The organism is Deinococcus phoenicis (assembly GCF_000599865.1).
GTDB lineage: Bacteria > Deinococcota > Deinococci > Deinococcales > Deinococcaceae > Deinococcus > Deinococcus phoenicis.
The window spans coordinates 1-54,957 of sequence record NZ_JHAC01000033.1; the positions used below are offsets into that span (position 1 = coordinate 1).

Here is a 54,957-nt window from a genome sequence, read left to right on the forward strand (position 1 = left end):
GGAGGCGAGCGAGTATCTGTCGGGCGTCTACCGGGAGGCCCGCACCCTGGCCCAGAGCTTCAGCACCTCCGTCGAGAGCCTGCCGCAGCGGATCGCCGCGCTGGGGGCCGAGCGGGACGCCCTCAGGGCCGAGGCGCTGGACCTGCGAACCCGCCTCGCGGGTGCCCTGGCGGACGCGGCCCCGCTGGAGGACGTGGCCGGGGTGCCGCTGCGGGTCCTCACCCTGGATGACCCGGCGTTCCTCTCCGGCGCGCTCGCCGCCACGCCGGAAGGGGAGGTGCGGGTGGCCCTCGCCCCGGAGGGCCGCTGCGGCATCGGCAGCGGGCGGGCTGATGTTCCCGCCGGGGACCTGCTGCGGGCCGCCCTCGGCGTCACGGGCGGGAAGGGCGGCGGGCGGCCCACGCTGGCGCAGGGCAGCACCGAGCGGCCCGGGATCTTTCTGGACGCGGTGCGGGGGGCGCTCAGGAGCCTCAGTTCGGCTTGATGGCCCGCGCCCGCAGCCTGCGGTAGTCACTGACCCAGGCCGTGCCGTTCCACAGGTGCGGGCGGGCATACGTTTCGGCTTCCCGCAGGACGGCCCCTCGTTCCTCTGCCGTCAGGGGAGAGAGCCACGCGCCGCCGAAGCCCGCCAGCCAGGCGCGGAACCCGTCCTCGCCGGACAGCAGCGAGGGCCGCACAAAGTCGTGGGTGCGTTCTGCGCGCAGGCCCGCGCGCTCCAGCAGGGTGCAGAGTTCGCCGGTGGTCGGAAACACCCAGGGGTGGGGCAGGTCGGGCAGGCCCAGGGTGCGGGTCGCGTGGGCGACGGCGTCCAGCGTGGTCTGCACGTTCCCGGCCCCGCCCATCTCCAGCACGAAGCGCCCGCCGGGTTTCAGTGCGGCGGCCACCCGCGGAAAGACGCCCTCCAGGGGCTTCATCCAGTGGAGGGCCGCGTTGCTGAAGACCGCGTCGAAGTCGTCCCTGAAGGTCAGGTGGTGGGCTTCCATCACCTCGAAGCCGGGTTCGGGAAAGGCGTTGCGGGCCGCCCCGATCATCGCGGCGCTGGCGTCCACTCCGGTCACCCGGGCGCCGGTCCGGGCGATCCGCGCCGTGAGTTCCCCCGTGCCGCAGCCCAGGTCCAGAATCCGCTCACCCGGCTGTGGGTGCAGCCATTCGCCGGCCAGGTCGGCGCTGGCCTCAAAGACGAAGGCGTGCCGCTCCCGGTAATGTCCGGCGTTCCAGGGATCTGTGGTGGTCATCTGCCCTCCTGTGGGACCCGCCCTGGTCGTGTGGCCGGGACGAATCCCCCCAGGCTACCCGGGGGACGGCGGTTGTAAGGGCCGCACTGCTTAGACGAACTCCGATGGAATCGTTGACGGAGGGATTCCATCCGAGCGGGAGGAGCAGCGGCCTCATGGGCGTCTGTTCGCGACGACGCGAGAAGGAGAACAGACGGGTTCCGGGAAATGGATGGACTTCCGGCGCTGTCCCGGAACCCGTCCCGCTTCACGCCGTTTTCAGCAGCGCCGTGAGGTGAAGCCGCAGGGCGTCCAGCACCGGCGCACTTTTCAGGCAGGCGGCCAGGGCGCGCGCGGCGTGGTGTTCGCTGCCCTGCATGGCCCCGGCCAGATGGGCGTGGACCGTGGGATGCAGCCGCCCGCCCCGGTACAGGGCCGAGTCGAGCAGATCGTCCACCGGCAACCGGGTGTGCCGCTCGCCGTCCGGCGTGACCGTCTCGACCACCGCGCGGCCCCGGTCGTCCCCGGTGACGTGCGCGTGCAGGGGCCGCCCGGCGTGCCGCGACACCTGCTCGACGGTGGGGACCAGGGCATTCACCAGGTTCACGGCCAGGCTCAGGCCCAGCAGGTGCGCGCGGGCCACGTCTGCCTCGCCGCCCCCCAGCGTCTGCGTGAGCCGCCGGGCCAGCCGTTCGCCCTCGGCGTACAGCAGCGCCTGCGCGTCGTCCGCACTCCCGTTCGTCGCCGTCATGCTTCCAGGCTACCGTGCGGCACGGTGCGGGGCGGCAGGGTGTCGCTGGTCCCCAGTTTCTCAATGTCCTCTCTGGACGGTCATCACCGGCGCGGTCTTCTGGGGACTAGCCTGCGGACGTGGAAGGCGACGTGGCGGGCTTCTTTACCCAGTTCGAGACGGTGGTGGGCCAGGTGACGCGGTATCTGGCCACCGGCGTCGAGGGCGCATCCGGCATCATCGTGGGCATCGCGGTGATCGAGGCGCTGTGGCGCTCGCTGGCGCTGTTTTTTGTCCAGCACGAGACGCCCGAGTCCCTCAAGGAGGCCATACGTCTGCGGCTGGGCCGCTGGCTTTCGGTCGTGCTGGAGTTTCTGCTGGCCGCCGACATTCTGCGGACCGCCGTGGCTCCCAACTGGAACGACATCGGCAAACTGGCGGCCATCGCGGGCATTCGCACGGCCCTCAACTACTTCCTTCAGCGCGAGGTGCGCGAGGCCGAGGGGCAGCGGGCGGATGCGAAAATCACCGGCCCCCTTCAGCGCGAGCAGGACCAGCGCGACCAGGGGTAGGGGAGATGCTCGCCGCGCTGCGGCTGTTCGTGGAACTGGCGACCAATCTGGTCCTGTTCGGTTACCTCGTCGCCGCGCTGCTGACCCTGGTGCGGGGAACAGGGCTGCTGCGTGCCCGCCTGCTGGTGGCCGAAGGCATCCTGTTCGCGCTGAACCTCAAGGTGGTGGCGACGCTGCTGCGGACCATGGAACTCACCACCTGGAACCAGATCGGCCTGTTTGCTGCCGTCTTCGTGCTCCGCACCGTCCTGAAACGGGTCGTGACCTGGGAGCGCCGCGAACTTCAGTCGGGCCAGGGCTGAGGCGGGAGGCGCTGACCCCCGGTTCTCGCGGTCTAGGGCAATCGGGGCAACGGCAGGAGCGCCCAGGTGGCGGGCGCCTCCCACCGCCGGGCAATGCTCTAAGCTCAGCGGGTATGAACGTCATCGGTCAGGTCACCGTACTGCCCCAGCTGCCTTCAGTGATCGGGCGGCTGTCCGAACTCGCCTACAACCTGTACTGGTCCTGGACCCCCCAGGCCCAGGACCTGTACCGGGACCTGGACGCTGCAATTTGGGAGCGCTTCCAGCACAATCCGGTGCGGGTGCTGCTGGAAGTGTCGCAGGAACGCCTCACGCAGGCTGCCGCCGACGCCGAGTACGTGGACCGCTATACGCGGGTCATGGCCGACTTCGACGCCTACATGCAGAAGCGGGACACCTGGGCCAGCGGGCACGCGCCGGGTCTGGCTCCAGTCGCCTACTTCAGCATGGAATACGGCCTGCACGAGTCGCTGCCGATCTACAGCGGGGGCCTGGGCGTGCTGGCGGGCGACCACTGCAAGAGTGCCTCCGACCTGGGCTTGCCCTTCACCGCCGTCGGGATGCTGTTTCACCAGGGGTACTTCCGGCAACTCCTGAACAAGGAAGGCTGGCAGGAGGAAGCCTACGACGAACTCGACCTGACCACCCTGCCCCTGCGGCCCACCCACACGGCGGGGGGCGAGGAGGTCCGGGTGAAGGTCCAGATCGGTGAGCGCGACGTGCATGTGCGTGTCTGGGAACTGGCGGTGGGCCGGATCAGGGTGCTGCTGCTCGACGCCAACGTGCCCGAGAACAGCGAGGAGGACCGCAAGCTGACCGCGCGGCTGTACGGCGGCAACCAGGAACTTCGGATTCAGCAGTACGTCCTGCTGGGGGTGGCGGGCATCCGCGCGCTGCGGGCGCTGAACGTCCCGGCGGGCGTCTACCACATGAACGAGGGCCACGCCGCCCTGCTCGGCCTGGAGCGCGTCCGCGAGCTGGTGGAGGGGGGCCTGGACTTCCGCACCGCCACCGAAACCGTTGCCAGCAACACGCTCTTTACCACCCACACGCCCGTCCCCGCCGGGAACGACGCCTTTGCCTACGATCTGGTGGACAGGTACCTGGGCCAGTGGCCCGCGCGGCTGCACACCTCCCGCGAGGAACTCTACGGTCTGGCGCGGCAAGACCAGCTCTGGGACGGCCACTGGGTCCCGACCTTTTCCATGACCGTGTTCGCCCTGAGCATGAGCCGCGCGGCCAACGGCGTCTCCGAACTGCACGGTCAGGTCAGCCGCGACATGTGGAAGTTCCTGTACGAGGGCGCGGAGGCGGAGGAGGTGCCCATCGGCCACGTGACCAACGGCGCCCACAACCTCACCTTCACCTCCCAGGCGATGCGCGACCTGCTGGGGACGGTGCTGCCCCAGGACTGGACCGAGCGCCTTCAGGAAGAGGAGATGTGGCAGGCGGTCGAGGAACTCTCCGACACGCAGCTGGCCGACGTGCAACTGGACATGAAGCGCGAGATGATCGCGTTTGTGCGCCGCCGCCTGCGCGAGCAGCTCACCCGCAACGGCGCGGGGGCCGCTGACCTGGCCGCCGTGGAGGGCGTGCTGTCCGAGAACGCGCTGACCATCGGCTTTGCCCGCCGCTTTGCGACCTACAAACGCGCCACCCTGCTGTTCCGCGACCGGGCACGCCTCAGCCGCATCGTGAACGACCCCGCGCGCCCGGTGCAGTTCGTGTTCGCCGGAAAGGCGCACCCCGCCGACAACCCCGGCAAGGCCTTTATTCAGGAGATCTACCGGATGTCCCAGGAACCCGAGTTCCGGGGGAAGATCGTGATTCTGGAGAACTACGACATGAACGTGGCCCGTCACCTCGTGCAGGGCGTGGACATCTGGCTGAACAATCCGCGCCGCCCGCTGGAGGCGTCGGGCACCAGCGGCATGAAGGCCAGCTTCAACGGCGCGCCCAATTTCAGCGTGCTGGACGGCTGGTGGCGCGAAGGCTATGACGGCACCAACGGCTGGCCCATCGGTGAGGAGCGCGAATACGCCGACCTGAACGTGCAGGACGACGCCGACGCCTACAGCCTGTACCAGACGCTGGAAAATCAGATCGTGCCCCTGTACTACGCCCCGCCCCAGGCGGACGCCGGGGGCCGCAGCGGCTGGGCGCAGACGGTGCGCCGCGCCATCCAGACGGTCAGCCCGCGCTTCTCGATGCAGCGGCAGGTCATCGACTACGTCCAGGGGTACTACCTGCCCCTGACCGAACGCGGCGCGTTGCTTGCCGCTGGTGGCAGCCAGCGTGCCCGCGAGATCGCCAGCTGGAAAAGCTGGGTGCGCCAGCAGTGGCCGCACACCAGCCTGCACGCGGCGGCGCAACTGCCTGCCACCGCCCGGCCCGGCGAGAAGGTCGAGGTCCAGGCGACCGTGAACCCGGCCGGGATCAAGCCCGGGGAACTGCGCGTCGAGGCGGTCCTGAAACGTGGCGACCACATCACCCGCGTGCCCCTGGAGGCGCAGGGCGACGGCAAGTACAGCGCGCAGGTGCCCCTGGAAGACAGCGGCCTGTATTCGGTCGGCGTGCGGATGCTCCCCGAGATCGAGGGGCTGAGCAACGACCTGGAGGCCGGACTGATCAAGTGGGCCTGAGGGCAGCGGTGGGCGGCTGGCTCTGGGCCGTGGGCGGTAAGCTCTCCCCAGGGTGGCGGATTCGGAGGCTCAGCCCTCCGGGGCCGGGTCATCACTCTCGGTTCACGGCTGACCGGCGGATCACTTCATAATGCCCCTCGTGCGCTTCACCCTGCCCTCCCCGCCGCCGATCCTGGCCCTGCTGCTCTCCATGCTGAGCATCCAGGGCGGCGCGGCCTTCGCCAAGACGCTCTTTCCCACACTGGGCGCGGCGGGCACCACGGCCCTGCGCGTGACGCTGGCGGCCCTGCTGCTCAGCCTGGTCTTTCGCCCCCGCCTGCGCGCGCTGAGTCCGGCAGCGTGGCGGGCAGTAATTCCCTACGGGGTGGCCCTAGGGCTGATGAACCTCACGTTCTACCTGTCCCTCACGCGGCTGCCGCTGGGGCTGGCGGTCACGCTGGAGTTCGTGGGACCGCTGGTGCTGTCGCTGGCCCTGTCCCGCCGCCTTCAGGACCTCGTGTGGGTGGCGCTGGCCGCGCTGGGCATCGTGCTGATCGCGCCGCACGGGGGGGCAGGCGGTCATCTGGACCTGCTCGGCGCGGGCCTGGCCCTCACGGCGGGAGCCTTCTGGGCGCTGTACATCCTGGTGGGGGGGGCGGTGGGCCGGCGGGTGCCGGGCGTCACCGGCGTGGTCGCGGGGATGATCGTGGCGGCAACCGTCACGTTGCCTTTCGGGATCGCGCAGGCTGGGGCCACGCTGCTCGTGCCCGGTGTGCTCCTCGCGGGGCTGGCCGTCGCCGTCCTCTCCAGTGCCCTGCCGTACAGCCTGGAAATGGCGGCCCTGCGCGCGCTCCCCGCCCGCGTCTTCGGTGTGCTGATGAGTCTGGAACCCGCCATCGCCGCCCTGAGCGGCCTGCTGTTCCTGCATGAGCGCCTGAGTGCCCTGCAATGGCTGGCGATGCTGTGCGTGATCGCGGCCAGCGCCGGCATCAGCCTGAGCGGCGAGCGGCAGGTGGTGGAGGCGGAACCCGCCAACTGAGGAAGCGGTGAGATTGAACATCTCCCGCGTCTGCTGGAGGGTGACGACGTTGGCGACGACGCCGGTGGTGCCGTCCGCCTGCTTGGTCTTATCCCCGATTTGGAGGTGCCCGGCGCCGACTCAGTGTTCGTTCAGGTTCTCGTGGCCGACGGGTTTGGGCCTCTCCCCGTTATCAGACCACTCCTTGACGTAGCGGGGGTGTTTGCCTCTAGCAAAACCGCCCCAGTCGCAGCCGGGGCGGTGATGGAATCGGAGCTGTTATGCTTCCCCGTGCTCCGGCATGCTCGCCGTCACCGCCGGGTCCACGCCGTCCTCGAAGCGCTTGAAGTTCTCGCGGAACATCCCGGCCAGCTTGCGGGCGGTGCGGTCGTAGGCGTCCTTGTCGGCCCAGGCGTCGCGCGGGTTCAGCACCTCGGCGGGCACGCCAGGCACCTCGGTGGGAATCTCCAGGCCGAAGAACGGCTCGCGCTCGAACTTCACATCGTCTAGTTCGCCGGACAGGGCCGCGTTGATCAGCGCGCGGGTGTGCTTGATGCTCATGCGGTGGCCCTCGCCGTACTGGCCGCCGGTCCAGCCGGTGTTGACCAGCCAGACGCGCGCGCCGCTCTCCTGCACCTTCTGCGCCAACAGCCGGGCATACTCGCCGGGGTGGCGGGGCATGAAGGGCGCGCCGAAGCAGGTGGAGAAGGTGGGCTGCGGTTCGGTCACGCCCTGCTCGGTGCCGGGAATCTTGGCCGTGAAACCGCTGATGAACTGGTACATGGTCTGCTCGGGCGTCAGGCGGCTCAGCGGGGGCAACACGCCGAACGCGTCGGCAGTCAAGAACACGATGTTCTTGGGGTGCCCGGCGCGGCCCGCCTCCACGATGTTGTCGATCTGGGTGATCGGGTAGGCACTGCGGGTGTTTTCCGTCAGCGAGCCGTCGTTCAGGTCCGGCATCCCGTCCGCGTCCAGCACCACGTTTTCCAGCACGGTGCCGTAGGTCTGGGTGGTGCGGTAGATGGCGGGTTCGGCCTCGGGGTTGAGGTTGATCACCTTGGCGTAGCAGCCGCCCTCGAAGTTGAAGACGCCCTCGTCGGTCCAGCCGTGCTCGTCGTCCCCGATGAGGCGGCGGTTGGGGTCGGCGCTGAGGGTGGTCTTGCCGGTGCCGCTGAGGCCGAAGAACAGCGCCACGTCGCCGCCTTCCCCCACGTTGGCCGAGCAGTGCATCGGCATCACGCCCGAGGCGGGCAGCAGGTAATTCAGCACGCCGAAAATGCCCTTCTTGTTCTCGCCCGCGTACTGCGTGCCGCCCGCGATGATCATCTTCCGCTCGAAGTTCACCAGGATGAAGGTGTCGCTCCGCACGCCGTCGCGCTCGGGGTCGGCCTTGAAGGAGGGAATATTCAGCACCGTCCACTCGGGCTGGAAGTTCCCGCGCTCCTCGTCTGTCGGCCGCACGAACATGTTCTGCACGAACAGCGAGTGGTAGGCCATCTCAGTGATCACGCGTACGGCGATGCGGTGCCGGGGGTCAGTGCCCGCGTACACGTCCTGCACGAACAGTTCCCGGCCCTGTGCGTAGTGGGTCATCTTGTCGAGCAGCCGGTCGAAGACGGCCGTTTGAATCGGCGTATTGAAGCCGCCCCACCACACGCTGTCCCGCGTCTGGTCATCCTCGACGATGAAGCGGTCCTTGGGGCTGCGGCCCGTCTTGTCGGTCCGCACCGTCAGGGGACCGCTGGCCGCCCGCTCGCCTTCACCGAGGCGCAGGGCGGCGGCGTACAGCTCGTCCACGCCGGGGTTGTGGTGAATCGTCGCGTCGGTGATCCCGAGGTCTTGCAGCAGAGAGGTGTGGGTCAGGCTCATGGACAGATTCCTTTCGTGCGGGAGGAGTCCCGAAGCTTCAAGGGGACGTGATGTCTAGAAGAACACGTCTATCCTGGCCCCGGAACCGGTTCCATACCAAACTTAGTGTTGTTACATCCGCAGAAACACGGCGTCGTGATCGGCATCAAGAGACAGAAAAGGGAGAAGCCGCCTGCGCGGCGGCTCCCCGGCCGGGTGCGGATGCCCCGGCCTCAGCGGACCTGCCCGCTGCCCACCCCGGTCTGAAAGGGGCGGCCCTGGGTGTCCACCACACGCACCTCGCGATAGGTGCCGGGCACCTGCACCAGGGTCCACGGACTGGTCAGGGCCTGCGTGGTGATGCTGCCCGGACCGGGTGCGCCGAGGGCCACCGTCAGGGTCAGCACGCCGCCCTGTGTGCTGGCGCCCGTGACCTGCACGCTATACCCACCGGTGGCCCGCTGTCCCAGGAACACGCCGACGACCGTGTCGTTGCCCGGCAGGCTGGGGACACTGGGCATGCCCGTCTGCCGCCCGTAGGCGAGGTTGTAAAGGGTGCTGAGGGCCGCCTGGGTCGTGGCGACCTGCACGGCGGAGGTCCCCACGTTGGCGTTGCTGCCGCTGGCAAGTTCGGTAAAGGTCACGCGGCCTCCTGGGTTGGCTGGGGGAGCGGGGGTGCCGGGGGTGACCGCGCCGGTGGTCGCGCCGACCGTGGGCACGCCGGGCAGCACGTACAGGGCAGTCCGGCGGTACTCGCCCGGCGTGGGTTCGGTGGTCAGGGGGCCGTCGGGCACGCTGGCCTCGTTCAGGACGGCGACCGCCAGCGCGCCCTGGTTCAGCAGCGCCGATCCCAGTGCATCCGCCTCGGCGTTCGTCAGGTTGCCCGCGCCGCGCAGCCCACTGACGGGCGTCCCGCCCACGCCGCTGCCCGTGGGGGCGTTCAGGCGGGTCCAGGTGCGCCCGTCGGTGTAGTACACGCTCCCGCCCGCGTCGTTCATGGCGACCGTGAACAGACCCCGCGTGTCACGCGTCACCGAGAGCTTGGCGGACAGCGGAGCCGTGGGGAGGCGGTACACGGCTTTCCCGTTCGCGCTCAGGGTACCTGCCACGGCCAGCGGGTCCTGCACCTGCGCGCGCAGGTCCACGGTGCTGCCGCCCAGTTTCACGCTGGTCTGGGCGCTGCTGCCGAGGTTGCCGTACACCCAGACGATGCGTTCCTGGGTGCCGCCATACAGCAGGACCTCGTGAACCTTCAAGTTGCCCGGGCCAGTCATCGAGCAGCCCGCAAGGAGGCCCGCGCCCAGGAGCAGCGCGGCGGTCAGGGTCTTGTTCATGCGGTCAGCTTAGGGGCGTGGCCTGACGGCCGACTGAAGGTGCCCTTGAGCAAACACCCACGATGGAGCCTGTGCGGCGGCCCGCCTCAGGCTGGTTCCGGCCGCCCTTCCAGCAGCTCGCGCGCGTGGGTCAGCGCCGCCTCGGACGTGTTGCCGCTGAGCATCCGCGCGATTTCCTCCAGGCGCTCCTGGGGCGTCAACAGGCGGACCCGGCTGACGGTGCGCCCGCCCTCCACCTGCTTTTCCACCTTGTAATGGTGGTCGGCCCGCGCGGCGATCTGGGCCAGGTGGGTCACCACCAGCACCTGCCGTTCGCGCGCCAGCCGCCCGAGCTGCTCCGCGACCGCCAGCGCCGCCGCACCGCCGATCCCGGCATCCACCTCATCGAACACCACGGCGGGCGTGTCGGCCCCCAGCACGGTGCTGATCGCCAGCATCACGCGCGACAGCTCGCCGCCCGAGGCCACGTCCGCCAGCGGCCCGAGGTCCTCGCCGGGGTTGGCGGTAAAGTTCAGCGTCACGTCGCTCAGGCCCGCCGGGCCGGGCTGCGGCAGGGGCGAGAGGCGGAACTCCAGCCGCGCGTGGGGCATCCCCAGTTCGCGGATCACGTTCAGCAGTTGCGTGGCGAGGGGGCCGGCCGTGCGGGTCCGGGCCGCGTCCAGCGCCTCGCCCGCCCGCCGCGCCTCGCGCTCCAGGCGGCTGACCTCCGCTTCCAGCGTGCCCGCGTCCTGCTCGTCGCGCGTGAGGGCCGCGAGGTCCCGTTCCGCCTCCGCCTGGAAGGTCAGCACGTCCTCCAGCGCCGGGCCGTACTTGGCGCGCAGCTTGCCCAGCGCCGCGAGCCGCGTTTCTGTCCGGGCGAGGTCCTCGGGATCGGGCGCGCTGTCCTCGGCCACGCCGCGCAGCTCGCCGACCACAGCCTGCACGCTGTCGAGCGCCCCCCTCAGGTCCTGCTGAAGCTGGGCGCTCGTCTCGTCGTACTTCGCCCCGGCATTCAGCGCCCGGACGGCTTCCGCGATCAATCCCGCCGCGCTCGTCTCGCCGTCGGAAAGCAGGTCCAGCGCGCCCGCCGCTCCCAGCGCGATCGTCTCCAGATTCGACAGGCGGGTGAGTTCCGCCGTCAGAGGCTCCTCCTCGCCGGGTCGGGGGGCCACCTCCGCGATTTCGCGCACCTGGAAGGTCAACAGGTCGAGCTGCCGCGCCCGCTCGCGCTCGCCGGTCCGCAGGGCGTCGAGCCGTGCCCGCGCGTCGGTCCAGGCCCGGTAGGCCGTCTGGTACGCGCCCAGCTCATCCGTCACCTGCCGGTCGAGCAGCGCGCGCTGGTTGGCGGGTGTCAGCAGACTGACGGCGCTGTGCTGCCAGTGAATCGTGAGGCGCGCGGCGGCCCACTCCTGAAGCTCGCGCACGCTCACCACCTCGCCGTCGAGGCGGGCGGTGCCGCGTCCCTGGGCGCTGACCCGGCGGCTGGCGCTGAACTCGTCCCCGCTGGCCCCCTCCCAGAAGCCCGTCACCAGCAGGCCGTCCTCACCGGTGCGGATCAGGTCCGTGTTCGCCCGCGACCCCAGCAGCAGCCCCAGCGCGTCCACGATGATGCTTTTGCCCGCGCCCGTCTCGCCGGTAAAGGCGCTGAAGCCGCCCCGCAGTTCCAGCGTCAGGTCGCGGATGGTGGCGAGGTTGCGGACCTCCAGCCGCGCCAGAGCCAGCCGCGACAGGGCCGCCGCCGGAGCCGAGTCGGGCATGGACGGTGCGGGCGGGACTGTGGCGGCGCGGGCCTTGCGGGTCACGCCCCCGAGTGTAGAGCCTTTGGCCGGGGGGAGAGAGGCGCGGGGATCACGGTGTGAGGGGCTGGAACATGAAACCTGCGTTACGTTTTCCCCACACTCCCCGCAGCGCAGGCCCCCACAATGGGCCGCATGGTTCCCCTGCCCGCGCCGTGAGAGCAGGCAGAGGGACGCGAAAGGAGCATCACATGAAGAGCAACGACACCGGGGTGAGTGGCCGCAGTCTGCTGCTGCTCGGCGGCCTGCTGGCCCTGGCCCTGAACCGCAACGCCCGCCACCAGCTGGTCAGCGGCACCCACGCCCTGCTGGACACGGCCCAGGAAACCCTCGACGAGACGGTCAAGCCCGCTCTGGCCTCCGCCGCCAGCCAGGCGCAGCATGTGGCGCAGGTGGCCGCCAGCAAGGGCGCGGAAACGCTGGAAACGCTCCGGGAGGAGGTGCCCAGCCGCGCCCAGTCCCTGCTGGAAGGGGCGCAGGAGGTCGCCGGGCACGCGGCGGAACGGGTGACCGCCCGGGCCGCGGACCTGACCCACGAGGCCCGCAGCGCCGTCCGGGAGGCCGGGGACATGGCCGCCGACCGCCGCCAGGCGGCCCAGCATGTGCTGTCCGGCGCGCAGCACCAGACCCGCCGCGACCTGAACAAGGCCCGCAAGGCCGGGCAATCCCTGCTCTCGGCGGTGGAAGACCGGGTACAGTCCCTGGCCGGAGGTGCCCAGGATAGCCTGGACAGCCAGCGCCGCGAGGCCGAGCGCAAACTGGCCCAGGCCCGCCGCAAGGCCGAGAAGGAGCTGCGGTCCGCCAAACGGCACTGGGATGCCGACAAGCTGGAGCGCGCCATCGAGAAGCGGGTTGCGTCCCTGAAAAAGCAGACGGCACACGACCTCGCCCGCCTGGAAAAGCAGGGCAAGCACGACTTCCAGGGTGCGAAGGTCGCCGCCCGGACGGCAGCCCAGAAGGCAAAACAGAAGAAGGCCCAGGCCGACTCGGACGGCGGGATCGGGGGCGGGACGGTCGCCCTGGTTCTGCTGGGCGGCGGCGCGGTGGTGCTGGCCCGCGTGCCGGCGGCCCGTCAGGCGGTGCTGGACGCGGTCGCCAGTGTCAGCCCCGAGGCCGCCGAACGGCTGCACAAGGCGGGCCGCAGCGCCCGGAACCTGGTGGGCAGCATGTGGCTGGAGCGCATCGAGGAACCCGCCCAGACGCCTGCCCCCGGGGCCGCGAAAGGCACGCAGGCCGCCACGACAGGTGCCACCTGGGGGGCCTCGGCGGAACCCGGCGCACCCGCCGCCGCCAGCAGCGCGCCGAAGGCTCCCCAGGGTGCTGCGGGCAATACCGCCCAGGTCAGCCCCGACCAGACCGGTACGAACAAGCCGGATTCTGCCAGCAAGACCCACTGAGCTACCTTCCAGGCGGGTTTGACAGTCAGGCTGCCCTTCTGTGGGGTAGCCTTTTTTGGCGTGCAGGGGCCAGCCGCTGTGGTGTCCGCCCGCCCTTTTCGTGACGCGCGGTACACTTGCCCCTGATGTCCGCCACACCTGACGCGCCCCTCGCCCTGATCGGTCACTCGTCCCTGGCCGCCCGTGCCTTCCGTGAAGTGGGCCTGATCGCCCTGGCGGTCCCCGACGACGACCTGAGTGCTGTCCTGGGGGCTTGCCGGACCCTGCACTTTACGGGCGCGCTCGTCCACCCCTCGCGGGAGATCGCGGTGGCCGACGCGGTGGACACCGATCCCGATGCCCGGCGGGTGGGCCGGGTGGACGCGGTGGCCTTTACCGGCGGAGCCGCCGGCGGGCATGTCCACGGCACCTATACCCTGGCTGACGCTCTGATGGACGCGGTCGAGGCCAGCGGCTATGCGGCGCACGGGGCGAGCGCCCTGTTGCTGGGCAGTGGGGCGGACCTCGCGCGGGCGCTGCCGCTGGTGCGTCTGGGGTTCAAGCATATCGGGATCGTCGCCGATCACCTCCCGGAGGCCGAGCGGTTTGCCCGGGATGTGCCCGCCAGCGTGCGGGCTTTTGCGGTGGGCCGCCGCGACTCGGCGCTCGCCTCCCTGGCGGAACGGGCCGACCTGATCGTCCTGACCGGCGGCACCCTCCCGGCGGGTCTGCTCCAGCCCTACCACACCCTGGCGGACCTGACCGGGCAGAGCACGACCGGCACCAGTGGGGCCGCCCTTCTCGATCTCTCGGCGCTCCCGGCGCTCCGGCTGGCCCGGCAACTGCTGCACGCCACGGGACAGCGTTACCGTCCGGAAGACCTGACCGGGCTGGTGGCCGAGCTGGCCTGAGAAACATCCGGGCCAGAGAAGCGCGCGGAGGGCCTGGACCGCTCTCCGCGCGCTTCTCTGGCCCGCTCTCCGCGCGCTTCTCTGGCCCGCCCTACTGGGTGCTGCGGGGGTCCAGCACGTCCCGCAGGCCGTCACCCAGCAGGTTGAAGCCCAGCACGGTCAGGAAGATGGCGAGGCCGGGAAAGACCATGGTCCAGGGCGCGTCCACGTAGTACTGCCGCGAGTCGCTGATCATGGTGCCCCATTCGGGCAGGGGCGGCTGGGCGCCGATGCCCAGGAAGCCCAGCGCCGCGACCTCGATGGTGGCGGTGGCGATGCTCAGCGCCCCCTGCACGATCAGGGGCGAGAGGCTGTTGGGCAGCACGTGCCGGAAGATCATGCGGCTCTGCGTCGCGCCGAGCGCCCCCGCCGCCTGCACGAACTCGCGCTCGCGCACGCTCAGGACCACCGCGCGGGCCAGGCGCACGTAGACGGGCACCTGCACCAGCGACACGGCCAGCATGGCGGTGACCAGTTGCGGGCTGTGCAGCGCGAACAGGCGGTCCATGGCGGCGATCAGCAGGGGGGGGTGATCGCTGGAAAAGATGCTGGCGAAGCCGATGGCGAGCAGAATGCTGGGAAAGGCCAGCATCACGTCGCTGAGGTAGCCGACGACCGTGTCGAACCAGCCGCCGAAGTACCCGGCCAGCACGCCCAGCAGCGTCCCCGCGATCAGCGCCAGCACCGTGCTGACCACCCCGACCTTGAGACTCAGCTGCGCGCCGTGCAGCACACGCGTCGCCACGCTCCGGCCCAGGTTGTCGGTGCCGAAGGGCGCCGCCCAGACGTTGAGGGTTCCCGTCGCGGGATCACGGTAGGTGTCCGCCACGTCCCTGTTCCAGAGCGCCGAGACGCTGGGCGGCTTGAGGTTCAGCCGGTAGTTGCGGTCGGTGGTCGGGTCGTACGGATTGATAATCGGGGCCAGCACGGCCAGCAGCACGAAGAGGGCCACGATGACCGCACCGACCTTGCCGGGAGTGCTGCGCCGGAAGCGCCGCCAGAAGATGCTCTGCTGCCGTTTGGGGGCCGCCTGGGGGGGAGAAAGGGTGGTCATGGGTTACCTCGGTTAGGGGTGATACGGGTTCCGTCCGATTCCTTGACTTCCGGAACCCGTCTGTTCTCCTTCTCGCTCTTCGGACAGAGCGGACTCGCCTGGGCAAGCCTGCCCTCCCGCTCGGATGGAATCACTCCGTCAACGCTTCTATCGGAGTTCGTATGAGGGGTCAGCGGCGAGTGGACAAAGCTCCGCCGGGAGCAAAAGCGGAAAGGCTCTGGCCTCCACTCGCCACGTTCCACTTACCGGTACTGAATGCGGGGGTCCAGCACGGCGTAACTGAGGTCCACCAGCAGGTTCACGACGCTGACCACCAGGGCCGCGAAGATCACCCCGCCCTGAATGACGGGGTAGTCGCGCTGGCTGATCGCGTCGTACAGCCACGACCCCAGGCCCGGCCAGGAAAAGATCGTCTCGGTCAGCACCGCCCCGCCCAGCAGTGCCCCCGCCTGGAGGCCGATCACGGTCACGACCGGCAGCAGCGCATTCCTGAGCGCGTGCTTGAGCGTGACCGCGCGTCCGGTCAGCCCCTTGGCGCGGGCGGTGCGCACGTAGTCCTGCCCCAGCACTTCCAGCAGGCTGCTGCGGGTAATGCGCGCGATGATCGCCAGCGGAATACTCCCCAGCGCGATGGCCGGCAGGATCAGGTGCCGGACAGCGTCCCAGGCGGCGGCGGGTTGCCCACGCAGCAGCGCGTCGAGGACATAGAAGCCGGTGACGGGTTCCAGCACCGTGTCGTTGCCCAGCCGGGCGCTGGGGGGCAGCCAGCCCAGGCGCACCGCGAAGAAGTACGAGAGCAGCAGGCCCAGCCAGAACACCGGCATACTGACGCCCAGCAGGCTGACTGTCGTGGCGAGGTTGTCCCAGGCGCTGTTGCGGCGCAGCGCGGCCAGAAGGCCGGTGGGCAGGCCGATCAGGAGGGCGAACAGCAGGGCCGCGATCGCCAGTTCGGCGGTGGCGGGAAAACGGGCAGCCAGTTCGTCGCGCACGGGAATGTTGCTCTTGATGCCGCTGCCCAGGTCGCCCTGGACCAGTTGCCCCACGTATTTCGGAAACTGGGCATCGAGCAGGTGCGCGGGGTCCTTGTAATTGATGAACCAGGGCTTGTTCAGCCCCAGTTGTTCGCGCAGCGCGGCGGCGGCCTCGGGGGTGGCGCGTTCGCCCAGCAGCGCGGTGGCCGGGTCGCCCGGAATCGAGCGCACGAACGCGAACACGACCACGCTGATGCCGATCATGACCAGCAGGGTCCGCAGCACGCGGCGGATGAGATAACTGCCCAACGGAGTCTCCCTCTCTTCTGGAGTGCTTCAGGACGGAAAGGCTGAAGGGACTTCAGGGGTGTGCGGGGCGGGCCAATGCTCTGCCCGCCCCGCACACCTGCCCCGCCCCGCGGTTACTTCTTGCCCGCGACGCTGATGTTGTTAAAGGCCTCGCTGCCCAGGGGGCTGGGCACCCAGCCCTTCACGTAGCTGCGGGCGGCGGCCAGCGGCTGGCTGTGCGCCACCGGCAGGCGGTAGTTCGCCGTGTAGGTGATGTCGTGGACCTGGGCGTACACCTTGGCCTTTTCCGCCTTGGTCACGGCGGCGCGGCCCTGCTCCAGCAGGCGGTCGAGCTGCGGCGACTTCCAGTTGATGTCGTCGCCCGCGTTCGGCCCGTAGTAGGCGCTGTAGAAGTTGTCCGGGTCACCGTAGTCGCCGGTCCAACCGATCATGTACATGTCGAAGCCGGGTTCCTTGTTGCGGTCTTCGAGGTACTTGGCCCAGTCCTCGGTCTTGAGGTTCACCTTGATGCCGATGGCGCTCAGGTCGGCCGCCAGGGCCTCGGCGATGGGCTTGGGCTGCGGGAAGTAGGGGCGGCTGACCGGCATGTACCACAGGTCCACGCTGAAGCCGTTCGGGTAGCCCGCGTCGGCCAGCATCTTCTTGGCGGCCTGCGGGTCGAACTTGTAGTCGGCGGGCACCTTGCTGGAGTTGGCCCAGTCCAGCACGGGCGGCAGGAAGCTGGCGTTGCTGATGCCCAGCCCCGGCCAGAAGGCGTCCACGATGGCCTTTTTGTTGATCGCCATGCTGATGGCCTGCCGCACCTTGTCGTTCTTGAGGTACTGGTTGCGGTTGTTCAGGCTCAGGAAGCCCACGTTGAAGCTGGGCCGCTTGACGGCCATCAGGTTCTTGTCGGCCTGCACGCTCTTGAGGCTGTCGGGCGTGAGGTCGTTGGCGAAGTCGATGGTGCCGGCCTTCAGTTCGTTGAGGCGCTGCGAGGCGTCCTTGATCGAGCGGATCACCAGCTGGTCCACCTTGGCCTTGCTGCCCCAGTACAGCTTGTTGGGCAGCAGCGTCACGCGGTCGCCGGTGCGCCAGCTCTGGAAGATGAAGGGGCCGGTGCCGACCGGCTTGCTGGCGGGCGTGCCGTACTTCGCGCCGTCCTTCTTGACCGCCGCCGGGCTGGCAATGCCGAAGTACCCCGAGCCGATCACGTCCGGAAACACGCTGCTGGGCTTGTTCAGGTCGAAGCGCACGGTGCTGTCGTTGACCTTCACGACGTTCTTGAGAATCGAGGTGGCGTCGCCCTTGTACCCGCCCATCAGCTGGCCCCAGATCTCATAGGTGTGGCCCTGGTCGCGGTAGCCGTTGGGGTGCTTGGGGTCCCACCAGCGGCCCACGTTGAAGATCACGGCGTCGGCGTTGAAAGGCGTGCCGTCGGTGAACTTCACGTTCTTGCGCAGGGTGAAGGTCCACTGCGTCGCGTCCTTGTTGGCCTTCCAGGCGGTGGCGAGGCCGGGCACCGGCTCGGTGGTCCCGTCCTTGAAGTCCACCAGCGTGTCGTAGATCTGGCGCTGCACGGCGATGCTGATGCCGTCGGTGATGTTGCCCGGTTCCAGGCTGACGGGATCACCGTTGTTGCCGAACACGAGCGTGGCGGCCCCGGCGGTGGGGAGCGTGGCGAGCAGGGCAGTCAGCAGCAGTTTCTTCATGAAGCCTCCGTGTGCCGATCCAGGCGTGGCCCCGTCTGCCCGGTGGCAGGCGAGGAGACATGAATGGCAGTTAAAGCACAAGCGTGCGCTCAGGGTAGGGGTGCCCCCGGACGCTGTCAAGGCAGCCCGGTCAGGTAAGGGGCCGGACCCCGTCCCCGCGCGGCCCGGAACGGCGGCCCCGGCGGCCACGGCAGGAGGCGGCCCCTGCCGGAAGCGGCTCAGGGGGTGGGGACCAGGTCACCGAGGTCCGCGCGGGGACTGGCCGGGCCGAGGGTGGCGGAGCGCTCCGCGCGCGGTTCGGTGGTTTCGCCGTAGATGCCGTTGGCGTCGCGGTCACGGCCCCCGATCACCTGGAAGGTGCCGTCGGGCAGGAAGGCGGTGAAGCGGCCCAGGGTGTCCAGCGCCGGGGAGAAAATGAGACCCCGGTTGTCCTGGACCCGCAGGCCCAGGGTATCGCTGACCGCCGGGGCACCCAGCGCCGCAGCGGCGTTGATCATGCCGGAGCCAGTCTCGTCGTCACGTCCCGGCGTGCCCAGGTCGGTGGCAGTGGTGGTCAGGCACCGAAGCGTGTCTTCCGGCCCCTGGGTGACGCCCTTGCTGAGCAGCAGGGCGGCCAGGGCGCTGACCTGCGGCGCGGCCTGGCTGGTGCCCGCGTTGGAGCTGTACATCGGTTGATTCCTGGCATAGTCCCAGTCGGTCGAGAAGATCTGGTCCGGATACGGCGCGCCGTTCAGGGTGCCGCCATTGAACGAGGTGGCTCCCTGGTTGATGTCCACCCCTCCCGGCGCGGCGAGCATGACCTGGGGGTAACTGTTGCTGTAGCCGGCATGGACCGGCGCGCTGGCCCCCGAGAGCGTCACGGCCCCGACCGCCACCGCATCCGCGCAGGCGGCGGGGTAATAGGGGGTTGTGCCGTAGCCGTTGCCCGCCGCGACCACCACCAGTGCCCCCGCGCGGGTCGCGTCGGCCACCGCCTCGCACATGGGCTGGGCTTCTGCGGCGGAGACGGCGCCGCCCAGGCTCAGGTTGATCACCTGCGCGGGGTGTGGGTTCCTGTACGTCCGGCCCTCCAGGGTGATGTCCAGGCCCGCCGCGTACCGCACGGCGTTCATCACGTCCGCGGCCTCGGCGTTGTCTGAGGCGTCGATCACGCGTACCGGCAGCACCTTGACGGGCGCCTTGTACGCGGCGCCCACCACGCCGCTGGTGCTGCACGCCTCGCACCCCGGGAACTGCGGAATACTGCCCCAGCGGGCCGCGATGATGCCGGTCACGTGGGTGCCGTGGCTGCCGCTGGTGCGCGTGGGGGTGTCGGGATCGGTGGGATCGGTGTCGGGGCCGTCGCCGTCGCCGTTGTCGTAGGGTGCGTCGTCGGTGGCAGGCCGGAAGCCCAGCACGTCCAGCGCCCCCTCGCCCGGTCCGTACAGCACCCCCTCAAGGTCGGGATGGTCGAAGCGCACCCCGGTATCCACCACCGCGACCGTCACGGGGTGGGTGTAGCCGCCCGCCTCCATATCGCGCCACACCGCCCCGTAGCCCAGCAGCTTGTAGGCCCACTGCAATCCCGCGTACTGATCGGTCGGGACCACCGGCGTGCTCAGGGCCTGCGCGTGCAGCACGGCATTCGGCACGGCGTACTCCACGTTCGGGTCGTTCCGCAGGGCGGTCAGCGCGCCCGCCACGTCCGGGGTGTCCAGGCGCACGGTCCGCCCGCCCAGGTCGTCCAGTGCCCCACGGGGAACGTCCAGCCGGGCCAGGACGCGCTGTGTGGTCGCCTGGGCCGCGTCGCTGAGGGTGCCTTTGGGGACGGCGCGGCCCAGGGCGAGCGAGTGCGCCGCCGCCGAGCGGTACTTCACGATGACGCCGCGCGCCCCGGCGGGGGCCTGCGCCCGTGCCGCAGGGGGCTGCCCTGCGCCCACGTCGCTGCCCTGAACGCGCGCGGCGTCCACCACGCGCCCGGTGAGGGCGTACTGGTCGGCCGTGACCGTCCACACGGTTTTCCCGCTCTGCTGGCCCTGCGTCCAGTGGAGGGTCACCTGTCCGCTGAGCTGCGGCCGGTCCGCCGCCGTGGGGGTGCCCTGCGCCCGGTCTGCCGTGAGCTTCAGGTCGATGCGGCCCTCGCCTTTCAGGGGCGTCACCCGGAGCCACGCGGGCAGGCTCTTCTGGTCCACCTCCCAGCTTCCGGTGAAGGGCTGCGAGGTCTGTCCGGTCAGCGCCGTGCCGAGCGGCACCGTTCGCCCCGAGAGCGTGGGAAACGTACCACTACAGGCTGTCAGCAACGCCACCGTGAGCAGGGCAGGAAGAGATTTCATGTGCGTCCCAGAATGCCGCATTCCATCTGACGGTTTGTGAAGTGCGGCAGAGAGGGCAGAGAGGGGGTGGCAGACAGAGGCCGCCCGACGGGGCACAATGTCCGGCGTGCCCAGCGGACGCGTTCATAACCTCATCAACATCGCCACCTACAGCGTCCTGGCCGCCGGGGTGCTGGTCGCCACGCGGCAGGGCCTCCTGACCGTCACACCTGCCCAGGCCCTGAACTTCACCCTGGGGTTTTTCGTGGGCACCTTCCTCCTCTCGCCGGACCTCGACCTGGCCGAGGGCCGGGTGGACAGCAAGCGGCGCTGGGGCCGCCTCGGCGTCCTGTGGGTGCCCTACGGGAGGCTGTTCAGCCACCGGGGCCTCTCGCACACCTGGCTGCTGGGGCCGCTCACGCGCCTGGCGTACCTGGCCGTGGTCCTGGGGCTGCTGGTTGGCCTGCTGTGCTTCGTGTGGCCCCTCTTTCCCCTGCCCGCCCTGCCGCCGCCCGCCAGCCTCAAGGTCCTGTTGCCTCTCCTGTTCGGCTACTACCTCAGCCAGTGGCTCCACCTGATCGCCGACGGGGTGCGCCCCGACCACGGCCTGCGGCACGGCCTGAAGAAGGTCCGGCGGCGGTTCTGAACCCCGGGCGGGGGGCCGGTCCTACCGCGCCCGCGTCTGGAAGACCATCACGTCGCTGCTGTCGTCCAGGGGGCCGCCCTGGAAACTCCCGGTCACGCGCGGCGACTCGAAGCCCGCGCAGCGCAGCAGCCATTCCATTTCGAAGCGGGTGTAGTAGCGCTGCGTCAGCGTGTAGTGCCGCCGCCTCAGCGTGCCGTCCGGCGCGGTGGTGTCGGCGTAATACTCGGTGGTCACGTGTTGCCGGGGCCGGTCGTGCCGCTGCACCAGAAACACGTCCGTGCGCGAGCCGTCCGGGCGGTGAAACGTCTCGCCCTCGTGGCGCAGCGTGTTCATCTCGCCGTAGCGCGGCACGTAGAGGTCGAACACGAACGCGCCGCCCGGCGTCAGGTGCGCCCGGATGTTCTCCAGGGCGCTCAACTGCTCGTTCGGCGTGTAGAGGTGCATCAGCGCGTTGAAGGGCGCGATCACCAGCCCGAAGCGTTCGTCCAGACGGAAGCTGCGGGCGTCGCCCTGCACGAAGGTCAGGTCCAGGCCGCTTTCCTGCGCCCGTGCCCGGCCCCGCTCGATCATACGTGCGCTCGGCTCCAGGCCCACCACCCGCACGCCCCGCCGCGCCAGAAAAGCCGTCACCCGGCCCGTGCCCGCCCCCACCTCCAGCACCGGCCCGCCCACGCGCTCCGCCACCCCCGCGTAGAAGTGCAGGTCGTCGCGGTAGAGGTCGTACTGGTGGTCGTAGAGGTCGGCAAAATCGTCGTAGTTCACGGAAAAGAGGGTAGTGGGTTGTGGGGTGCAGGGTGTGGGAAGGTCCCGCTACACCCTTGCCCCGTACCGCGCCAGAAACGCCGCCCGGCTCATCACGCTCAACTTCGGCGCGGGCGCGTGCGGGCCGCTGCCATAGGCCCGCCTCAGCACGTTCGCCCAGGCGCGCAGGCGGCGCGTGTCTGCGGGGGAGAGGTCATGCGTCTCGAAGCCCAGCGTGGCGAGCAGTGAGGACAGCGCACTCAGGCAGAAGACCACCTGCGCGTCCGCGAGGTCCGGGCGGCTCTGGAGATCGGCGGCCACGGCCCGGAAATCCTCCCGCGCCAGGCGCAGGCTGCGGCGCAGGCCCAGGTCCACCAGCAAGGGGTTGTTCACGTGGTACTCGGCGGCGGGCGTGCCCCGGGGAATGGCCGTGCCGTCCGCCAGCCGGACGCCCCCCAGCGGGAAACGCGCCGGTCCGACCCGGAAGAGGTTGTCGGCCCGGCCCCCGGCGGGGCGGGTGTGGCCCACCCGGTCATACACCCGGTCGAGGCCCCGCATCAGGCGGCGCGGCAAGTCCCGGACGGTCAGCGGGGCGGCCCCCTCCAGCTCGCCCAGCGGGACCAGCGCGTACCCCCGGCCCCGCAGATCCGCGAGCAGGCCGGGCAGCATCGGCACCGTGTTCCTGGCACCCGGTCCCGCGTCGTGCAGCACGACCACCGCGCCGGGGTGGGCCAGTGCGCCTACCCGTTGCCGCACGCCTTCCGGTGTGAAGGCCGGGTGCCAGTCGCGGCCCTCCACGCTCCAGTGCGCGCCCGTCACGCCCGCCGCGCGCTGGCCCAGCAGGGTGGCGAGGGTATAGGCCCCGTGCGGGGGCCGGTGCAGGCGTACGGGCCGCCCAGTGACCGCCGAGACACGCCGCGCCGCCCGCAGGGGGTCGAGCAAGGCCCCCCAGGGGGTCCGCGCCCAGGCATGGACATGCCGCGCCGCGTGCGCCTCCACCTCATGCCCCCCGGCCAGCATCCGGCGGATCAGGTCCGGGTGCGCCTCCGCGCGCCCCGCGATCACGAAGAAGGTGGCCCGGGCGCCGGCTTCCCGCAGCGCGTCCAGCACGGCGGGCGTCGTGACGGGGTCGGGGCCGTCGTCGAACGTCAGGGCCAGAGCCTTGCGGCGCTGCTTCCCCCCCCGCACCAGGCCGAGGTTGAGCTGCTGCGCCAGCAAGAAGGGGAGGGCGACATACAGGACCAGCAGCGCCGTGCCCAGCCCTGCTTTCTTCTTCATGCCCGGCCCAGCTTGCGCAGCAACGCGGCGGCCACCCGGTCGGCGGCGTCGGGGACGCTGAGGGCGTGCGCGTTCGCGCCCAGTCTGGCCCGCTCGTCGGGGTCCAGCGCGCGCAGCACGGCGCGGCGCACCTCCGCCAGCGTGTGCGCCCACAGGCCCGCCCCGTGCCGCACGAGGTAGTCGGCGTTGTGTTCCTCCTGGCCGGGAATCGGCTCGAAAATGACCAGCGGCACGCCGAGCGTGGTGGCCTCGGCCACCGTCAGGCCCCCCGCCTTGCCCACCACCAGATCGGCGGCGGCGAGCAGTTCCGGAAAGGCCGTGGTAAAGCCCAGCGCGTGAACGGTCGCGCCGCCCAGCCGCGTCACGCCGCGTTCCCGCGCCCCCGCCAGCACCAGCACCTGCACCCGCCGGCCCAGGTGACTCAGCTCCCCCAGCACGCGGCCCAGCGCCCGGTACGTTCCGGTCCCCCCGCCCGACACCAGGATCAGGGGTTCGTCCGCCCTCAGGCCGTGCTTTTCGCGCAGGGCCGCGCGGTCGGCCCCGATCAGCTCCCGGTACACCGGGGCGATGGGAATGCCGGTCACGGCCACGCTCGCCTCCGGAATCCGCCAGCGGGCCATCTGCCCGCGCGCCTCCTCGGTCGCCACCATCAGCAGTTCGGCCTCGGGCCGCGCCCAGTGGTGATGTACGCGGTAATCGGTCACGACCAGCGCGTTCAGGAAGTCGGCCCCCAGCTGCGTGCGGGCGGTATGGGCCAGCGCCACCGTCGTCGGGTAGCTGCTCACCACGACCTCGGGCCGCACCTCGCACACGTCGCGCCGCATGCCGCGCAGGCCCAGCCAGCCGAAGGTGCCGGTCAGCGCCCGTGGCTCGGTTTCCTGATCGGTCCAGTCGTAGAACGCCTTGTACATGCCCGGCGCGTACCGCAGCCAGGCGTCGTAGGTGCCGACCGTCAGCGCCCGCTCGACCGGACTCAGGTACGCGATGAAGTCCGCGTGCCGCGCCCGGAGGTCCACGCCCGCCGCCCGCAGCGCCCGGTCGAGCGCGTCGTTCGCCTGGTGGTGCCCGCTGCCGAAGGACGCCGAGAGGATCAACGCGCGCAGCTCGGGGCCGGGGGGCCTGCGCGGGCTAGGCTCTTCCCGCCTCCCTTCCCTCACGCCCGCCTCAGCAGCCGCAGGCCCAGCACGGCGAACACCACATTGGCGAGCCAGACACCGGGTTCGGGGAAGCCCGGCAGCGCCCCGGCCAGGGTCAGGCCGACAAAGAAGACGAGGTAGTACGCCACCGCGATCATCAGCGCGATCCCCAGCGAGACGCCCAGCGTGCGCCCGTAGCGCAGCGCGAACGGCAGGGCGGCCAGCGCCAGCACCAGATTGCCGAAGGGCAACGCCAGCTTGCGGTTCAGGTTGAGGCGGGCGTCAGCCCGTTCGCTGTCCGTGACGCCGGGGGCGCTCAGCTTGCTCACCAGTTCCGGCCACCCCTCCCCGTCCGCGCCGATGGCGTCGGCGTACTGCGCGATGGCTTGCTTGCGCGAGAGGCCCGTGTCCAGATTCAGGGTGCTGGCGGGGTCTTCGGGAATCACCACGCTGGGAAAGACCGCCTGGACCGCCTCGCGGAAGGCGGCCGGGTCGTTGTCCGGCACGCGGGCGAGCTGCGCGGCGGCGGCGTAGTCCACGGTATAGACCTGGTAGCCGCGCAGGTGTAGCCCGTTGTTCTCGAAGGTGCCCGTGTCCGCGAAGATCACGGTGGCCCGCTGCGGGTTGTCCGCCTGCCAGCGTTCCACCCGCACGCCGCGCAGCTCGCGCCCGGCGTGGTCATAGCCCCGCAGCGCCAGCGTGAGGTTCCCGCCCAGGTCCACCGTCTTGCCCACCAGTTGCGAGAGGCCGCCGCCCGTCAGCACGTCCCAGTACAGGCCGCGCGTTTCCACGTTGGCGCGGGGCGCGACCCACAGGCTCAGCCAGAGGGCCAGCAGCGTAACGAGTGCGGCGACCACCGCAGCCGGCCTCGCCACCTGCCCCAGCCCGATCCCGCCCGACTGCACCGCCACCAGTTCCCGCTCGGTGGCAAGCCGCCCGTAAGCCACCACCGTCATCAGCACGGCCGCCATGGGCAGCACCTTGACCAGCGTGTCGGGCACCTGATAGGCGATCCACTGGGAAATCAGCCCCAGCGGCACCCCCCGCAGCCACTGGCTGCTGATGAAGAAGTACCCGAAACTCAGGATCGCCGTGAACAGCAGCGCGCCCGCCACCAGCGGCGGCAGCAGTTCCCGCGTGACATAGCGGGTGAGGCGCGTCACGGTGCTCCCCCGGCGCGGGCCGTGGGTCGTGGGCCGTGGGGTGTGGGACAAGACAGGGCGTCTCCCCACACCCCACACCCGACAGCCCACATTCCCCTCACCCTTTCGCCACCGCGAACAGAATCGTTGCCTCGGCCGCCACCGCTCCGTCTACCTCGGCGCGGCAGGTGGTCTTGCCCAGGCCCCGGCGCAGGAATTCCAGCCGCGCGTACAGGTGAAGCTGGTCGCCCGGAATCACCTTGCGCTTGAAGCGTGCGCCCTCCACGCCGGCCAGATAACCCACCGTGCCCGGTTCCAGTTGACCGTGCAGGCAGAACATGCTGGCCTGCGCCAGTGCCTCCACGATCAGCACGCCCGGCATCACGGGCTCCTGCGGAAAGTGGCCCGGGAAAAAGGGTTCGTTGACCGTCACGTTCTTGAGGGCGTGGACTTCGCCGCCCTGCACGCTCAATACACGGTCCACCAGCACGAAGGGAAAACGGTGCGGCAGGGTCTTCAGCACGTCCTGAATCAGGATGGGTTCCATGAACAGACACTCCTTGGCAAGGGGGACAGAAACAGGCGCGGCGGGGGCGGTTCTCCCACGGCCCCGCGCCCGCCCCGCCGTCCGGTGGGGGCAGCCCTCCCGGGCAAAACGTTCCAAGCGTAGCACGGCTTACCAACGCGCCCGGACGCTCCCCGGACGGCGGACAGGCCGCTCAGGCCCGCAGTTTTCAGGCCCGGGGCTTGAGGAACGCCGTCAGGCCCGCCAGCAGGCTGGTCAGCAGCGTCAGGCCGACGGCCTGTCCGAAACTGGAGATGCCCCCGGCGCCGGCCTGCCGGCTGAGAATCGTCTCGACGCTGCCCACCGAACGCAGCCACAGCGGCGCGTTCGGGTTCAGGCTGGCAAAACTCCCCAGCGTGAGGGCCGCCAGCGCCAGCGTGAGCAGGGTCAGCAGCACCACCCCGGCCCACCTCAGCGCCCGCACGTTGCCCCCCGCCTCGCTCGTGTCATCGCCGGGCATTCTAGAGAGGCGGGGGAGGGGCGCTGTGAAGAACTTCATGCCGGCCCCGCCTGACCCGTGGATGGGCGTTACACTCCGGCGCGTGACTCCCCCGCCCGGCCTGCCCGCCCGCGTCCGCGTGACCCGTCCGCCCCTGCCCCTCGCGCCGCCCCTGAAAGCGGCGGCAGCGCGCCTGTGCCCGCAGGCCCCGCAGGACGCCCTGACGGCGGCGGCCCTCGCCATCGCGGGCGGCGCGGTGATCGGCGCGGCCCTGCGCTGGGCAGAGGGCGGGAGCCTCGCCGTCGAAACCGGCTGGCGCGGGCGCGGCATCGAGGAGGCGCTGGAAGAGGCGGTGGGGCGCGGCTTGTAGGTCGTGGGGGCAAAAGCATAAGAAGGCTCCTGCCGTCTTTCCCACAACCCACACTCCCTAACACCCGTTTGGTAGCGTGAGGCCATGACCGCCACCGCTTCCGAGACGGGGATGAGCTTCGCCCTCTCCGACGACCAGCGCATGATCCTTCAGCACGTCCGCGAGTTCTGCCGCGCCGAGATCGCCCCGAAGGCCGCCGAGTACGACCGCAGCGGCGCGTATCCCCGTGAGCAACTGCGCGGCCTGGCCGAGCTGGGGCTGATGGGCGCGACCGTGCCCGAACAGTGGGGCGGCGCGGGCCTCGATTCCGTCACCTACGCCCTGTGCCTGGAGGAAATCGCCGCCGCCGACGCCAGCGTGGCGGTGATTGTCAGCGTGCAAAACGGCCTGCCCGAGCAGATGCTCCTGAAGTACGGTACCGGCGCCCAGCGTGAGCAGTACCTGCGCCCCCTCGCCGGCGGCCAGCACATCGGGGCTTTCTGCCTGACGGAGAGCGGCGCGGGCAGTGACGCCGCCAGCCTGCGCCTGAGGGCCGAGCGCGACGGCGACGCCTGGGTGCTGAACGGCTCCAAGGCCTGGATCACCTCGGGCGGACAGGCCGACACCTACCTGGTGATGGCCCGCACGGGTGGCCCCGGCGCGCGCGGCGTGTCCTGCTTCATCGTGCCTGGCGGGACGCCGGGCCTCAGCTTCGGCCGCCCCGAGGAAAAAATGGGCCTGCACGCCGCACACACCACCACCGTCACCTTTGACGGCGTGCGCGTACCCCAGGACCACATGGTGGGCGAGGAGGGCCAGGGCCTGATCATCGCCCTCGCCAGCCTGGACGCGGGGCGGATCGGTATTGCCATGCAGGCCCTCGGGATCGCCCGCGCCGCCCTGGAGCACGCCGCCCGCTACGCCAGTGAACGCGAGCAGTTCGGCAAGAAGCTCCGGGAGTTCGAGGGCGTGTCCTTCAAGGTCGCCCGCATGGCCGCCCGCACCGAATCGGCCCGCCTGGTCGCCCTCAAGGCCGCCTGGCTCAAGGATCAGGGCCAGCCCTACGGCAAGGAAGCCAGCATCGCCAAGCTGCTGGCCAGTGAGGCGGCGGTGGACTGCGCCCGCGACGCCATTCAGATTTTCGGCGGCAACGGCTACAGCCGCGAGTATCCGGTCGAACGCCTCTACCGCGACGCCAAGGTGACCGAGATTTACGAGGGCACCAGCGAGATTCAGCAGCTCGTGATCAGCCGGGCGGTGTTCGCGGAGTACGGGGGGTAAAGCCCCAGGCAGGCGGTAGGCTTCAGCCCACTGCCTCCCCCAGTGCCCCGTCCAGCGCCGCCAGCAGCTCATCCACCTCCGCGTCCGCGATGCTCAGCGGCGGGCCGAGCAACAGGTGGTCGCCGCGCGTGCCGTCCACCGCACCCGTGCCGGGATAGGTAATCAGGCCACGTTCCCAGGCGGCTCTGGCCACCCGCTCCGCGATGCCCGGCGTCCCGAAGGCCTCTCCGGTCGCCGGGTCGCCCAGCACCAGGCCCAGCAGCAAGCCGTGTCCCCGCGCGTCCAGCACCAGCGGGTGACGTTCCTTCAGTTCGCGCAGCCCCGTCAGCAGCCGCTCGCCCTGGACCCGCGCCCTTTCCGTCAGGCCCTCGCGCTCCACGATGTCCAGCACCGCCAGGCCCGCCGCCACGCTGACCGGATGGCCCGCGTAGGTAAAGCCGTGCTTGAAGGCCCCCGAGCCGTTCATCACCGTGCCGTAGACCTCCGCGCTCGCGGCCAGCCCCGCCAGCGGCGCGTATCCGGCGGCCAGTCCCTTGCCCAGCACCACGAGGTCGGGGGTCACGTCCCCCCCCAGCCGCACGGCCAGCGGTGAGCCGCAGCGGCCCATTCCGCTCATCACCTCGTCGGCGATGAAGAGAATGCCGTACTCGCGGCAAATCTCGGCAATTCGGGCATGGTAACCCGCGTTCGGCGCCAACGCCGCGTCCGAGGCACCCACCACCGGCTCGGCCATAAAGGCCGCGACCGTTTCCGGCCCGGCCTCCTCCAGCACAGCGCGCAGGCGTTCGGCGTCGGCCTCGCCGGAAAGCCTGGGGTCGGGCCTGGGCAGCTTCGGCCAGGCGGCCTCGTTCATCAGGGGCGCGTAGATGGCCCGCCGCGCCCCCATGCCCGACGCGGCCAGCGCCCCCAGCGAGGCGCCGTGATAGCTGGGAAGGCGTGTGATCACCTTGTAGCGCCCCGGCTCGCCCCGTTCCACGTGGTACTGCCGCGCGAGTTTGATCGCGCTCTCGTTCGCCTCCGACCCGCCCGAGACGGCCCAGAAGCGGAAGCCGGGCAACCCCAGAAAGCTCACGAGCCGCGCCGCGTACTCCTCCAGCACGGGCGAGGTGAACTGCGACCCATGCACGAAGGGCAGCGCCCGTGCCTGGCGCGCCAGGGCGTCCGCGACCTCTGCCCGCCCGTGCCCGATGTTCGCCACCAGCGCCCCCGAGGAGCCGTCCAGATACCGCCGGCCCCCGGCGTCATAGAGATACACGCCCTCGCCACGCACGGCGACCGGGTAGGACTTGCGGGAACGGTAGAAGACGCTGGAGGAGGAAGAATCGGTCATGCGCGGAGCCTTTCAGGAGTTGCCGGCCTTCAGCGTTCAGCCGTCAGGAGTCGAAGAGGGGTGGGAGGGCGAGCCAGCCGGGCAGCGGCGGTGAGCCTTCCACTTCCAGCGCGCGTAGAATCAGGCGGCACACGCGGCGGTGGGGGCCGAGGTCGGGAAAGGGGCGGGTTTCGGAATAGGCGGCCCGGAAGGCCCGCGCCCCCGCCCGGTCCAGCAGCACTTCCCAGAGGCACAGGTCGAGTTCCGGCGGCGCAAAGGCGCAAAGGCCGACGCCTCCACATCCACCAGGGCAAAGGGCTGCCCGTCACGCCACACGAACTGCGAGCCGTGCCAGTCCAGCAGCATCGGGACGGCGCGGGTGGGGGAGGGGGCGGCAGTGAAGGCCGCTCCACCTCCGGCCAGTGGTCCGCCCAGGCGTCCGGCCCGAAGTGCGCCGCGACTTCCCGCACCACCTTCAGCGCGTGCGGATAGAAGTCGGTGAGGGGTCGCAAGGGGTTTCCCGTCACCGGGCCGAAGCCGTCCACGGCGTGGGCGTGCACCGCCGCGACCCGCCGCCCCAGTTCCGCCGCGTCCGCCTGCTGCAACTCGTGGCGGGCTTCGCCCGGCACAAAGGCCACCCGCAAGGCCGGGGCATCCCGGAAGTCCACGGTGCCCAGCACTTCCGGTACCGACCAGACCCCCAGCCCCCGCCAGAAGCCGTAAGCGGCGGCTGTGGCAGGCAGGTCACGCGGGTCCACCCCGAACAGCCTTGACAGGCCCAGCATGAAGGCGCTCACGTCCGGCGAGGTCCACCACGACCGGCGCAGGACGACCGGCCCCTGCGCCGACTCCACCCGCCACACGTGCGAGGCGCGGCTGGCGTCGCCCGCGTTCAGTTCGGTGACGGCGAGGGGGCCAGCCTCTACCACGTGTCCCCGCCCCCGGGAGGCGGCCACGCCCCGAGCGCCTGGCGTACCGTCACGACCTGTCCGAAATGGTGCGCGGTGTGCAGCGCGAAATCCGCCAGCAGTTCCCCGATGGTTTCCTCGTGGTTCACCGGGTTGGCGAGGTCGGGGCGGGCCGTGTGCGTGTCGATGCGGGCCAGCAACTCGTAGAACTCGTTGCGGACCCGGCCCCAGTCGTCTTCCGTCACGGCGGGCCAGGGGTCGGCCGCGTGCTTCGGGGACGGCATCGCCTGCCCGCCCTCAATCACGTCCAGCATCCAGCGGTTCCACCAGTTCACGTGCGCGACGAGTTCGGCCACGCTGTGCGGCAGGGAGTCGGGTCGGCGGGCGGCGGTGGCCGCGTCCAGGCCACTCAGCGCGGCCTCCACGCCCACGAAGGCCTGCCCCCCCCGGAACAGCTTAGGGAGCAGGCGGGCGAGGGCGGGCTGGGGCCGCTCGTTTCGGTCGGGTCGGGGATCAGACATAAAGCCAGTTTCGCAGAAGAGGAGGCTTTGTTACCTTGCCAGGTGATGACGAACGAAGTCCCGAAAATCAGCACCGCGGGCGAACTGGGCCTGACCCTCCAGACGCTGGCCGACGTGCCGGACCTGGTGGGCGCGGCCTTCGGGCTGGACGGCCTGATCCTGACCGAAGCGGACCTCTCCCCGGCGTTTTTCCAGCTGCGCAGCGGCCTGGCGGGCGAAGCGTTCCAGAAGTTCACGAACTACCGCATCCGGGTCGCCCTGGTGCTGCCGGACTTCGCGGCCCACGGTGCGCGCTTTGCCGAGCTGGCGCACGAGCACGCCACGCATGGCCTGATCCGCTTTGTCCGTACCGAGGAGGAGGCCCGGCACTGGCTGGGGGCCAGCGCCGGAAGCTGACTCAGTACTTCTGCGCCACCGTCTTGGTCTGGAGGAACCAGAACAGGTAATCCGGGCCGCCCACCTTGGCGTTCGTGCCGCTCATGCCGTAGCCGCCGAAGGCGTGGGTGCCCGACAGCGCCCCGGTGCATTTGCGGTTCACGTACAGGTTCCCGGCGTGGATCAGGCGGCGGGCCTCGTTGATTTTCTGCGGGTCGCGGCTGTAGAAGGCGGCGGTCAGGCCATACTCGGAGTCGTTGGCGAGGTCGATGGCGTGCCGCCAGTCGCGCGCCTTCGTGAAGCTCAGCACCGGCCCGAAAATCTCCTCCTGAAAGAGGGGGTCGCGCGGGTCCACGTCCGCGAAGATCGTCGGCGCGATGTAGCCGCCCTCCCGCTCCCCGCTCCCGGCGCGCTCGCCCCCCAGCACGAGGCGGGCCGTGCCCTTGCCCTTCTCCACGTAGTCCATGATGCGGGCCGCGCTGCCCTCGTGAATCACCGGACCGAGGGGGGCGTTCTCCTCCGGCGAACCGACCTTCAGCTCGCGCGCCAGCGTCACCACCCGGTCCAGCAACTCGTCATAGACGCTGGCTTCCGCGATCACGCGGCTGCACGCGCTGCACTTCTGCCCGGCGTACCCGAAGGCGGCCTGCACGATCCCGCGCGCGGCGTCGTCCAGGTCGGCGTCGGCGCAGACCACTGTCGGGTCCTTGCCGCCCATCTCGGCCATCACGCGCTTGAGCCACTTCTGACCCGGCTGCACCTTCGCGGCGCGCTCCATGATGCGGCAGCCGATCTCCTTGGAGCCGGTAAAGGCGATCATGCGGATGTCCCTGTGGTCCACCAGGGGATCACCCAGCACGTCGTCGGTGCCGGTGACGAACTGGATCACGTTGCGGGGCAGGCCCGCCTCATACAGCAGTTCCACCAGCAGCAGGCTGCTCAGCGGCGTCTCGGAAGCGGGCTTCCACACGACCGTGTTGCCGGCCGCAATGGCCCCCAGCGCCATCCCCAGCGGAATCGCCGCCGGGAAGTTCCAGGGACTGATGACGGCCACCACGCCGATGGGTTCGTACACCATCGTGACGTGTTCGTCGGGCATGGGATAGACGGGCTTGCCCTGCGCCCACTTCAGCGCCTCGCGGGCAAAGACCTCGAAGTGGTCCACGCACTCGGCGATCTCACCGTCGGCCTCGGCCCAGTTCTTGCCGTTTTCCAGGCCCATCACCGCATTGAATTCCAGGCGGCGCGCGCGCAGCAGGTCGGCGGCCCGCTTGAAGATCGTGGCGCGCTGCATCGGGTCGGAAAAGCGCCACTCCTCGAACGCCGCTTTGGCGCCGCCGATGGCCTCTTCGAGCTGCTCCGGCGTGGCCTTCGGAAAGCGCCACACCACCTCGCGCGTGTCGGCGGGGTTGTGGACCTCAAACGTGGCTGTGCCCTCCACGGCTTTGCCGCCGAGGTACATCGGGAAGGCCCGGCCCAGATACTTCTCGCGCACCATTCGGTAAGCGTCCCGCTGCCTGCCCGCCACAGCGTCCAGGCCAAAGTTGAAGTACGGCTCGTGTTCAAACGGGAGGAAGCCCTCCATCAGCGTGCTGGTCATGTGTTGCCTCCTTGAGAGTGACGCGAGAGTAACACGCACGCCAAAGCAGGGCAAAACCGCTGTCAGACGGCAAAACTTGACGCCGATGAGGTGCCAGGGAAGGCGCGGCTTCTGGCCCTGACTTTACGACTGAAAAGCCGGGGCGCCGGCCCACAACGCCGCCCCGATCAGACCCGCGTCGGCTCCCAGTTCGGCGTGGACGACCTGGGGCCGGTAGCGTTCGGGGAACTGGGTGAGCGACGCCTGCACCCGTGCCAGATACCCGCCGCGCAGGCCCACGCTGCCCCCCAGCGCCACCCGCGTCACGCCCAGCAGGGCGGCCACGTCCGCGATTTTCCAGGCGATCAGCGCCGCCGATCGGGCGTACGCGGCGTCTGCCGCCGCGTGCCCGGCCTCGGCGGCGTCGCAGAGGGCCTTGCTGTCCTCGAAGCCCAGGCGCCGTGCCTGGGCGCCCAGCGCAGTCCCGCTCGTCTCGAACTCCAGCGGTCCCAGACGGCCCAGCGGCGGCACCTCCGGCCCCCCCTGCCACACGGCAGGCACACTCACGAAGCCCAGTTCCGCGTCCAGCCCGTTGGCCGCGAGGTGAAGCCGCCCCCCCAGCACCAACCCCGCGCCCACGCCGGTGCTGACGGTGATGAACATGAATTCGGAGCTTCCCCGCCCCGCCCCGGCCCGGAACTCACCCCAGGCGGCGGCCCGCGCGTCGTTGAGGGCGGCGCACGGCAGGCCCAGCCGCTCCGAGAGGCGCTGTTCCAGCGGAATGTCGGTCCAGCCGGGAAAGGTCTGCGTCGCCGTCGCCGTGACGCGCCCCCGCGCCACCGCGCCCGCACAGGCCACGCCGACCGCCGCCGCGTCGGGGAGGAGGGGGGCGGCCAGGTCCAGCGCCGCTGCCAGCACCGCCTCCGGGAGGGCCGGTTGCGGTGTGCGCGTCTCCCGCCGCTGCCGCACGCGCCCCCCGGTCACCAGCGCGGCACGCATGGACGTGCCACCGATATCGAGGGCGAGGAGGGGAGAGGCCAGGTGTTCATCCGCCGGAGTCATGCAGCCATTCTCACCGTTCCTGCCCGGTCTGGGTGCCCGTCCTCCCCATGTCCGGCGAAAGTCAGGGTTGCGCCTTCAGGTTCCCCCTCTGGGGAGAGCTGCTCACCGTCAGCGGAAAGACCCCCGTGAACAGCCGGGGCCAAGCCAGGTGCGCCTCTCCGACCTCCAGCCTCAGCCCCGTCCGCCCGAAGTGGTGCTCCCACAGCGCCCGGATGCGCGGCGTGATGAGTTCACGCAGCTGCGCCTCTGCCGCTGCCCGCTGTCCGCCCAGGTCGAAGGGACTGGGATTGTCCAGCCGGGCGCGCACCTCGGGCCGGGTGAAGGCCTGATAGAGGGCGTCATCCACCAGCCGCGCGAAGAGGGCTTCCGCGTGGGCCGCCCGGTCCCGCACCAGCGGCGCGAGCTTTCCGAAGGCGACGGCGCTGCCGAGCGTGTTTCCCGCCGTGTTCCAGGCGGCATACCCGGCGAGGTCGGCCAGCGGGAGCGCCTGCATCAGGGTCCACAGCCGCCGTTCCGCCCCGTTCGGATAGGCGATGTCCGCGAGGGTCACGGCCCGCCCCACGGCCAGGTCATGCCTGACGGCGTCCACGAAGGCCGGGAGATGCCGGTGCGGCGTGTCCACCGTCGCGAAATTGGGCTGGAAACTCGCCTGCCGCGTCCCCGGCGTGTTCACCGCCAGCACGAACTCCGCCTCGGCGGGCGTGTCCGCCACCCGGCAACCCGCCGCGCGCAGGTGTGCCCGCACCAGTTCCCCCGCCGGACGGTCCTCGTAGATCAGCTCGGCCCCTGCCCCGTTCACGCCGCTGTAGCGCACCTGGGCCAGCACCGGCTCCGGCCTCAGCGCGCGGGCGATCAGCGCGCAGGGCACGTCGTCGGCCCCGGGGTAGATGTCCAGGCGCTCCCAGACGCCCAGGTCGTCGGCGCGGGCTTCCAGCTGCCGCCGGTCGAACGCGGCCAGACCATAGGGGGTGGTGTCGTCCAGCGTGAGGCACAGGTGCGCCAGCGTGCCCTCCGCCAGCAGCTCCAGCGCCGCGAGGTGAAGCGCCCGGTTGCGCTCGCGGGTGCCCACCCAGTCGGCCAGGATGGCCTGGGGAACCGCCGAGCGGGCCGCGTCCAGGGCCGCCCATTCCCCCTCCCCGTGGCGGGCGTGGCGGTCGAGGGCGGTGCTGTAGGCCCGCAGGGCGTGCCCCCACTCGCCGTAATAGGGCTTTTCCTCGTGGGGGTCGTTGTCGTGCGCCACCCGCACGATGACCCCGAAGGCGTAGATGCGCAGCCCCGGATTCAGCCCCCGCACCTCCCGCAGCACGGCCAGCCGCTTCAGCACGGTGGCGGGCGGGTCCGACACGCGCCGCGCCGGAATCATGCCCCCCAGCGTCAGCGTCTCCAGACACACGACCAGGGCGTCCGCCTCCCGGGCCTGGTCCAGCAGCCAGGTGCGCAGCGTGCCCGTGTCGCCCGGCGTAAAAAAGTCGGGCAGGGCCTCCGGCGGCGGCACCCGCACCTCCGCCCCCGTCATGCGCGCGAGCTGGGCCGGGTGGTCCAGCGTGGGGGGGCGGGTGTCGGGCGGAATCAGCAGCAGGCGGGTCACGCGCGTCAGTCTAGAAAGAACCGCAGCACCGCGTCCCGCATCGCCCGGCTGGTGTAGTGCCCCACGCCGGGAAATACGGCCGCCTGGAACCCTTCCGGGCAGCCCGCCCGCGCATAGGCTTCCTGGTAGGCGGCAGCGGTCGGGACGTGGTGCGCGTCCAGCGGAAAGACCGGATCGCTGTCGCCGCTCGCCAGCAGGAGGGGCGTGGGCGGCGCGTCGCCCGCGTGCGTGACGGGGCGCTGGGCCGCCAGAAAGGCTCGCAGCTCAGCCCGCCTGACCTCGGGTTCGTCCCACACGCCGGAAGTGATGAGGGCCGCCGCCCGCCTGACCCGCCTTTCGGTGCGGGCGAGGGTCTGCGCCACGTACCCGCCCATGCTCGACCCGGTCACACAAACGGGCACCGGGCCGAACGTCTCCGCCAGCGCGTCCAGCACCGCCGGAGCCTCCGCCACGGTGCGGCGCACGCTGTCCCAGACATATTCGCGGGCATTCAGCCCCGGCAGCGCGTCGCCCGTCCGCTCGCCGTGCAGCGCCGCATCCGGCAGGACAACCGCCCAGCCCCTGGCCGTCAGGGCGCTGTAGACGCCCAGTTTGCCCTCCTTGGCGGCCCAGGCGCCGTGGTAGACCAGGCACGCCGCCTCGACGCCGGTCCCCTCCGGGGGCCGCTCGATCAGGCACGGCACCCCCGCCAGCACGCGCCGCTCGATCAGATATGGGGTGCCGCCCGTCAGCGGGGTGGCGTGCGGGTCGGCGGGGTGGAAGGTTCTCCCGTTCGTCATCCTCCCGCCTCCAGGCGCTGCGCGCGTCCTTCCGCCGCCAGCCGCCAGACGTCCGGATTCCGCAGCCCCGCCCAGCCCGCATGATCCAGCCCCAGCGCGAGCGCCAGCAGATTGCCGTGCGTGACGACCGCCGTCACCCCGTCCGGGTCGCGTGCATCCGCCAGCGCGGCCAGAACACGTCGCCGGGCCGTGAGGGCCGACTCGCCGCCCGGCAGACGCAGCCAGGGCAGCCGGAAGCTGGCTTTGAGGGCCGTTCGCCAGTAAGGCAGGTCCCGGCCGCTCAGCACCCGCTCGGTCAGCCGCGCGTCCGTCTCGACCTCCAGCCCCAGCCGGTCGGCCAGGGGACGCGCGGTGTCCACTGCCCGCGTCCAGGGGCTGCTCACGATCCGGCTGATGCCCAGCGCGGCCAGGTCCGCCGCTAGCCGCCCGGCCTGCGCTGCTCCTTCCGGCGTCAGCGGCGCGTCCGGTGCCTGCCCACTCGCCCGCGCATGGCGGATCAGCAGCAGGTCACCGCTCACTCTGCCGTCGCCGCCGGTTTCGGCGCGACGATGTTGCGCAGCAGGCGAATCTGCCCCCGGTGGCTCACCTCGTCCTCCATGACGTGAAACCAGGCCCAGTGGTGGTTCGGAAAGTCGAAGCCCGGCACACTGAGCCGCGAGGCCAGCCACGCGTCGTCCCTCTGCGCGAGAGTGGCGAGCGTGTGCCCCCGCGACGTTTCCAGCTCGTCCAGATACCACGCCAGCGGGCGACCCCGCACCGGTTCACCCTCCGCGCCCATCGTGAGGCCGGAGCGGTACGGGTCAAACTCCGGGATGCTCTCGGTGAAGGGGTCGCGGCCCCCAAACGACAGCCAGTGGTACACCCGGTCGACCGCCGCGATATGCGCCAGCAGCATCCCGATGGAATTGCGGAAGCCCGGCGGTGTGGCGTCCAGTTGTTCCACGCTCAACCCCTGCACCGCCTGCAAGGTGGTCAGGCGGGCATAGGCCAGCATCTCCAGCAGCGCCCCGATCTGCGGTGAATGGCGCGTGTCCGGCTCGATCCGGTACGGGCGCGACGGGTCCTCGGCAGGCCGCTCGGTGGAAGTCATGGTGACAGAGTACACAGGGCCGCCCAGCTTCCCCAGCGCCGCCGGGTTACCGGATATCGGTGGTTCCCCAGGTCTTGCCGTTCACGACGATCTCGAAGGGGCCTGTGCGGGTGGGCGTGCCGGGGTCGGTGTACGTCCTCGTCTCGTTTCGCACGCTGGCCGAACAGGCCACACCGACCGGAACGCTGCCGCGCGTGGTCAGCGTCAGGCGGCTGGCGGTGCGCTGCGCGCTGAAGCCGTCGAAGCGGCCACAGCCCAGGCCCACCGTCACGGCGACGTTCATGGTCTCCGAAGCCCCCACGCTGGCCGGGAACTGCACGTCCGCCACGCCCGGCGTGTTAGGCGTCCTGATCAGCCCGCAGGCACCCAGCGGCAGGGCGAGGGCGGCAGCGATCAGCATTCTCTTCATGCCGTCATTCTGCCATTCGCGCCGCCACGCTGCTTGCGCACTTGTTTCACCCCTTCACCGCCCCTTCCAGCCCCTTCATGAAGTATTTTTGCCCGAAGGCGAAGATCACCAGAATGGGCAGAACCGTGATGACGGCCCCCGCCATCACCGCCCGCGAGTTGGTGCTGAAGGTGCCGCTCAGCTCCAGGAGGCCCGCCGAGAGCGGCATCAGGTTCTTGTCGGGCAGCATGATGCGCGCCCACAGGAAGCTGTTCCAGTACGCCACGAATTCCAGAATGGAAAAGGCCACGATGGTCGGCAGCGCCAGCGGCAGCATGATGCGCCGCCAGATGGTCAGCTCTCTGGCCCCGTCGATCCGCGCGGCCTCGATCAGTTCAATCGGCACGCCCAGATAGGCCTGCCGCAACAGAAACAGCCCCACGATGCTGGCGATGCCCGGCAGCACGACCGCCGCGTACTGCCGCACGGCGTCCAGCACCGGACTGGTCTGCTGGAGAAGCCCCAGCTTGATGGTCGTGATGTAGTTGACGATCAAGCCCGCCTCGTTGGGCAGGACCATCAGCACCAGAATCGCGTAGAAGATCAGGTCGCGGCCTGGAAAGCGCATCTTGGCGAGCGGGTACGCGGCCAGCGCCGCCAGCGTGACGGTCAGGCTCACGCCCGCCGTGCAGATGATCAGGCTGTTCAGGATCAGCCGCCAGAACGGCACGGTGGTCCCGGTCAGCACCTCCACGTAATTTTTCAGGCTGACGCCGCTGGGCAGCAGTTTGGCCTGGTAAATGTTCCCCGTCGGTTCCAGACTGGTGATGAAGGTCCAGTAGAAGGGATACAGCATGATGACGGCGATGACCCCCAGCACGAGGTAGGCGGCGAGATTCGCTGCCCGCTCCCTGCGCCGCTTCCGCGCCTTGAGGTCGGCGGCGGTCTTGCTGACGGTGGTCGGCTGATCGTGGACAGCGCCTTTAAGCATCCGCCTTCCCCCCCCGCGTCAGTTTGAAATTCAGCAGCCCGAACAGGATGCTGATGACGGCGATGATGATTCCGCCCGCGGCGGCCAGCCCGTACTGAAAGTCCACGAAGGCCCGCGAGTACGTGTAGAACAGCGCCGTGTAGGTACTCCCGGCGGGGCCGCCCTGCGTCATCACGTAGATCTCCTCGAAGACCTTGATGGCGCTGACGGTACTCAGGAGGCTGCACACCAGAATGGTGGGGCGCAGGCCCGGTAGCGTCACGTTCAGAAAGACCTGCCAGCGGGTCGCGCCGTCGATCACGGCGGCCTCCTCCAGTTCCTTCCCGATGGCCTGCAATCCCGCCAGATACAGCACCATGTAATACCCGATCCCCTTCCACAGCGTCACGAACATCACCGCATAGAGGGCCGTCAGGGGATTGTTCAGCAGGCTGCCGCCCCGGTGCAGCCCCAGCGCGCCCAGCACCGCGTTCACCGGACCGTCCTGCTGGTACATCCAGGTCCAGATCAGGCCCACCACCGCGAAGCTGGTCACCACCGGCACATAATAGGCGGTGCGGAAAAAGCCGATGCCCCTGAGGGGCCGGTTCACCAGCAGGGCGACCCCGATGGCGAGCAGCTGAATCACCGGCACGACCAGGATGTACTTCAGGCTGTTTTTCAGCCCCGACCAGAACTGCGAATCTGCGGCCAGCGTGCGGAAGTTCTCCAGCCCCACCCACTCGGGCGGGCTGATGATGTTGTATTTCGTAAAGGCCAGGTAGGTGCCGAAGAACACCGGCCAGGTGTGGTACAGGACGAGCAGGGCGAGAAAGGGCAGCATGAAGGCGTAGGCGATCAGGGTGCTGCGCACGGTCACGCGCGCGCCCGCTCCGCCCCGCGCGTGCTGCGCCCGGCGCGACTCGCGCCGCTGGGTGGTGGTCATGCCCGGCAGTCTACGCATCCGCCGCCCCTCCCGGCATGAAAAACCGGCCACCCCACAAGGTGACCGGCCCATCTCGGCTCTGCTGGACTTAGTGGCCGTCGCCGTCCTGCGCCTCACGCTTGCCCGAGTTGTACTCGGCGTGCGCTTCGGCGTTGTGAACCTCGGCCTTGGCGCGGTCCTCGGCCGCCTCAGCCTTGTCCTTCAGGTTGTCGACGGTGCCCCCGAAGTTGCTGGCGAGGTCGTGCCCGGCGGCGCGGGCGCGGTCGGCCCCTTCCTTCAGCTTGGCTCCGGCGGCGTCGGCCATGTTCTCCAGCGTGCTTTTGTCATCACTCATCGGTGTGAACCTCCTGGCTTTGGATTCCCGAAGTGGGTAAGGGCAGCATCTCGCGCCCCCGCCTGGGCTGGGTGAACCCCGGCTTCAGGTGTTCATTACCGTTTCCCAGCTCAACCTTTACCGGTCTGGATGTCAAGGCTCACCGGCGGCCCCCACCGCTGCCGAGAACCCGGGCAGAATGTTGAACCGCGTCTACACCGTCCGTGTGACAGGAACAGGCATACCCCCGGCGGGCGGCGGGAGGGTAGAGTTGGGCCGTCATGACTCAGCTTTCCGATCCCCACATCAAGGTGCCCGCGCAGGGCGAGAAGATCCGCATGGAGGCGGGCAAGCTCCTGGTGCCCGACCGCCCCGTCATTCCCTTCGTGGAAGGTGACGGCACCGGCCCCGACATCTGGCGCGCCAGCGTGCGGGTCCTCGACGCCGCCGTCGAGCAGGCCTACGGCGACCAGAAGAAGATCGAGTGGATGGAAGTCTACGCGGGCGAGAAATCCACCCAGGTCTACGGCGAGGGCGAGTGGCTGCCCGAGGCGACCCTGAACGCCTTCCGCGAGTTCCTCTTCGGCATCAAGGGGCCGCTCACCACGCCCGTCGGCGGCGGCATCCGCTCGATCAACGTGGCGCTTCGTCAGGAACTCGACCTGTACGCCTGCGTCCGCCCGGTGCAGTACTTCCCCGGCGTGCCCAGCCCCGTCAAGCGCCCGCAGGACGTGGACATGGTGATCTTCCGCGAGAACACCGAGGACATCTACGCGGGCATCGAATACAAGGCCGGGACGCCCGACGCGGCCAGGCTGCGCGACTTCCTGATCGATGAACTGGGCGTCAACAAGATCCGCTTTCCCGAAACGTCCTCGCTGGGCGTCAAGCCGGTCAGCCAGGAAGGCACCGAGCGCCTGGTGCGCGCCGCCATCGAGTACGCCATCGCCAACGGGCGCAGAAGCGTCACGCTGGTCCACAAGGGCAACATCATGAAGTTCACCGAAGGCGGCTTCCGCGACTGGGGCTACGACCTCGCCAAGCGGGAGTTCGGCGGCGTGGAACTCGACGGCGGCCCCTGGCTCCAGCTTCCGAACGGCATCGTCATCAAGGACGTGATCGCGGACAACTTCCTGCAACAGATTCTGCTGCGCCCCACCGAGTACGACGTGATTGCTACCCTGAACCTCAACGGCGACTACATCTCCGACGCGCTCGCCGCGCAGGTCGGCGGGATCGGCATCGCGCCCGGTGCGAACATCAACTACGTGACCGGTCACGCCATCTTCGAGGCCACCCACGGCACCGCACCCAAGTACGCGGGCAAGGACGTGATCAACCCCTCCTCCGTGATTCTCTCCGGTGAGATGATGCTGCGCTACATGGGCTGGGTCGAGGCCGCCGACCTGATCCTGAAGGGCCTGGAACAGACCATCGCGCAGAAGACCGTCACCTACGATTTCGCGCGTGGCATGGAAGGCGCGACCGAGGTCAAGACCAGCGAGTTCGCGGACCGCATCATCGCGAACATGCGTCAGGCGTAAAGCCCGGGCTAAACGTCAGGCCAAAAGGACAGAGGGTCTGAAGCGGGGGCGGAGGCTGTTGTGGCTTCCGCCCCCACTTCAGGCCCTCTGCACTATCCTCCCCCCATGACTCGCCTCCTGTTCGCCCTCGCCGGTGTGGTGCTGCTCGCCGTCACCGCCCTGGCGCTGGTCTGGCTGGCCGGGCAACTGCTGGCGGGCCTGGGCGCCTTCGTGGTCGGTCTGGCCGCCGTGCTGGCGCGGCTCCTGGGCTTCCTGACCCTGGCGGGCGGGCTGGGCGGCCTCGCCTACTTCATCGCGAGTGCCTGGCGACCCGCCCGCGAGGTCCGGCGTTGAGCGCCCCCGACCGCTTCCTGGGCCGCGCGGACGTGTACGCGCAGGCGCGGCCCTCCTACCCCGAGGCCCTCGGCGCGTGGCTGGCGGAGAGGCGATTGCTGGCGGGCGGCGTGGCCGACGTGGGCGCGGGCACCGGCCTGTTTACCCGCCTGCTGCTGGCGCGTGGGGCAGAGGTTCACGCCGTCGAGCCGAATCCCGAGATGCGCGCCCAGCTCGCGGCAGGGCTGGCTGCCGAGGTGACAGCAGGCCGGTTGACCGTCCACGCCGGAACCAGTGAGGTCACCGGTTTACCGGATAAAAGCGTCTCGCTCGTGACCGCCGCCCAGGCCGCCCACTGGTTCGCGCCCGCGCCCACCGTCCGCGAGTTCCGCCGCGTCCTGCGCCCCAGCGGGCACGTCCTCCTGGTCTGGAACGACTGGCGGGGCGAGGGGACGGCCTTCAACGCGGCATACGGCGAGGTCGTCTCCCACTTTCTGGAAGAAGGCACGCCCGACCTCGCCACCCGCGTCCCCGAGGCTGAACTGCCGCAGTTCCTGCCCGGCGGCTTCGAGCGCGTGACCTTTGCCAATCCCCTGACCCTGACCCGCGCACGCCTGCACGCCCTGGCGGCCAGCGTCAGCTATCTGCCCTCGCCCACGGACGCGGCTTATCCCGGGATGACGCGCGAACTTGATGCCCTGTTCGGCGCGCATCAGCAGGACGGCACCGTCACGCTGGCCTACCGCACGCACGTCTTTCTGGGCGGCCTCGATTGACCCGCACGCCGTGAGCCACGCTTCAGTTCAGGAAACAAACTCCGCTACAATTGGAGGCTGTGACGCGCGCTGCCTTCCTGAGTGTCTGAAGCTCTCCGGCGCCGGCGCGTTCTTCGGTGAATTGGAGGCTTTTTGAGTTACTGGCGCACTGACATCAAACCGCTGCTGGACGCGGAAACGGGGACCCTCTTCAAACAGGCCCCGATTCGCGTCACGCTGGCGTTTCCGAACCGCTATTCCGTCGGTATGGCTTCTCTGGGCTATCAGGTCATCTACCGCATGTTCAACCAGGAAGAGGGCGTCGCCTGTGAGCGCGCCTTTTTGCCCGACGACGTGGACGCCTTCGAGCGCACCGGCCAGGCCCTCCCGACCGTCGAGAGCGGGCGCGACGCGGGCGACTGCGAACTGTTTGCCCTGAGCGTCTCGTTCGAGCTGGACCTGACGAACATCATCCGCATGCTGGACGTGGCCGGGATGCGCCCGCTGCGGGGGGAACGCAGCGACACCGACCCCGTCGTGATGATCGGGGGACCCTTCACGTCCTCCAACCCCTATCCGCTGACGCCCTTCGCGGACGTGATCATCATCGGCGACGGCGAGCAGATCGTGCCGGTGGTCTCCGAGGCCCTGCGTGAGTCGAGTACCCGCGAGGAGTTCTACGACCTCGTGGACGGCATGCCCGGCGTCTTCCTGCCCGCCCGCCACGTCCACGAGCCGACCTGGGCCACCGCGCCCAAGGAACTGCTCCCGGCCTACAGCCAGATCGTCACGCCGCACAGCGAGCTGAGCAACATGTTCCTGGTGGAAGCGCAGCGCGGCTGCCCGCGCCCCTGCACCTTCTGTCTGGCCCGCACCATGTACGGCCCCAACCGCAACAACCAGGCGCAGGAACTGCTCGACACCATCCCCGACTGGGTGGAAAAGGTGGGGCTGGTGGGCGCGGCCCTCTCCGACTTCCCGCACACCAAGTTCGTGGGGCGCACCCTGACCGACCGGGGGATCAAGCTGGGCGTCAGTTCCATCCGCGCCGACACGGTGGACGCCGAACTGGCCGAGATTCTCAAGGCGGGCGGCCTGCGGACCTTCACGGTGGCGTCCGACGCCCCGAGCGAACGCCTGCGCCGCTGGCTGAAAAAGGGCATCACCACGGAAGACCTGCTCAAGACCGCCCACATCAGCCGCGACCTGGGCTTCAAGGGCATCAAGGTCTATATGATGATCGGCCTGGGGCCGGAGAACGACGACGACATCACCGAGCTGATCGAGTTCACGCGGGAGCTGGCGAAGATCAACCGCGTGGCCCTGGGCATCAGCCCCTTCGTGCCCAAGCGCCACACACCCCACTTTGCCGATCCCTTCGGCGGTGTCCAGACCATCGAGAAGCGCCTCAAGCGCATCCAGAAGGAACTGCGGACCACCGCCGAACTGCGGAACGTGTCCGCCAAGTGGGCCTGGGTCGAGTCGGTGATCGCGCGCGGCGGCCCGGAAGTCGGGATGGCCGCCTACTCGATCTACCGCAACGAGAGCATCGGCGCGTGGAAAAAAGCACTCGACGAGGTGGGCTGGCGCGACGAGTTCGAGATCAACACGCCCGCCATCAGCCTGCCGCCCGGCCAGTACGAGGCGCGCGAGGTGAGCGCCCACGCCGAGGGGCTGGCGGTGTAACAGCGGTGTAGAAAGAGCGGAGGGCCGAGGTGCATTCCCCGGCCCTCCGCTTTTCTCTCCCCTTATCCCGCCTTGAACTCCCGTCCCCGGCGCTCCAGCAGCGGCGCGAGTTGCGCGTCGAAGCGGGCCAGCACCGGGCCGATAATGGCCGTGAGCAGCACGTAGACGGCGGCCAGCGGCCCTAGCGTCGGCGCGAGGCCCAGGCCTAGCCCCGCGATCAATATGCTGAACTCGCCGCGCGGGATCAGGGTGGTGCCCGCCCGGTAGCGCCCGCGCGTCTGCACGCCTGCCTGCGCCGCCCCCCACCAGCCGGTGAAAAACTTGGTGGCGCTGGTGACGACGGTCAGCAGCACGGCCGGAAGCAGCACGCCCGGCACGCTTCCCAGATCGAGTTGCAGCCCGAAGAACACGAAGAACACGGCGGCAAAGAGGTCCCGCAGCGGCTCGATCAGGTGCCGCGCCCGGTCGGCCACCTCGCCGGAGAGGGCGATACCCACCAGAAAGGCACCGATGGCGGCGGACACCTTCAGCAGGTCGGCGGCCCCCGCCACGACCAGTACCAGCCCGAACACGCTGAGCAAGAGCGCCTCGTTACTCTGCACGTTCACCAGACCGCTGAGGACGTGCCCGTAGCGCAGCGCCAGAAAGAAGGCGAGCGCGAATGCCGCGAGGGCCACCAGCAGGTTGACGCCGATGGCGGCCAGCGTCCCGCCGATCAGGAGGGCGGCGACCACCGGCAGATAGGCGGCCATCGCCACGTCCTCCAGCACGCAGACGGCCAGGATCACGGGCGTCTCGCGGTTGCCCAGGCGGCCCAGGTCGCCCAGGATCTTGCTGGCGATCCCGCTGGAACTCAGGTAGGTCACGCCGCCCAGCAGCACGGCAGCCAGCGGCGTGAAGCCCAGCAGGAAGCCCGCCAGCAGCCCCGGCGTGAAGTTCAGCCCCAGATCCAGCAAGCCGACCTGCCGGTTCGCGCGCAGGTTGTCGCGCAGTTCCTGGCTGGTGTACTCCAGCCCCAGCGTGAACAGCAGCAGCACCGCGCCGATCTCCGCGCCGGTATGAATGAATTCCTCGGGGGCGTCGCCCAGGTGCACGGAGGCCCCCAGGCCGATCCCGGCGAGCAGGTACAGCGGAATGGGCGTGATCCCGAGCCGTCCGGCGGCCCGGCCCACGAAGGCCAGCGCGAGAATCACCGCGCCGAGTTCCAGAAACAGTTGAGCCAGGGGCACGTCGAACCTCACGAAAAAAGGAAAGAGGCGGGAACGGCGTGCAGAAGGTGCAAACAGGGAAGGGGGAAAAAAGAGGTCAGCTCTCGCCGCCGAGGAGCTTCGCGGCGCGCACCACGCCGCCCGGCGTGCCGACCACCACCACCGTGTCCCCGGCGTGCAGCGGGAACTCGGGTCCGGGTGCGGGAATTGCCTGCCCCCCCCGCATCACGGCCACGATGCTCGTTCCGGTGCGGGTCCTCAGCATGGTGTCGCCCAGCAGCCGCCCGGCGTAGGGGCTGGCGTCCGGCAGGCTCACCCAGTCCATCGCCAGCCCCTCGATGTCCTGCGTGAGCCGGCTGACGTGGCGGGTGATGGTGCTGCCGCTCAGCAGGTCGGCCACCGCCTCGGCTTCCTCGTCGCTCAGGACGATGCTCTGGGCGCAGGCGTCGGGGTCGTCGCGGCGCGAGACGAAGATTTCGCGCCGGCCGTCGCGGTGCCGGATCACGCCCACCCGTTTGCCGAAGCGCCCGTCAAAATCGTGCCGCACGCCTACACCGGGCAGTGGGGTTTCTTCCAGCTTGACCATGCGTGCAGGATAGGGCGGGACAGGCAGGCGAACTGCATAACCTGTCAAATGACAGGCCACCGCCGCCTTTGAGCAGTCAATCTCATACCTCTCCTGCCTCTGCACGCCAGAATGGGCGGCATGAGTGCTTCCCCCCCCCGCCCGCCGGTCAGACCACAGACGATGGCGGAAAAGATCCTCTCCCGGCGCGGCCACCGGGCGGTGTACGCCGGGGACCTCGCCGTCGTGGACGTGGATCAGGTGATGGTCGTGGACTCCATCGCCCAGAGCTTTATCGAACGGATGGAGCGGGACCTCGCCGCCGTGCCGAAGTACCCGGAGCGCGTCTCCATCGTCATCGACCACGTCGCGCCCGCCTCGACCGTCAGCGTCGCGCAGGCGCAGAAGGAGGCGCGCGCGTATGCCGCCGCCACGGGCGTGCGCCTCTTCGACGTGGGACGCGGCATCTGCCACCAGGTCCTGATGGAAGAACGCCTCGCGCAGCCTGGCTGGATCGTGCTGGGGTCAGACAGCCACTCCACCACCTACGGCGCGGTGGCCGCCTTCGGCACCGGCATGGGGGCCACCGACATCGCCCTCGCTGCCGCCAGCGGCAAAACTTGGCTCCGCGTGCCGGAAAGTGTGAAGGTCACCTTCAGCGGCGATCTCCAGCCCGGCGTGACGGCCAAGGACGCCGCCCTGGAGATGATCCGCGTGCTCGGGGCCGACGGCGCCACCTACCAGAGCATCGAGATCCACGCCGGGGACCGCTTCACGCGCGGCGAACGCATGACCCTGGCGAACCTGTGCGTGGAGGCGGGCGCGAAGGCCGGGCTGGTCGTCCCCGGCGGCGAAATCCTGACAGGCTACGGCTACGACGTTCCCGACTGGGTGTATCCCGATCCGGGGGCCGACTATAGACAAGAAGTCGAGATTGATCTCACGACCCTCCGCCCCCGCATGAGTGCCCCCAGCGAGGTGGACAACGTTCACGACGTCTCCGCATTGCGCGGCCTGAAGGTCGATCAGGTGTTTATCGGCACCTGCACGAATGGCCGCATCGAGGACCTGCACGCCGCCGCCGAGGTCCTGCGGGGCCGCCGGGTAGACCCTTCCACCCGCCTGCTCGTGATTCCCGCCAGCTCTCAGGTGATGGAACAGGCGCTGGAAGACGGCACGCTGCTGACCCTCCAGCGGGCGGGCGCGGCACTGGGCACGCCCGGCTGCGGCCCCTGCATGGGCCGTCACCAGGGCGTCCTCGCGCCGGGCGAGGTGTGCGTGTCCACTTCAAATCGCAACTTCATCGGGCGGATGGGCGACAAGGACGCGCGGGTTTATCTGGCCTCGCCCGCGGTGGCAGCTGCGACGGCCGTGATGGGCCGGATCGCCCTGCCAGGGGATGTGGAAGCCTGGGTGGGCGCGTGAGGGGCTGCGGGCACATGGCCGCCCCGTCTGGCCTTGCACAGTCCACCTCGTACCACCGGGAGACCCACTGATATGCCCCGCATCTGGAAATTTGGCGACGGCGTCAACACCGACGACATCCTGCCCGGCAAGTTCGCGCCCTTCATGGCGGGCGAGGCCGTGTTTCAGACCTTCGCCTTTCATTACATCCGCCCCGAGTTCGCCGCGCAGATGCGGCCCGGCGACGTGCTGATCGGCGGGCGCAACTGGGGCCTGGGCAGCAGCCGCGAGTATGCCCCGCAGGCCCTCAAGAAGTTGCAGATCGGCGGTATCATCGCGCCTTCCTTCGCCCGCATCCATTACCGCAACCTCCTGAACCTCGGCATTCCGGCCTTCGAGGCCGACCTGACCGGGGTGCTGGAGGACGGCGACGAGGTGACGCTGGACGTGGACACCGGGGTGCTGACGCGCGGCGCCGACACGTTCCAGCTCCCCCCGCCGCCCGAGTTCCTGCGCGAGGCCCTGCGCGAAGGCAGCATCCTGGCCTTCTTCAAGCGGTACGGACGTTTCCCCGGAGAGCCTGTGGACCCCGGAGAGCCTATGGACGGGGAGGCCCGCTAAGATCAGGGTATGGCGACCCTGGAAATTGATTGCCCCGTCTGCGCCGAGGTGCTGGAACTCACCGACGCCGACCGCGCCGATCTGGTGGTGGGCGACGTGATCGTGTGCGATTCGTGCAACGCCGAGATGGAAGTGACCCGCAACGGCGCAGGCGAGGACTTCGAACTGGAACTGCTGGGCATCCTGACGGTCTGCCCCAACTGCGGCGAGGAATTCGACGTGACCGACGACATGCTGGCGGCGGCCCCCACGGTGGAGGGCGCGGACGGCACCGTCGTGAGCGTGGTGGCCTGCCCCCACTGCCGCGCCCAGATCGAGCTGGAATTCGAGGAGACCGACTGAGGCTTCCCTAGACAACATCGGTTGATAAGCGGTTCGTGTTATAGCCTATCAAACGCAAGGAGTAAGGTATGCCCATCATTCAATTTGAAAACCCGGAAACGGGCGCGATCATCGAACTCACCGACCCCGAACTCGGCGAACTCGTCATCGACGACGAGACGGGTGTGGAATATGAGGTCGTGTCGGTGGACCCGCCCCGCCTCGAACAGGCCCCGCAGGAAGCGGAGGACTGGGGCGAGTAAGCTCCCGGCCTTCAGCGGTCAGCCGTCAGCGCTTTGGCTGAAAGCTGACCGCTGAAGGCTGACGGCTCCCCAGGGACCTTATGGCCGACCTCGCTGTCCTCTACGACCGCATCCGCCCCGACGAGAAGATGCTGTTTGGGGCGCTCGACGCCCTGAGCGTGCCCTACGACAAGGTGTACACGCCGCACCTGAAAGTCACCTTCGACGAGCAGGGCCGCCAGCAGGTGCCCTGGCGGGTCGCGCTGGAACGCTGCGTGAGCCAGTCGCGCGGCCACGCCGTGACCCGTGCCCTGGAGGGCCTCGGCGTCCGGGTGGTGAATCCCTCGCCCGTGATCGAACTGTGCGGCGACAAGCTCGCCACCAACGCGGCCCTGGCCCGCGCGGGCCTGCCCACGCCGCGTACCGGCGTCGCCTTCGACGGCGAGGCCGCCCTCGCGTTGATCGAGGAGCTGGGGTATCCGGTCGTGCTCAAGCCCACCGTCGGTTCCTGGGGGCGCATGGTCAGCCGCATCAACGACCGCGACGCCGCCGAGGCGATCATCGAACACAAGGAGGTGCTGGGCGGCCCGCAGCACGGCGTATTCTACGTGCAGGAGCTGATTCACAAGCCGCAACGCGACATCCGCGCCTTCGTGGTGGGCGGCGAGTGCATCGGCGCGATCTACCGCACCAGTGACCACTGGATCACCAACACCGCGCGCGGGGCCACGGCCAGCAATTGCCCCGTCACCCCCGAGATCGCGGACCTCGCCCGGCGCTCGGCGGCGGCGGTGGGCGGCGAGATCGTCGCCGTCGACCTGGTCGAGGACCCGCAGCGCCGGAACGAGTGGGGCGGCCTGCTGGTCATCGAGATCAACCACACGATGGAATTCAAGAACTCGGTCAGCACGACGGGCGTGGACATCCCGCGCAAGATGGGTGAGTACGCCCTCAGCCTGCTGGACTGAGCGAACGACAGTGGCGGCGGTTCTCCAGTGACGTGGAGGCCGCCGCTTTCGCTGTTCAGGCCACCGGGGTAGGCGCTCTGGCCTAGTGCTCCCGGCGGACTTGATTGCCGTCACTCTGCGGGGCATCCTACGTTCTTATGACTCGAACTCTTTCAAGCTTGCAATCATGAGGGACCCCGAAGCCCAGGCCAACGCCCCCAACGGGGGCACGGCGGCCGCCGCGCAGCTCGGCCAGGAGATGCGCCGCCTGCACCGCCTGATCAGCAGCCGCGTGCTGCTGAACATGCAAGGCGGCCTTCAGGACCACGACCTGAGCTTCACGCAGATGACGGCCCTGCATCAGCTCCGCGCGGAAGCCCCCCTGACCGTCACCGCGCTGGCCGAGCGCATCAGCCTGAGCGTGCCCGCGACCAGCCATCTGGTCGAGCGGCTGGTGCGCCGGGGGCTGGCCCGGCGGCGCGAGAACCCCGAGAACCGCCGCGAGAAACTGGTGGTGCCGAGTGCCCAGGGGCTGGCGGTCGTGACCCGGATGGACGAGCACTTCATCGGGGCCTATATCGCGGCCTTCAGCGGCCTGCGGGCCGGGACGATCTGCGCCGCCATCTCCTCCATCCGGGCACTGCTGGCCGAACTCGACCCCGCTTCCCCCGATTCCTCCCAGGAGCTTTCATGACCGCACCCACACCGCCCGCGCACATCAACTACGCGCAGACGCTCGACATGAGGACCAAGCGCGTGATTCTGTTCGGCGTGCTGCTGGGCCTCTTTCTGAGCGCCCTCGACCAGACCATCGTGGCGACCGCCATGCCGCGCATCGCCGCCGACCTCAACGGCCTGAACCTCTACGCCTGGGTCACCACTGCCTACCTGCTGACCAACACGGCCCTGGTGCCGATCTACGGCAAGCTCTCGGACCTGTATGGCCGCAAGCCGGTGCTGATGATCGGCATCGCCATTTTCCTGCTCGGCTCCGCGCTGTGCGGCCTGTCGGGCGAGGCTTTCCTGGACAACCTCTTCGGCGGCGGCATGATGCAGCTCGTCGTGTTCCGGGGGTTGCAGGGCGTGGGCGCGGCGGCGCTCGGCTCGGTGGCCTTCGCCATCATCGCGGACCTGTTCGAGCCGGTCGAGCGGCCCCGCTATCAGGGGTTGTTCGGGGCCGTCTTCGGCCTGAGCAGCGTGATCGGGCCGCTGCTGGGCGGCTTCCTAACCGACCAGATCTCGTGGCGCTGGGTGTTCTACGTGAACCTGCCGCTGGGGCTGATCGCCCTGGCCTTTATCGCCAGCAAGATGCCCCGGCTCGCCAGCGGCCTTCAGGCGCGGGTGGACTGGCTGGGGGCCTTTCTGATCCTGCTGTTCACGGTGCCGCTGCTGCTGGCGCTGACCTGGGGAGCCGACCACACCTACGCCTGGACCAGTCCCCTTCTGCTGGGCATGTTCGGCCTCAGCCTCGCCGCGCTGATCATCTTTCTGGTGGCCGAGAGCCGTCACCCCAGCCCCATCCTGCCGCTGACACTGTTTCGCAATCCGACCTTCGCCTGGGGCGCGGTGGCCCGCTTTCTGGTCGGGGCGGGGTTCCTGGGCGCGATCCTCTTTCTCAGCCTGTACCTGGTCAACGTGCAGGGCGTCAGCGCGACCAAGGCCGGAACCGCCACCATTCCCCTGACGGTGGGCCTGATTATCGGCTCGGTCGGGGCGGGGCAGATCGCCAGCCGCATCGGGCGCTACAAGGTGCTGATGCTGGTGGGCCTGGTCGTCGCCGCGCTGGGCTTTTTCGGCCTCAGCACCCTGAACGCCGACACGCCTTACCTCGGCGTGGTGCTGCGCATGGTCCTGCTGGGCCTGGGCCTCGGTCCGGCGCTGCCGCTGTACACCACGGCCCTGCAACTCGCGGTGAAGCCCTGGGAGATCGGCGTGGCGACCAGCGCCGGGCAGTTTTTCCAGCAGATGGGCAGCACCATCGGCACCGCAATTTTCGGGGCTGTCCTCACGGCGGGCCTGACCAGCCACCTCGCCACCCAGTTTGCCGTGCAGGCCGCCTCTCAACAGGGCACCGTCGCCACCACCCTGCGGACCATCGGGGAGAGTATCCGCAAGGGCGAGGGGGGCAGCGCGCAGCAAAACCGCAACGCCACCCCGCAGACCGCCGACCAGATCAAGGCGAACTTCGCGACCCTGCGCCGCAACGTGACGCGCGCCATCGAGACGGGGGACCGGACCGCCATCGCCGCCATCCAGAACGACAAGACCCTGCCTGCGGAGGCGAAGAAGCGGCTCACGGACCTGCCCGCCGGGGGCGTCGCGGCAGGCGTGAGGGCCGGATTCAATCAGACTTACGGCGCCATCGAGCAGGCCGTTTCCAGCGGTGATCCCGCGCGGGTGGCCGCCGTCGCCGCCAATCCCCAGTTGCCCGCCGAACTGCGGGCGCGGCTCACGCAGATTCCCGCGCAGGCCCTCGCCAGCGCACCCGCCCGGCAGCAGATTCTGGCGGGCATCCGGCAGGGGCTGGACGCCGCCGCACCCGCCGCCGCCCAGCAGGCCCAGCAGCAGGCGCTCGGCGCAGCCCTCGCCGGAGTGAATGACGGCGAGAAACTGGCCCTCGCCAGCGCCCGCGCGCAGAAGGTCGCCTTCGCGGACACCATCGCCAGCATCTACCGGTATTCCATCCTGGTGGCGGTGCTCGCTTTCCTCGCCACACTGATGATGCCGGACCTCACCATGCCCACCCGCCAGAAGGGCGAGCGGCTGGCCCCCGCGCACGTGGAGCTGTAGCGGCGCCGGCAGGCCGACTCTAGCCGAGGCCGGGAAAGGAGCGTTGAACGCTCCTTTCCCGGCCGCCGGTGTTGCCCTTCCCCCGCCTGCTCAGCCCAGATGGTTCTGTTCCCAGATCAGGTCGCGCAGCACCCAGCCACTGCCCGGAAAGCGCAGCCCGGCGCGAATCTCGGTCAGCAGGTACTCGCGCACCGACCGCTCGTCCAGCCCCCCGGCGATGACCTCGCCCAGGTTGCGCTCGCCGTTCAGGGCGGCCGCCACCGGCGAGGGCGAGGTGCGGGTGGTGCCGGAGCGCAGCCGCAGGCTGTGCCAGGCGAACCGGCCGGTGGGTTCCGCCCGGCCCTGCCGCACCGCGTCCGCCAGGACCTGCGCGACCTCGAACAGCGGCAGTTCGGCCTGTTTCACGGCGGCGCGCACGCTGCGGCCCTCTGGCCCGTCGAAGAGCGGCACGTCCCCCTGATACACCCGGCTGGGGCTGCCGATCACGGCGCAGACCTGCTCCCATTCGTCGCTCGCCCGCGCCCAGTCGGTGGTGAAGTGGCCGTAAGGGGCCAGCGGAGAACCGGTGACGGCGCTGGGTTTGAACTCGAAAGAGCCGCTGGTGGGCAGCATCGGGCTGGCCTGGATCGCATCCACGCCCAGCCAGTCGAGAATGCCGCCCCCCACGATCTCGCCGCCGGTAAAGGCGACCGTGTAGGGCACGTCGGCCTTCACGTCGAGGGTCCCGGTTTGCCGGGTGGCATTGACCAGTTCCAGAATCCCCATCAGGGGCAGGTCGGAAAGGAGTCCCTGCATGTATGAGACTCAGGTTAGCATTTCTTATCCCTCTCGGCGTGCCGCCCCTCGCAGGTCCAGCCACGCGCCGCCCAGTTCCCCACTGACGTCGCTGGCGGTCAACCCGTAGCCCTGCCGTTCCCCCGCCCGTTCCCCCGCCCTGGCATGCAGCCGCACCCCCGCCACCGCCGCGTCCGGCGCGCTCAGGCCCTGGCCCAGCAGCGCCGCGATCACCCCGGCCAGCGTGTCGCCCATGCCCGCGCTCGCCATGCCGGGATGGCCGCCCCGGCTGACCGTCAGGCCGCCCGCGTGCGCGACCACGCTGGGGCCGCCCTTCAGCACCACCGCGCCGCCGAAGCGGTCCCCCAGCGCCCGCGCCGCCGCGAAGGGATCACGGGTCACCTCTCCCACGGTGACGCCCAGCAGCCGCGCGGCCTCGCCGGGATGGGGGGTCCAGACGCAGCCCGCGTGTCCGGCCCCGGCGAGGTCCGGTTGCAGCGCGTCGGCGTCCAGCACGGTCGGGAGGTTCCAGGCCAGCACCTGCCGCGCCAGATCGGCGGCCTGCGGCCCCAACCCCATCCCCAGGCAGAGGGCGTCCGGCGGTCCTGCTGCCCACGCCTCCTCCAGCGCCCCGGCGAGGTCCGCGTGCCGCCGCACCATCAGTTCCGGCGTGACCAGCGGCACGTCCGCCGCCGAGTGGACCGTCACCAGGCCGGCCCCTGCCCGCAGCGCCCCCAGCCCCGCCAGGGCCGCCGCGCCGGTCGTGCCGGGATGACCGCCGATCACCCACACCCGCCCGGCGGTGCCCTTGTGCGCGTCCGCGAAGCGCACGGGCAGCAGACGCCCCACCGCCGCGTCGTCGGGCCGGAGGGCGAGGGCCTGGTCTTCCCGCCAGGTCCCCGGCACCCGCAGCGGGGCCAGCACGACTTCGCCCGCCCGGTGCGCGGCGGGGCCGAACAGGAGCGCCGCCTTGAAGCCGGTCAGCGTGACGGTCAGGTCGGCCTGGACCGCCTCGCCCGGCACATCTGCCCGGGCCGCGTCCAGGCCGCTGGGCAGGTCGAGGGCGACCACCCTCGCCCCCCCGGCCCGCGCCGCATTCACCGCCGCCACCACCGCCGAGAGCGCCGGGCGCAGCGGCGGCCTGAACCCGGTGCCCAGCAGCCCGTCCACCAGCACGTCCGCCTCGCGGGCAAGGCGCGCAACGGCCGGTGCGGTCAGGGGTCCGGGCCGGATGCCGAACGCGGCCAGTCGCCGCCGGTTCACCCGCGTCAGGGGATGCCGGGCGGGCGCGGCCAGCACCCGGACCGCGTGCCCCAGCGCCGCGAGATGCCGCGCGGCCACGTGCGCGTCCCCACCGTTCGCGCCGCCCCCCGCGAGCAACAGCACCCGGCCGCCGGGGAACCGGGCGTGGACGGCCTCCGCTGTCGCCCGCCCGGCCTCCTCCATCGCGGGGTCGAGCAGGCCCGCCGCCGCGAGCCGGGCATCCAGCGCCTGCACGCCCTCAGGGGTGAACACGACCTCGGGCAGCTGTGGCATCCCGGCCGCCTCTCAGCCGACCAGACCGCGCACGATCAGGAACAGCACCAGCAGACCGGCGGCCAGCAGCACCCAGCGCAGCGAGCGAAACGTCGTGTTGCCCCGGAACTGCTCGCGCAGGTCCTCGCGCGAGTCCTCCTGCGAGCGCTTCACGCCCAGGCGCTGGGCGCGGCGGATCGAGCCGACCGACTCGTGCAGTTTGCCCTGCCGCCGCAGCGCCACCCCGAGGTTGTGGTGCGCGCCGTCGTAGTCGGGATTCAGACGCAGGACCTCGCGGTAGCGGGTCTCCGCCTGGGCCGGGTGGCCCGCCTCCAGCTCCAGATTGCCGATGTTCGTGACGGCGCGGTAGTGGCTGGGGTCGGCCGCCAGCGCCTCCCCGAAGACCGCGCGGGCCAGCTCGGCTTCCCCGTGCAGCGCGTGCAGCACGCCGACGGCATTCAGCGCCTCCGCCCGCGTGAGGGGATGCGCGAACGCCGGGGCCAGCCGCTCCCGCAGCGCGTCCGGTTCCGTCTCGCCGCCCGGGCCGCGCCCCAGCCCCTCCAGAACGGCCAACGCCTCCCCGAGGGCGTCCGGCCTCACCAGCGACCGCAGCAGCGCGGCCTCACCCGTCAGCCCCTGCCCCTGGGCCGCCTCCAGCGCTTCTTGCAGGCCGGTCCAGGCCCGCCGCGCCTGCGGGAAGCGCCGGGCACGCACCGCGCCTTGCAGGTCCACCACGCGCTCCAGCGCTTCCCGGAGTTCCGCCGGGGCCACCGTGATCCGGGCCGCCGCCAGCGCCCGCCGCCACTCGCCGT

54 protein-coding genes and 1 pseudogene (1 of these 55 only partly in view) are annotated in these 54,957 nt (G+C 70.1%); 22 read left to right on the plus strand and 33 right to left on the minus strand.

From position 1 onward, the window contains the following. Window positions 1-484, plus strand: a pseudogene (locus tag DEIPH_RS10755) (DHHA1 domain-containing protein); the annotation flags it as partial. Here the strand turns inward: DEIPH_RS10755 and DEIPH_RS10760 are convergent. Next, window positions 471-1,235 (minus strand): class I SAM-dependent methyltransferase, encoded by a 765-nt coding sequence (locus DEIPH_RS10760; protein WP_034357828.1) that lies wholly within the window; start codon window positions 1,233-1,235, stop codon window positions 471-473. The pseudogene DEIPH_RS10755 and the gene DEIPH_RS10760 overlap by 14 nt on opposite strands. 247 nt (window positions 1,236-1,482) lie before the next feature. Beyond that, window positions 1,483-1,965, minus strand: a complete 483-nt coding sequence (locus DEIPH_RS10765) for a hypothetical protein (RefSeq protein WP_034357830.1) — start codon at window positions 1,963-1,965, stop codon at window positions 1,483-1,485. A gap of 119 nt (window positions 1,966-2,084) precedes the next feature. Between DEIPH_RS10765 and DEIPH_RS10770 the strand changes: the two genes are divergently transcribed. The 4 genes from DEIPH_RS10770 (at window position 2,085) to DEIPH_RS10785 (ending at window position 6,478) form a co-directional block, all read left to right on the plus strand. Next, entirely contained in the window at window positions 2,085-2,516 is a 432-nt protein-coding gene (locus DEIPH_RS10770; RefSeq protein ID WP_051517317.1) for a DUF1622 domain-containing protein, read from the plus strand. Between the two features lie 5 nt (window positions 2,517-2,521). Beyond that, complete coding sequence (locus tag DEIPH_RS10775; RefSeq protein ID WP_034357832.1) at window positions 2,522-2,818, plus strand: DUF1622 domain-containing protein; 297 nt, start codon at window positions 2,522-2,524, stop codon at window positions 2,816-2,818. A 113-nt stretch (window positions 2,819-2,931) separates the two neighbouring features. After that, on the plus strand, window positions 2,932-5,460 hold the full coding sequence (gene glgP, locus DEIPH_RS10780) for an alpha-glucan family phosphorylase (protein ID WP_034357834.1): 2,529 nt from the start codon (window positions 2,932-2,934) through the stop codon (window positions 5,458-5,460). A 130-nt stretch (window positions 5,461-5,590) separates the two neighbouring features. Continuing rightward, window positions 5,591-6,478, plus strand: coding sequence for an EamA family transporter (locus tag DEIPH_RS10785; RefSeq protein ID WP_034357836.1), 888 nt, complete (start codon window positions 5,591-5,593; stop codon window positions 6,476-6,478). A 258-nt stretch (window positions 6,479-6,736) separates the two neighbouring features. On the opposite strand, the gene pckA is transcribed toward DEIPH_RS10785, so the two are convergent. From pckA to recN, 3 genes are all read right to left on the minus strand, one after another. Next, entirely contained in the window at window positions 6,737-8,326 is a 1,590-nt protein-coding gene (pckA, locus tag DEIPH_RS10790) for a phosphoenolpyruvate carboxykinase (ATP) (protein WP_034357838.1), read from the minus strand. A gap of 212 nt (window positions 8,327-8,538) precedes the next feature. Next, entirely contained in the window at window positions 8,539-9,639 is a 1,101-nt protein-coding gene (locus tag DEIPH_RS10795; RefSeq protein ID WP_034357840.1) for a protease complex subunit PrcB family protein, read from the minus strand. A gap of 86 nt (window positions 9,640-9,725) precedes the next feature. Beyond that, a complete protein-coding gene (gene recN, locus DEIPH_RS10800; RefSeq protein WP_034357841.1) occupies window positions 9,726-11,420 on the minus strand; it encodes a DNA repair protein RecN in 1,695 nt (564 codons plus the stop codon). A gap of 185 nt (window positions 11,421-11,605) precedes the next feature. Between recN and DEIPH_RS10805 the strand changes: the two genes are divergently transcribed. Both DEIPH_RS10805 and DEIPH_RS10810 read left to right on the plus strand, forming a co-directional pair. Next, window positions 11,606-12,811: a hypothetical protein gene (locus tag DEIPH_RS10805; protein WP_051517318.1), complete on the plus strand. Its 1,206-nt coding sequence runs from the start codon at window positions 11,606-11,608 to the stop codon at window positions 12,809-12,811. A 125-nt stretch (window positions 12,812-12,936) separates the two neighbouring features. Continuing rightward, window positions 12,937-13,701 (plus strand): shikimate dehydrogenase, encoded by a 765-nt coding sequence (locus DEIPH_RS10810; RefSeq protein WP_034357843.1) that lies wholly within the window; start codon window positions 12,937-12,939, stop codon window positions 13,699-13,701. A gap of 91 nt (window positions 13,702-13,792) precedes the next feature. Here the strand turns inward: DEIPH_RS10810 and DEIPH_RS10815 are convergent, their stop codons facing one another. The 4 genes from DEIPH_RS10815 to DEIPH_RS10830 all read right to left on the minus strand — a co-directional run bounded on the left by DEIPH_RS10815 (window position 13,793) and on the right by DEIPH_RS10830 (window position 20,077). Further along, window positions 13,793-14,794 (minus strand): ABC transporter permease, encoded by a 1,002-nt coding sequence (locus tag DEIPH_RS10815; protein ID WP_034357846.1) that lies wholly within the window; start codon window positions 14,792-14,794, stop codon window positions 13,793-13,795. A gap of 242 nt (window positions 14,795-15,036) precedes the next feature. Then, window positions 15,037-16,074 (minus strand): ABC transporter permease, encoded by a 1,038-nt coding sequence (locus DEIPH_RS10820; protein WP_034357849.1) that lies wholly within the window; start codon window positions 16,072-16,074, stop codon window positions 15,037-15,039. A gap of 113 nt (window positions 16,075-16,187) precedes the next feature. After that, window positions 16,188-17,765: an ABC transporter substrate-binding protein gene (locus DEIPH_RS10825; RefSeq protein WP_034357852.1), complete on the minus strand. Its 1,578-nt coding sequence runs from the start codon at window positions 17,763-17,765 to the stop codon at window positions 16,188-16,190. Between the two features lie 218 nt (window positions 17,766-17,983). Further along, complete coding sequence (locus DEIPH_RS10830; protein WP_034357854.1) at window positions 17,984-20,077, minus strand: S8 family serine peptidase; 2,094 nt, start codon at window positions 20,075-20,077, stop codon at window positions 17,984-17,986. A 106-nt stretch (window positions 20,078-20,183) separates the two neighbouring features. On the opposite strand from DEIPH_RS10830, the gene DEIPH_RS10835 reads away from it, so the two are divergent. Continuing rightward, window positions 20,184-20,702, plus strand: a complete 519-nt coding sequence (locus DEIPH_RS10835) for a metal-binding protein (protein ID WP_200868176.1) — start codon at window positions 20,184-20,186, stop codon at window positions 20,700-20,702. Between the two features lie 21 nt (window positions 20,703-20,723). Here the strand turns inward: DEIPH_RS10835 and DEIPH_RS10840 are convergent, their stop codons facing one another. The 6 genes from DEIPH_RS10840 to DEIPH_RS10865 form a co-directional block, all read right to left on the minus strand. Beyond that, window positions 20,724-21,464, minus strand: a complete 741-nt coding sequence (locus DEIPH_RS10840) for a class I SAM-dependent methyltransferase (RefSeq protein WP_034357860.1) — start codon at window positions 21,462-21,464, stop codon at window positions 20,724-20,726. 48 nt (window positions 21,465-21,512) lie between these two features. Next, a complete protein-coding gene (locus DEIPH_RS10845; RefSeq protein ID WP_034357863.1) occupies window positions 21,513-22,721 on the minus strand; it encodes a polysaccharide deacetylase family protein in 1,209 nt (402 codons plus the stop codon). Next, window positions 22,718-23,878 (minus strand): MGDG synthase family glycosyltransferase, encoded by a 1,161-nt coding sequence (locus DEIPH_RS10850; protein WP_081790880.1) that lies wholly within the window; start codon window positions 23,876-23,878, stop codon window positions 22,718-22,720. The genes DEIPH_RS10845 and DEIPH_RS10850 overlap by 4 nt, the downstream gene beginning before the upstream one ends. Beyond that, a complete protein-coding gene (locus DEIPH_RS10855) occupies window positions 23,875-25,020 on the minus strand; it encodes an LptF/LptG family permease (RefSeq protein ID WP_034357866.1) in 1,146 nt (381 codons plus the stop codon). Before DEIPH_RS10855 ends, DEIPH_RS10850 begins: the two co-directional genes overlap by 4 nt. Window positions 25,021-25,117: 97 nt before the next feature. Then, the gene (fabZ, locus tag DEIPH_RS10860; protein ID WP_034357869.1) at window positions 25,118-25,546 is read right to left on the minus strand and encodes a 3-hydroxyacyl-ACP dehydratase FabZ; all 429 of its coding nucleotides are present in this window, start codon (window positions 25,544-25,546) and stop codon (window positions 25,118-25,120) included. A 187-nt stretch (window positions 25,547-25,733) separates the two neighbouring features. After that, a complete protein-coding gene (locus DEIPH_RS10865; protein ID WP_235183226.1) occupies window positions 25,734-26,063 on the minus strand; it encodes a hypothetical protein in 330 nt (109 codons plus the stop codon). 43 nt (window positions 26,064-26,106) lie between these two features. Between DEIPH_RS10865 and DEIPH_RS10870 the strand changes: the two genes are divergently transcribed. Both DEIPH_RS10870 and DEIPH_RS10875 read left to right on the plus strand, forming a co-directional pair. Continuing rightward, window positions 26,107-26,373 (plus strand): hypothetical protein, encoded by a 267-nt coding sequence (locus DEIPH_RS10870; RefSeq protein WP_034358132.1) that lies wholly within the window; start codon window positions 26,107-26,109, stop codon window positions 26,371-26,373. An 84-nt stretch (window positions 26,374-26,457) separates the two neighbouring features. Further along, the gene (locus DEIPH_RS10875; RefSeq protein ID WP_034357875.1) at window positions 26,458-27,633 is read left to right on the plus strand and encodes an acyl-CoA dehydrogenase; all 1,176 of its coding nucleotides are present in this window, start codon (window positions 26,458-26,460) and stop codon (window positions 27,631-27,633) included. Window positions 27,634-27,655: 22 nt separating this feature from the next. Here DEIPH_RS10875 and DEIPH_RS10880 read toward each other — a convergent pair whose 3' ends face one another. Genes DEIPH_RS10880 through DEIPH_RS10885 form a run of 3 tightly spaced genes read right to left on the minus strand, consistent with a single transcriptional unit; the run spans window position 27,656 to window position 30,371 of the window. Further along, window positions 27,656-28,963: an aminotransferase family protein gene (locus DEIPH_RS10880; RefSeq protein WP_034357877.1), complete on the minus strand. Its 1,308-nt coding sequence runs from the start codon at window positions 28,961-28,963 to the stop codon at window positions 27,656-27,658. Between the two features lie 29 nt (window positions 28,964-28,992). Then, the gene (locus DEIPH_RS19285) at window positions 28,993-29,871 is read right to left on the minus strand and encodes a hypothetical protein (RefSeq protein ID WP_235183227.1); all 879 of its coding nucleotides are present in this window, start codon (window positions 29,869-29,871) and stop codon (window positions 28,993-28,995) included. Beyond that, window positions 29,865-30,371, minus strand: coding sequence for a DinB family protein (locus DEIPH_RS10885; protein WP_034357879.1), 507 nt, complete (start codon window positions 30,369-30,371; stop codon window positions 29,865-29,867). The genes DEIPH_RS19285 and DEIPH_RS10885 overlap by 7 nt, the downstream gene beginning before the upstream one ends. A gap of 45 nt (window positions 30,372-30,416) precedes the next feature. Between DEIPH_RS10885 and DEIPH_RS10890 the strand changes: the two genes are divergently transcribed. Beyond that, on the plus strand, window positions 30,417-30,767 hold the full coding sequence (locus DEIPH_RS10890; RefSeq protein WP_034357881.1) for a DUF4180 domain-containing protein: 351 nt from the start codon (window positions 30,417-30,419) through the stop codon (window positions 30,765-30,767). Between the two features lies 1 nt (window position 30,768). Here DEIPH_RS10890 and DEIPH_RS10895 read toward each other — a convergent pair whose 3' ends face one another. From DEIPH_RS10895 to DEIPH_RS10940, 10 genes are all read right to left on the minus strand, one after another. Then, window positions 30,769-32,346: an L-glutamate gamma-semialdehyde dehydrogenase gene (locus tag DEIPH_RS10895; protein WP_034357882.1), complete on the minus strand. Its 1,578-nt coding sequence runs from the start codon at window positions 32,344-32,346 to the stop codon at window positions 30,769-30,771. Window positions 32,347-32,469: 123 nt separating this feature from the next. Then, entirely contained in the window at window positions 32,470-33,387 is a 918-nt protein-coding gene (locus tag DEIPH_RS10900) for an ROK family protein (RefSeq protein WP_034357884.1), read from the minus strand. Between the two features lie 61 nt (window positions 33,388-33,448). Further along, a complete protein-coding gene (locus DEIPH_RS10905) occupies window positions 33,449-34,975 on the minus strand; it encodes a DUF4127 family protein (RefSeq protein ID WP_034357885.1) in 1,527 nt (508 codons plus the stop codon). Between the two features lie 5 nt (window positions 34,976-34,980). Continuing rightward, window positions 34,981-35,754, minus strand: coding sequence for an alpha/beta hydrolase family protein (locus DEIPH_RS10910; protein WP_034357887.1), 774 nt, complete (start codon window positions 35,752-35,754; stop codon window positions 34,981-34,983). After that, window positions 35,751-36,272, minus strand: a complete 522-nt coding sequence (locus DEIPH_RS10915) for a histidine phosphatase family protein (protein WP_034357889.1) — start codon at window positions 36,270-36,272, stop codon at window positions 35,751-35,753. The genes DEIPH_RS10910 and DEIPH_RS10915 overlap by 4 nt, the downstream gene beginning before the upstream one ends. After that, complete coding sequence (locus DEIPH_RS10920) at window positions 36,269-36,844, minus strand: DinB family protein (RefSeq protein WP_051517319.1); 576 nt, start codon at window positions 36,842-36,844, stop codon at window positions 36,269-36,271. Before DEIPH_RS10920 ends, DEIPH_RS10915 begins: the two co-directional genes overlap by 4 nt. Window positions 36,845-36,890: 46 nt before the next feature. Then, on the minus strand, window positions 36,891-37,253 hold the full coding sequence (locus DEIPH_RS10925) for a hypothetical protein (RefSeq protein ID WP_152544905.1): 363 nt from the start codon (window positions 37,251-37,253) through the stop codon (window positions 36,891-36,893). A 46-nt stretch (window positions 37,254-37,299) separates the two neighbouring features. Then, window positions 37,300-38,223: a carbohydrate ABC transporter permease gene (locus DEIPH_RS10930; protein ID WP_034357893.1), complete on the minus strand. Its 924-nt coding sequence runs from the start codon at window positions 38,221-38,223 to the stop codon at window positions 37,300-37,302. After that, window positions 38,216-39,148, minus strand: a complete 933-nt coding sequence (locus DEIPH_RS10935) for a carbohydrate ABC transporter permease (protein WP_034357895.1) — start codon at window positions 39,146-39,148, stop codon at window positions 38,216-38,218. Before DEIPH_RS10935 ends, DEIPH_RS10930 begins: the two co-directional genes overlap by 8 nt. Before the next feature lie 88 nt (window positions 39,149-39,236). Continuing rightward, window positions 39,237-39,482, minus strand: coding sequence for a hypothetical protein (locus DEIPH_RS10940; RefSeq protein WP_034357897.1), 246 nt, complete (start codon window positions 39,480-39,482; stop codon window positions 39,237-39,239). Window positions 39,483-39,742: 260 nt separating this feature from the next. Between DEIPH_RS10940 and icd the strand changes: the two genes are divergently transcribed. The 4 genes from icd (at window position 39,743) to DEIPH_RS10960 (ending at window position 43,758) form a co-directional block, all read left to right on the plus strand. Next, window positions 39,743-41,005, plus strand: coding sequence for an NADP-dependent isocitrate dehydrogenase (gene icd, locus DEIPH_RS10945; protein ID WP_034357899.1), 1,263 nt, complete (start codon window positions 39,743-39,745; stop codon window positions 41,003-41,005). A 105-nt stretch (window positions 41,006-41,110) separates the two neighbouring features. Further along, the gene (locus tag DEIPH_RS10950; RefSeq protein WP_034357901.1) at window positions 41,111-41,338 is read left to right on the plus strand and encodes a hypothetical protein; all 228 of its coding nucleotides are present in this window, start codon (window positions 41,111-41,113) and stop codon (window positions 41,336-41,338) included. Beyond that, window positions 41,335-42,093: a class I SAM-dependent methyltransferase gene (locus DEIPH_RS10955; RefSeq protein WP_034357902.1), complete on the plus strand. Its 759-nt coding sequence runs from the start codon at window positions 41,335-41,337 to the stop codon at window positions 42,091-42,093. The genes DEIPH_RS10950 and DEIPH_RS10955 overlap by 4 nt, the downstream gene beginning before the upstream one ends. Before the next feature lie 132 nt (window positions 42,094-42,225). Beyond that, complete coding sequence (locus DEIPH_RS10960) at window positions 42,226-43,758, plus strand: B12-binding domain-containing radical SAM protein (RefSeq protein WP_034357904.1); 1,533 nt, start codon at window positions 42,226-42,228, stop codon at window positions 43,756-43,758. 62 nt (window positions 43,759-43,820) lie between these two features. On the opposite strand, the gene DEIPH_RS10965 is transcribed toward DEIPH_RS10960, so the two are convergent. Together DEIPH_RS10965 and DEIPH_RS10970 are read right to left on the minus strand one after the other, a co-directional pair. Continuing rightward, window positions 43,821-44,987, minus strand: coding sequence for a cation:proton antiporter (locus DEIPH_RS10965; RefSeq protein WP_034357906.1), 1,167 nt, complete (start codon window positions 44,985-44,987; stop codon window positions 43,821-43,823). 76 nt (window positions 44,988-45,063) lie between these two features. Next, window positions 45,064-45,552, minus strand: coding sequence for a cation:proton antiporter regulatory subunit (locus tag DEIPH_RS10970; protein ID WP_034357908.1), 489 nt, complete (start codon window positions 45,550-45,552; stop codon window positions 45,064-45,066). Window positions 45,553-45,672: 120 nt separating this feature from the next. Between DEIPH_RS10970 and DEIPH_RS10975 the strand changes: the two genes are divergently transcribed. From DEIPH_RS10975 to DEIPH_RS11005, 7 genes are all read left to right on the plus strand, one after another. Next, on the plus strand, window positions 45,673-46,956 hold the full coding sequence (locus DEIPH_RS10975; protein WP_235183229.1) for a homoaconitate hydratase family protein: 1,284 nt from the start codon (window positions 45,673-45,675) through the stop codon (window positions 46,954-46,956). 72 nt (window positions 46,957-47,028) lie between these two features. Continuing rightward, window positions 47,029-47,556 (plus strand): LeuD/DmdB family oxidoreductase small subunit, encoded by a 528-nt coding sequence (locus tag DEIPH_RS10980; RefSeq protein ID WP_034357912.1) that lies wholly within the window; start codon window positions 47,029-47,031, stop codon window positions 47,554-47,556. A 9-nt stretch (window positions 47,557-47,565) separates the two neighbouring features. Then, entirely contained in the window at window positions 47,566-47,898 is a 333-nt protein-coding gene (locus DEIPH_RS10985) for a hypothetical protein (protein ID WP_034357914.1), read from the plus strand. Between the two features lie 68 nt (window positions 47,899-47,966). Then, window positions 47,967-48,140: a lysine biosynthesis protein LysW gene (gene lysW, locus DEIPH_RS10990; RefSeq protein WP_034357915.1), complete on the plus strand. Its 174-nt coding sequence runs from the start codon at window positions 47,967-47,969 to the stop codon at window positions 48,138-48,140. A gap of 80 nt (window positions 48,141-48,220) precedes the next feature. Next, on the plus strand, window positions 48,221-49,087 hold the full coding sequence (lysX, locus tag DEIPH_RS10995) for a lysine biosynthesis protein LysX (RefSeq protein WP_034357917.1): 867 nt from the start codon (window positions 48,221-48,223) through the stop codon (window positions 49,085-49,087). A 166-nt stretch (window positions 49,088-49,253) separates the two neighbouring features. Further along, the gene (locus tag DEIPH_RS11000) at window positions 49,254-49,760 is read left to right on the plus strand and encodes a MarR family winged helix-turn-helix transcriptional regulator (protein ID WP_034357919.1); all 507 of its coding nucleotides are present in this window, start codon (window positions 49,254-49,256) and stop codon (window positions 49,758-49,760) included. Further along, window positions 49,757-51,856, plus strand: a complete 2,100-nt coding sequence (locus tag DEIPH_RS11005) for a DHA2 family efflux MFS transporter permease subunit (protein ID WP_034357921.1) — start codon at window positions 49,757-49,759, stop codon at window positions 51,854-51,856. The genes DEIPH_RS11000 and DEIPH_RS11005 overlap by 4 nt, the downstream gene beginning before the upstream one ends. Before the next feature lie 90 nt (window positions 51,857-51,946). Here DEIPH_RS11005 and DEIPH_RS11010 read toward each other — a convergent pair whose 3' ends face one another. The 3 genes in view from DEIPH_RS11010 to DEIPH_RS11020 are tightly spaced (at most 24 nt apart) and all read right to left on the minus strand, a layout consistent with a single transcriptional unit that may run on beyond the window. Then, on the minus strand, window positions 51,947-52,651 hold the full coding sequence (locus tag DEIPH_RS11010) for a DUF4388 domain-containing protein (RefSeq protein WP_034357923.1): 705 nt from the start codon (window positions 52,649-52,651) through the stop codon (window positions 51,947-51,949). Between the two features lie 24 nt (window positions 52,652-52,675). After that, window positions 52,676-54,166: a bifunctional ADP-dependent NAD(P)H-hydrate dehydratase/NAD(P)H-hydrate epimerase gene (locus DEIPH_RS11015; RefSeq protein ID WP_051517320.1), complete on the minus strand. Its 1,491-nt coding sequence runs from the start codon at window positions 54,164-54,166 to the stop codon at window positions 52,676-52,678. Between the two features lie 12 nt (window positions 54,167-54,178). Beyond that, window positions 54,179-54,957: the 3' portion of a tetratricopeptide repeat protein gene (locus tag DEIPH_RS11020; protein WP_034357924.1), read on the minus strand. The gene runs 70 nt beyond the window's last position; only the last 779 of its 849 coding nucleotides appear in the window; its start codon lies beyond the right edge, outside the window — the gene reads right to left on this strand; it ends in the stop codon at window positions 54,179-54,181.

What these genes read in the sequence shown, in the direction of transcription:
- DEIPH_RS10810 (WP_034357843.1), top strand. Translation starts at nt 12,937, where the DNA reads ATGTCCGCCACACCTGACGCGCCCCTCGCCCTGATCGGTCACTCGTCC.
- glgP (WP_034357834.1), top strand. Translation starts at nt 2,932, where the DNA reads ATGAACGTCATCGGTCAGGTCACCGTACTGCCCCAGCTGCCTTCAGTG.
- DEIPH_RS10940 (WP_034357897.1), bottom strand. Translation starts at nt 39,482, where the DNA reads ATGAGTGATGACAAAAGCACGCTGGAGAACATGGCCGACGCCGCCGGA.
- DEIPH_RS11005 (WP_034357921.1), top strand. Translation starts at nt 49,757, where the DNA reads ATGACCGCACCCACACCGCCCGCGCACATCAACTACGCGCAGACGCTC.
- DEIPH_RS10930 (WP_034357893.1), bottom strand. Translation starts at nt 38,223, where the DNA reads ATGCTTAAAGGCGCTGTCCACGATCAGCCGACCACCGTCAGCAAGACC.
- DEIPH_RS10985 (WP_034357914.1), top strand. Translation starts at nt 47,566, where the DNA reads ATGGCGACCCTGGAAATTGATTGCCCCGTCTGCGCCGAGGTGCTGGAA.
- DEIPH_RS10980 (WP_034357912.1), top strand. Translation starts at nt 47,029, where the DNA reads ATGCCCCGCATCTGGAAATTTGGCGACGGCGTCAACACCGACGACATC.
- DEIPH_RS10885 (WP_034357879.1), bottom strand. Translation starts at nt 30,371, where the DNA reads ATGTCTGATCCCCGACCCGACCGAAACGAGCGGCCCCAGCCCGCCCTC.
- DEIPH_RS10910 (WP_034357887.1), bottom strand. Translation starts at nt 35,754, where the DNA reads ATGACGAACGGGAGAACCTTCCACCCCGCCGACCCGCACGCCACCCCG.
- DEIPH_RS10975 (WP_235183229.1), top strand. Translation starts at nt 45,673, where the DNA reads ATGAGTGCTTCCCCCCCCCGCCCGCCGGTCAGACCACAGACGATGGCG.
- DEIPH_RS10970 (WP_034357908.1), bottom strand. Translation starts at nt 45,552, where the DNA reads ATGGTCAAGCTGGAAGAAACCCCACTGCCCGGTGTAGGCGTGCGGCAC.
- DEIPH_RS10795 (WP_034357840.1), bottom strand. Translation starts at nt 9,639, where the DNA reads ATGAACAAGACCCTGACCGCCGCGCTGCTCCTGGGCGCGGGCCTCCTT.
- DEIPH_RS10760 (WP_034357828.1), bottom strand. Translation starts at nt 1,235, where the DNA reads ATGACCACCACAGATCCCTGGAACGCCGGACATTACCGGGAGCGGCAC.
- DEIPH_RS10775 (WP_034357832.1), top strand. Translation starts at nt 2,522, where the DNA reads ATGCTCGCCGCGCTGCGGCTGTTCGTGGAACTGGCGACCAATCTGGTC.
- DEIPH_RS10830 (WP_034357854.1), bottom strand. Translation starts at nt 20,077, where the DNA reads ATGAAATCTCTTCCTGCCCTGCTCACGGTGGCGTTGCTGACAGCCTGT.
- DEIPH_RS10925 (WP_152544905.1), bottom strand. Translation starts at nt 37,253, where the DNA reads ATGAAGAGAATGCTGATCGCTGCCGCCCTCGCCCTGCCGCTGGGTGCC.
- DEIPH_RS10900 (WP_034357884.1), bottom strand. Translation starts at nt 33,387, where the DNA reads ATGACTCCGGCGGATGAACACCTGGCCTCTCCCCTCCTCGCCCTCGAT.
- DEIPH_RS11010 (WP_034357923.1), bottom strand. Translation starts at nt 52,651, where the DNA reads ATGCAGGGACTCCTTTCCGACCTGCCCCTGATGGGGATTCTGGAACTG.
- DEIPH_RS10765 (WP_034357830.1), bottom strand. Translation starts at nt 1,965, where the DNA reads ATGACGGCGACGAACGGGAGTGCGGACGACGCGCAGGCGCTGCTGTAC.
- DEIPH_RS10785 (WP_034357836.1), top strand. Translation starts at nt 5,591, where the DNA reads ATGCCCCTCGTGCGCTTCACCCTGCCCTCCCCGCCGCCGATCCTGGCC.
- DEIPH_RS10880 (WP_034357877.1), bottom strand. Translation starts at nt 28,963, where the DNA reads ATGACCGATTCTTCCTCCTCCAGCGTCTTCTACCGTTCCCGCAAGTCC.
- DEIPH_RS10805 (WP_051517318.1), top strand. Translation starts at nt 11,606, where the DNA reads ATGAAGAGCAACGACACCGGGGTGAGTGGCCGCAGTCTGCTGCTGCTC.
- DEIPH_RS10845 (WP_034357863.1), bottom strand. Translation starts at nt 22,721, where the DNA reads ATGAAGAAGAAAGCAGGGCTGGGCACGGCGCTGCTGGTCCTGTATGTC.
- DEIPH_RS10815 (WP_034357846.1), bottom strand. Translation starts at nt 14,794, where the DNA reads ATGACCACCCTTTCTCCCCCCCAGGCGGCCCCCAAACGGCAGCAGAGC.
- DEIPH_RS10950 (WP_034357901.1), top strand. Translation starts at nt 41,111, where the DNA reads ATGACTCGCCTCCTGTTCGCCCTCGCCGGTGTGGTGCTGCTCGCCGTC.
- lysX (WP_034357917.1), top strand. Translation starts at nt 48,221, where the DNA reads ATGGCCGACCTCGCTGTCCTCTACGACCGCATCCGCCCCGACGAGAAG.
- DEIPH_RS10825 (WP_034357852.1), bottom strand. Translation starts at nt 17,765, where the DNA reads ATGAAGAAACTGCTGCTGACTGCCCTGCTCGCCACGCTCCCCACCGCC.
- DEIPH_RS10920 (WP_051517319.1), bottom strand. Translation starts at nt 36,844, where the DNA reads ATGACTTCCACCGAGCGGCCTGCCGAGGACCCGTCGCGCCCGTACCGG.
- DEIPH_RS11000 (WP_034357919.1), top strand. Translation starts at nt 49,254, where the DNA reads ATGAGGGACCCCGAAGCCCAGGCCAACGCCCCCAACGGGGGCACGGCG.
- fabZ (WP_034357869.1), bottom strand. Translation starts at nt 25,546, where the DNA reads ATGGAACCCATCCTGATTCAGGACGTGCTGAAGACCCTGCCGCACCGT.
- DEIPH_RS10935 (WP_034357895.1), bottom strand. Translation starts at nt 39,148, where the DNA reads ATGACCACCACCCAGCGGCGCGAGTCGCGCCGGGCGCAGCACGCGCGG.
- DEIPH_RS11015 (WP_051517320.1), bottom strand. Translation starts at nt 54,166, where the DNA reads ATGCCACAGCTGCCCGAGGTCGTGTTCACCCCTGAGGGCGTGCAGGCG.
- DEIPH_RS10895 (WP_034357882.1), bottom strand. Translation starts at nt 32,346, where the DNA reads ATGACCAGCACGCTGATGGAGGGCTTCCTCCCGTTTGAACACGAGCCG.
- lysW (WP_034357915.1), top strand. Translation starts at nt 47,967, where the DNA reads ATGCCCATCATTCAATTTGAAAACCCGGAAACGGGCGCGATCATCGAA.
- DEIPH_RS10865 (WP_235183226.1), bottom strand. Translation starts at nt 26,063, where the DNA reads ATGAAGTTCTTCACAGCGCCCCTCCCCCGCCTCTCTAGAATGCCCGGC.
- DEIPH_RS10875 (WP_034357875.1), top strand. Translation starts at nt 26,458, where the DNA reads ATGACCGCCACCGCTTCCGAGACGGGGATGAGCTTCGCCCTCTCCGAC.
- icd (WP_034357899.1), top strand. Translation starts at nt 39,743, where the DNA reads ATGACTCAGCTTTCCGATCCCCACATCAAGGTGCCCGCGCAGGGCGAG.
- DEIPH_RS10890 (WP_034357881.1), top strand. Translation starts at nt 30,417, where the DNA reads ATGACGAACGAAGTCCCGAAAATCAGCACCGCGGGCGAACTGGGCCTG.
- pckA (WP_034357838.1), bottom strand. Translation starts at nt 8,326, where the DNA reads ATGAGCCTGACCCACACCTCTCTGCTGCAAGACCTCGGGATCACCGAC.